The organism is Flavobacterium solisilvae (assembly GCF_012911605.1).
In the GTDB taxonomy this organism is placed as follows: domain Bacteria; phylum Bacteroidota; class Bacteroidia; order Flavobacteriales; family Flavobacteriaceae; genus Flavobacterium; species Flavobacterium solisilvae.
Genome location: NZ_JAAMPT010000203.1, coordinates 1 through 57,671, shown reverse-complemented (window position 1 = coordinate 57,671; position 57,671 = coordinate 1). Strand labels below are relative to the sequence as shown.

The 57,671-nt window shown below is 34.6% G+C and carries 37 protein-coding genes and 1 tRNA gene (1 of these 38 running past the window's edge); 15 read left to right on the top strand and 23 right to left on the bottom strand.

The genetic code is table 11. The features are described from left to right. From G6042_RS05645 to uvrC, 6 genes are all read right to left on the bottom strand, one after another. Positions 1-767, bottom strand: partial view of a CHAT domain-containing protein gene (locus G6042_RS05645; RefSeq protein WP_169523330.1) — the 5' portion only. It extends 2,293 nt beyond the left edge of the window; 767 of the gene's 3,060 nt are visible here — the first part of the coding sequence; the start codon lies at positions 765-767; the stop codon falls past the left edge of the window. 427 nt (positions 768-1,194) lie between these two features. After that, a complete protein-coding gene (gene hppD, locus G6042_RS05640) occupies positions 1,195-2,355 on the bottom strand; it encodes a 4-hydroxyphenylpyruvate dioxygenase (RefSeq protein WP_169523329.1) in 1,161 nt (386 codons plus the stop codon). A 150-nt stretch (positions 2,356-2,505) separates the two neighbouring features. After that, a complete protein-coding gene (locus G6042_RS05635; RefSeq protein WP_169523328.1) occupies positions 2,506-3,663 on the bottom strand; it encodes a homogentisate 1,2-dioxygenase in 1,158 nt (385 codons plus the stop codon). A 251-nt stretch (positions 3,664-3,914) separates the two neighbouring features. Further along, positions 3,915-5,351 carry an amino acid permease gene (locus G6042_RS05630; RefSeq protein WP_211161643.1) on the bottom strand — a complete coding sequence of 479 codons (1,437 nt, stop codon included), beginning with the start codon at positions 5,349-5,351 and terminating at the stop codon, positions 3,915-3,917. Positions 5,352-5,435: 84 nt separating this feature from the next. Then, positions 5,436-7,658 carry a patatin-like phospholipase family protein gene (locus G6042_RS05625; RefSeq protein WP_235933208.1) on the bottom strand — a complete coding sequence of 741 codons (2,223 nt, stop codon included), beginning with the start codon at positions 7,656-7,658 and terminating at the stop codon, positions 5,436-5,438. A 79-nt stretch (positions 7,659-7,737) separates the two neighbouring features. Continuing rightward, a complete protein-coding gene (gene uvrC, locus G6042_RS05620) occupies positions 7,738-9,537 on the bottom strand; it encodes an excinuclease ABC subunit UvrC (RefSeq protein WP_169523406.1) in 1,800 nt (599 codons plus the stop codon). A 108-nt stretch (positions 9,538-9,645) separates the two neighbouring features. Here uvrC and G6042_RS05615 point away from each other — a divergent pair, with 108 nt between their 5' ends. After that, positions 9,646-10,209 (top strand): 5-formyltetrahydrofolate cyclo-ligase, encoded by a 564-nt coding sequence (locus tag G6042_RS05615; RefSeq protein ID WP_169523326.1) that lies wholly within the window; start codon positions 9,646-9,648, stop codon positions 10,207-10,209. Here the strand turns inward: G6042_RS05615 and G6042_RS05610 are convergent. The 3 genes from G6042_RS05610 to ileS all read right to left on the bottom strand — a co-directional run bounded on the left by G6042_RS05610 (position 10,196) and on the right by ileS (position 14,688). Then, a complete protein-coding gene (locus G6042_RS05610; RefSeq protein WP_169523325.1) occupies positions 10,196-10,810 on the bottom strand; it encodes a lipoprotein signal peptidase in 615 nt (204 codons plus the stop codon). The two genes, G6042_RS05615 and G6042_RS05610, sit on opposite strands and share 14 nt — an antisense overlap. Positions 10,811-10,898: 88 nt before the next feature. Then, a complete protein-coding gene (locus tag G6042_RS05605; RefSeq protein ID WP_169523324.1) occupies positions 10,899-11,279 on the bottom strand; it encodes a TraR/DksA family transcriptional regulator in 381 nt (126 codons plus the stop codon). A gap of 7 nt (positions 11,280-11,286) precedes the next feature. After that, a complete protein-coding gene (ileS, locus tag G6042_RS05600; RefSeq protein WP_169523323.1) occupies positions 11,287-14,688 on the bottom strand; it encodes an isoleucine--tRNA ligase in 3,402 nt (1,133 codons plus the stop codon). A 249-nt stretch (positions 14,689-14,937) separates the two neighbouring features. On the opposite strand from ileS, the gene G6042_RS05595 reads away from it, so the two are divergent. After that, complete coding sequence (locus tag G6042_RS05595; protein ID WP_169523322.1) at positions 14,938-16,017, top strand: acyltransferase family protein; 1,080 nt, start codon at positions 14,938-14,940, stop codon at positions 16,015-16,017. On the opposite strand, the gene recO is transcribed toward G6042_RS05595, so the two are convergent. The 3 genes from recO to gdhA form a co-directional block, all read right to left on the bottom strand. Beyond that, positions 16,010-16,723: a DNA repair protein RecO gene (recO, locus tag G6042_RS05590; RefSeq protein ID WP_169523321.1), complete on the bottom strand. Its 714-nt coding sequence runs from the start codon at positions 16,721-16,723 to the stop codon at positions 16,010-16,012. The genes G6042_RS05595 and recO overlap by 8 nt on opposite strands. A 63-nt stretch (positions 16,724-16,786) precedes the next feature. Beyond that, positions 16,787-19,078, bottom strand: coding sequence for a type IX secretion system anionic LPS delivery protein PorZ (gene porZ, locus G6042_RS05585; protein ID WP_169523320.1), 2,292 nt, complete (start codon positions 19,076-19,078; stop codon positions 16,787-16,789). Positions 19,079-19,201: 123 nt separating this feature from the next. Beyond that, a complete protein-coding gene (gene gdhA, locus G6042_RS05580) occupies positions 19,202-20,545 on the bottom strand; it encodes an NADP-specific glutamate dehydrogenase (RefSeq protein WP_169523319.1) in 1,344 nt (447 codons plus the stop codon). Between the two features lie 209 nt (positions 20,546-20,754). Here gdhA and G6042_RS05575 point away from each other — a divergent pair, with 209 nt between their 5' ends. Continuing rightward, entirely contained in the window at positions 20,755-21,540 is a 786-nt protein-coding gene (locus tag G6042_RS05575; protein WP_169523318.1) for a THC0290_0291 family protein, read from the top strand. A gap of 3 nt (positions 21,541-21,543) precedes the next feature. Here G6042_RS05575 and hflX read toward each other — a convergent pair whose 3' ends face one another. After that, positions 21,544-22,764, bottom strand: a complete 1,221-nt coding sequence (gene hflX, locus G6042_RS05570) for a GTPase HflX (RefSeq protein ID WP_169523405.1) — start codon at positions 22,762-22,764, stop codon at positions 21,544-21,546. 170 nt (positions 22,765-22,934) lie between these two features. Between hflX and G6042_RS05565 the strand changes: the two genes are divergently transcribed. The 3 genes from G6042_RS05565 to G6042_RS05555 are packed head-to-tail and all read left to right on the top strand — an operon-like array spanning position 22,935 to position 33,286. Continuing rightward, complete coding sequence (locus tag G6042_RS05565; protein WP_169523317.1) at positions 22,935-30,446, top strand: choice-of-anchor J domain-containing protein; 7,512 nt, start codon at positions 22,935-22,937, stop codon at positions 30,444-30,446. A gap of 29 nt (positions 30,447-30,475) precedes the next feature. Further along, positions 30,476-31,399, top strand: coding sequence for a PorP/SprF family type IX secretion system membrane protein (locus G6042_RS05560; protein ID WP_169523316.1), 924 nt, complete (start codon positions 30,476-30,478; stop codon positions 31,397-31,399). 21 nt (positions 31,400-31,420) lie between these two features. Continuing rightward, a complete protein-coding gene (locus G6042_RS05555) occupies positions 31,421-33,286 on the top strand; it encodes an OmpA family protein (protein ID WP_169523315.1) in 1,866 nt (621 codons plus the stop codon). A gap of 136 nt (positions 33,287-33,422) precedes the next feature. On the opposite strand, the gene G6042_RS05550 is transcribed toward G6042_RS05555, so the two are convergent. Next, positions 33,423-33,502, bottom strand: a tRNA-Leu gene (locus tag G6042_RS05550). A 159-nt stretch (positions 33,503-33,661) separates the two neighbouring features. On the opposite strand from G6042_RS05550, the gene G6042_RS05545 reads away from it, so the two are divergent. The 3 genes from G6042_RS05545 (at position 33,662) to pth (ending at position 35,944) form a co-directional block, all read left to right on the top strand. Then, positions 33,662-34,603: a ribose-phosphate pyrophosphokinase gene (locus tag G6042_RS05545; RefSeq protein WP_169523314.1), complete on the top strand. Its 942-nt coding sequence runs from the start codon at positions 33,662-33,664 to the stop codon at positions 34,601-34,603. Between the two features lie 27 nt (positions 34,604-34,630). Beyond that, positions 34,631-35,239, top strand: a complete 609-nt coding sequence (locus G6042_RS05540; RefSeq protein ID WP_169523313.1) for a 50S ribosomal protein L25/general stress protein Ctc — start codon at positions 34,631-34,633, stop codon at positions 35,237-35,239. A 138-nt stretch (positions 35,240-35,377) separates the two neighbouring features. Next, positions 35,378-35,944 (top strand): aminoacyl-tRNA hydrolase, encoded by a 567-nt coding sequence (gene pth / locus G6042_RS05535; protein ID WP_169523312.1) that lies wholly within the window; start codon positions 35,378-35,380, stop codon positions 35,942-35,944. Between the two features lie 45 nt (positions 35,945-35,989). Here the strand turns inward: pth and G6042_RS05530 are convergent, their stop codons facing one another. Beyond that, complete coding sequence (locus G6042_RS05530; protein ID WP_169523311.1) at positions 35,990-37,270, bottom strand: zinc-dependent metalloprotease; 1,281 nt, start codon at positions 37,268-37,270, stop codon at positions 35,990-35,992. Positions 37,271-37,477: 207 nt separating this feature from the next. On the opposite strand from G6042_RS05530, the gene G6042_RS14195 reads away from it, so the two are divergent. From G6042_RS14195 to G6042_RS05505, 5 genes are all read left to right on the top strand, one after another. Then, complete coding sequence (locus G6042_RS14195) at positions 37,478-39,523, top strand: M43 family zinc metalloprotease (protein WP_211161642.1); 2,046 nt, start codon at positions 37,478-37,480, stop codon at positions 39,521-39,523. Between the two features lie 93 nt (positions 39,524-39,616). Further along, the gene (locus G6042_RS14190) at positions 39,617-40,558 is read left to right on the top strand and encodes a bifunctional riboflavin kinase/FAD synthetase (RefSeq protein ID WP_211161641.1); all 942 of its coding nucleotides are present in this window, start codon (positions 39,617-39,619) and stop codon (positions 40,556-40,558) included. Positions 40,559-40,644: 86 nt separating this feature from the next. Continuing rightward, complete coding sequence (locus tag G6042_RS05515) at positions 40,645-41,082, top strand: hypothetical protein (protein ID WP_169523310.1); 438 nt, start codon at positions 40,645-40,647, stop codon at positions 41,080-41,082. Positions 41,083-41,153: 71 nt separating this feature from the next. Then, positions 41,154-42,239: a biotin synthase BioB gene (gene bioB / locus G6042_RS05510; protein WP_169523309.1), complete on the top strand. Its 1,086-nt coding sequence runs from the start codon at positions 41,154-41,156 to the stop codon at positions 42,237-42,239. A 99-nt stretch (positions 42,240-42,338) separates the two neighbouring features. Next, on the top strand, positions 42,339-43,199 hold the full coding sequence (locus G6042_RS05505; RefSeq protein WP_169523308.1) for a cupin-like domain-containing protein: 861 nt from the start codon (positions 42,339-42,341) through the stop codon (positions 43,197-43,199). A gap of 34 nt (positions 43,200-43,233) precedes the next feature. Here the strand turns inward: G6042_RS05505 and G6042_RS05500 are convergent, their stop codons facing one another. After that, on the bottom strand, positions 43,234-49,647 hold the full coding sequence (locus G6042_RS05500) for a YDG domain-containing protein (RefSeq protein ID WP_169523307.1): 6,414 nt from the start codon (positions 49,645-49,647) through the stop codon (positions 43,234-43,236). Between the two features lie 325 nt (positions 49,648-49,972). Between G6042_RS05500 and G6042_RS05495 the strand changes: the two genes are divergently transcribed. Beyond that, a complete protein-coding gene (locus G6042_RS05495; protein ID WP_169523306.1) occupies positions 49,973-50,440 on the top strand; it encodes a regulatory protein RecX in 468 nt (155 codons plus the stop codon). A gap of 601 nt (positions 50,441-51,041) precedes the next feature. On the opposite strand, the gene G6042_RS05490 is transcribed toward G6042_RS05495, so the two are convergent. The 7 genes from G6042_RS05490 to odhB form a co-directional block, all read right to left on the bottom strand. Continuing rightward, positions 51,042-52,202 carry a beta-ketoacyl synthase N-terminal-like domain-containing protein gene (locus G6042_RS05490; RefSeq protein ID WP_169523305.1) on the bottom strand — a complete coding sequence of 387 codons (1,161 nt, stop codon included), beginning with the start codon at positions 52,200-52,202 and terminating at the stop codon, positions 51,042-51,044. Positions 52,203-52,303: 101 nt separating this feature from the next. Then, positions 52,304-53,575 carry an adenosylmethionine--8-amino-7-oxononanoate transaminase gene (bioA, locus tag G6042_RS05485; protein ID WP_169523304.1) on the bottom strand — a complete coding sequence of 424 codons (1,272 nt, stop codon included), beginning with the start codon at positions 53,573-53,575 and terminating at the stop codon, positions 52,304-52,306. 120 nt (positions 53,576-53,695) lie between these two features. Continuing rightward, positions 53,696-54,148, bottom strand: coding sequence for a GNAT family N-acetyltransferase (locus G6042_RS05480; protein ID WP_169523303.1), 453 nt, complete (start codon positions 54,146-54,148; stop codon positions 53,696-53,698). Positions 54,149-54,152: 4 nt separating this feature from the next. Then, positions 54,153-54,770, bottom strand: a complete 618-nt coding sequence (bioD, locus tag G6042_RS05475; RefSeq protein ID WP_169523302.1) for a dethiobiotin synthase — start codon at positions 54,768-54,770, stop codon at positions 54,153-54,155. Between the two features lie 37 nt (positions 54,771-54,807). After that, the gene (locus tag G6042_RS05470; RefSeq protein WP_169523301.1) at positions 54,808-55,209 is read right to left on the bottom strand and encodes a GxxExxY protein; all 402 of its coding nucleotides are present in this window, start codon (positions 55,207-55,209) and stop codon (positions 54,808-54,810) included. Between the two features lie 41 nt (positions 55,210-55,250). Next, positions 55,251-56,411 (bottom strand): aminotransferase class I/II-fold pyridoxal phosphate-dependent enzyme, encoded by a 1,161-nt coding sequence (locus G6042_RS05465; protein WP_169523300.1) that lies wholly within the window; start codon positions 56,409-56,411, stop codon positions 55,251-55,253. A 98-nt stretch (positions 56,412-56,509) separates the two neighbouring features. Continuing rightward, the coding region (odhB, locus tag G6042_RS05460) for a 2-oxoglutarate dehydrogenase complex dihydrolipoyllysine-residue succinyltransferase (protein WP_169523299.1) at positions 56,510-57,671 on the bottom strand (1,162 nt) is incomplete at its 5' end.

Below are 57,671 nucleotides of genomic sequence, written 5' to 3'. Positions count from 1 at the left end.
TTTAAAACTTCTCTTGCTTTTTTTTCATCACCATAATCAAGATTTTCCCAAATTACATTGTTCATTGAATTAACAACATATGCTTTATCTGCTGTGTTTGATTTTATATGATTTTCTAATCCTTTAGAATAATGATAAAGTGACTGATTGTGAATGTGTAAATCGGAATAAGATATTCCCAATAGATTATGTGTGTATCCTAAATTTTCGTAGTCATTAGGTGTTAAGCTGTTAATTTTTTTTAATGCTTTTTCTAATGAAATAATTGATTGCTCATAATTTCTTATTCTTCTATAAATGTCACCTTGATCGACAAGAAAGGAAATTATATTTGTGTCTTTAGGAAGATTTTTAGCGGTGTACTCGAGTCCTTTTTTATTTATTTTTAACGCTTCATCCCAGTCATAATAACAATAACTTAATTCTAGATAGGTAGTACTTATCCATTTTTTTATAGTTTTTGTTGGTTCACTTTCTGAAAAAAAAGACAGGGCTTGTTTAAATTCTTGACTCGCAACTTCATAGTTTCCATTATCAGCTTCAATATTTCCTTTCGCGAAAAAATATCTACCCGAGTAAAATTTATTTTTTTTGTCATTTGATAATTTTGTTAACGATTTCCAAAGAATAACGGATTTATCAAAGTCTTTATTGCTTTCTAGTAAATCAGCTTCTTTTTCAATTGTTTCAACCCTTTTACTCTGAGAATGGCACAGTCCATTTTTTAATAATAACAGCGAAAGGAGAATAAAAATAAAGTTCTTCATAAACTTATTTGCTTTTATATTATTAATGTAAAAAAATCAAAAAAGTAAACATGATGCGAATAGTTTTTAAACAAAACGATGTTGAGGTTTAAGATAGTTTTGCATCAAACCAAAGTAACTAAATTTTAACGAGAAATAAAAAAATGAATAAATAATAGATTGTATTTTAAGAGTATAAGCCATAAAACAAAAAAACCCAGCCGAGAAACGACTGAGTTTTTATGCTATTAACCAACCAAAAAACTATAAATTATGAAAAATTTATCCAAAAAGTTTGAAGGAAACCACTCCTTCGATTTTTGATGGTACAAAGATATGTATGTTTTTTGAATTATGTTTAATAAAAAGTCAATTTTAACATATTTTTATCAAAAACAAGGTTACTACAACGTTGTATTTTGATGATATGTTAATAAAAACGTAATTTTTACAAAGTTCCTCTTAGTTCTTGCTCTCTTTCGATAGATTCAAATAATGCTTTGAAATTACCAGCACCAAAACCTCTTGCACCCATTCTTTGAATGATTTCATAGAACAAAGTTGGTCTGTCTTCCACTGGTTTAGTGAAAATTTGGAGCAAATAACCTTCTTCATCGGCATCAATCATGATTCCTAATTTTTGAAGTTCATTGATGTCTTCTTTAAATTTATGCATGTGATCTTTCAATCGTTCTGGAATGGCATCATAATAGGCTTGTGGTGGTGTTGATAAAAATTCAACTCCACGAGATTTCAAATCGGTTACAGTTTTAATAATATCATCTGTAGCGATGGCAATGTGTTGAACGCCTGGGCCATCATAAAAATCCAAATATTCTTCAATTTGCGATTTTTTCTTTCCTTCGGCTGGTTCGTTGATTGGGAATTTAATTCTTCCGTTTCCGTTACTCATTACTTTACTCATCAAAGCTGAATATTCGGTTGTGATTTGTTTATCATCAAACGAAAGGAAATTTACAAATCCCATTACATCTTCGTAGAATTTTACCCAAGTATTCATTTCATTCCAACCTACGTTTCCTACCATATGGTCAACATATTTTAATCCGGTTGGAGCAGGATTATAGTCAGATTTCCATTCTTGATAACCTGGTAAAAATGCTCCGTTGTAGTTTTTTCTTTCTACAAACATGTGAACCGTTTCGCCATAAGTGTAAATTCCGGCGCGAACTACTTCTCCGTGTTCATCGGTTTCTACAGTTGGTTCCATGTAAACCTTTGCGCCACGTTTTGTAGTTTCTTCAAATGCTGAACGCGCGTCTTCTACCCAAAGTGCTACAATTTTAACACCATCGCCATGTCTTTTTACGTGTTCGCCAATTGGAGAATCGCCTTTTAAAGCTGTTGTTAAAACTAAACGGATTTTGTCTTGTTTTAAAACATAAGAAGCTCGGTCTTTCATTCCGGTTTCTAATCCTGCGTAGGCATAGGATTGGAAACCGAATGCGGTTTTGTAATAATGTGCTGCTTGCTTGGCATTACCTACGTAAAATTCTACGTAATCGGTTCCTAAAAGTGGAAGGAAATCTTGTGCGCCTTCAAATATTTTTTCTAAGCCGTATTCGACTGATTTTATTTCTTTACTCATTGTGTTTATTTGTTTGTTTGGTTAATCTAGTTTGTGTGTTATTAACCAAAAGTTTGTTGTTTACTGAATTTTTAGCCCCGATAGCAGTGGAAATCCTCGCCATTTTTCTTGGCGAGATTGCAACGAATAGCGGGATTAGCTCCTAAAAAATTATTCTAACCAAGATTGATAGTACTTGTCATCGGCTATTTTCATAGCTTCTTCGGTTACCATCAAGGGTTTGAAAGTATCAACCATAACGGCTAATTCTTGCGTATCTTTTTTACCAATGCTTCTTTCTACTGCGCCAGGATGTGGACCGTGAGGAATTCCTGCTGGATGAAGCGAAATGTGTCCGGCCTCGATGTCGTTTCTGCTCATGAAATCGCCATCAACATAGTATAAAACTTCATCAGAATCAATGTTACTGTGGTTGTATGGTGCCGGAATTGCATCAGGATGATAGTCATATAAACGTGGTACGAAGGAACAAACGACAAACGCATCGGTTTCAAAAGTTTGGTGAACTGGTGGCGGTTGATGTATTCTTCCTGTTATGGGTTCAAAGTCATGAATGGAAAAAGCATACGGATAATTGTAGCCGTCATAACCAATTACGTCAAATGGATGCGTGGCATAAACCATTTCGAAGATTTCATCTTTCTTTTTTACTTTGATGACAAATTCGCCTTTTTCGTTGTAGGTTTCCAATTCATTTGGACGTCGGATGTCTCTTTCGCAAAACGGTGAATGTTCTAATAATTGACCAAACCAGTTTCGGTAGCGTTTTGGTGTGTAAATTGGTCGGTGTGATTCAACGATAAACAAACGATTGTCCTCGGTATCGAAATCGATTTTATAAATAATTCCTCTTGGAACAATCAAGTAATCACCATATTTGAAATCGATGTTTCCAAGCATAGTTCTTAGTTTTCCTGAACCTTTGTGGATGAAAATCATTTCATCGGAATCGGTATTTTTATAAAAATAATCGGTTGTTGATTTTTTTGGTGCGGCAAGAACAATATGACAATCGGAGTTGGTCAAAACTATTTTTCGACTTTCTAGAAAATCATTTTCTGGATTTACTTGAAATCCTCTTAGTCGATAGGATTGAATATTGTTTGCCTTTGAAATTTTTGGTGCAATGTTGTATTGCTTGCGAATTTCTTTAACCTGTGTTGGTCTTTGTTCGTGATAGGAATTGGTTGACATACCGTCAAAGCCTATGGTTCCAAAAAGTTGTTCATAATACAAATCGCCATTTGGTTTTTTGAAAATGGTGTGTCTTTTTGGTGGAATTTTTCCTAATGTATGATATAATGGCATAAGATTGCTGATTTAAGATTTCTGAGTTTTAATTTAAGATTTCTATAAAACAATATTAGCGTCATTCCGGATTTCTCTTGATGAGGAATTTTAAATGGGATAATAAATTTTTCCAAGGTGAATTCATACCATACAAATATCGGAAAAATATAATTTTGTGAAATGATAATTATCAAATTTTTATCAAAAGCAAAAAAGGATTAACAATTTTATAAATCATTAATCCTTTTTTATTTGTTAAGTAGCTAAATTTAATCGTTTAGTTTACTGTTTTTCTTTCCATAAATGAAGTACAAAGAAACTCCAATTGCCATCCAAACTAAAAGACGTAACCAGCTTTCGGCAGGCAATGCATACATTAAGTAAAAACAAACTGCAATTCCGGCAATTGGTACAAATGGTACTAATGGAACACGGAATGAACGCTCAGCATTTGGCATTTTTTTGCGCATGATTAAAATTCCAAGACAAACTAATGAAAACGCAAATAAAGTTCCGATGCTTACCATGTGACCTAAATCTTTGATAGGAACAAATCCTGCAAAAATGCTCACGAAAACCATAAAGAAAATATTGGTTTTCCAAGGTGTTCTAAATTTTTTGTGAATATCGCCAAAGAATGTTGGTAAAAGTCCGTCTTTACTCATAGAGTAGAACACACGGCTTTGTCCCATCAACATTACTAAAATTACTGAAGTATATCCTGCAAGAATGGCTACGATAAGTCCTGTTTGTAAAAAGTTGTAACCTGTTACAGCAAATGCTGTTGCAGCTGGTGAAGCATCGCCTTTAAATACAGTATAAGGAACTAAACCTGTCATTACATATGAAAACAAAACATAAAGAATGGTACAAATTGCTAATGAACCTAAAATTCCGATTGGCATTCCTTTTTGTGGATTTTTTGCTTCTTGTGCAGCGGTTGATACAGCATCAAAACCAATGAATGCAAAGAATACTAAACCTGCTCCAGCAGCAATACCAGACATTCCTCCAAATTCGCCAACTTTTTCACCAGTTTCAGTTACGTGAGCTGGAACATATTCAGGAATGTAAGGAACATGATAATCTGGGTTGATGTATTGCCATCCTAAAATGATAAAGATGATGACTACAGTTAATTTCATTACCACTAAAATGTTGTTTACAAATGCAGATTCTTTTGTTCCTCTAATCAATAATAGAGACAAAAGACACACAATAAAAATTGCGGGTAAGTTAATAATTCCGCCTTCTGCTGGTGCGCTTGAAAACTCTGGTGGAATAGACATGCCAAATTGGGCTAATAATTTATTTAAGTATGAACCCCAACTTACACCAACGGTTGCTGCTCCAAGTGCATATTCTAAAACTAAATCCCAACCGATAATCCAAGCTACAAATTCGCCCATCGTGGCATAAGAATAAGTATAAGCACTTCCTGCTACTGGAATCATGGAAGCAAATTCAGCGTAACATAAACCAGCAAAGGCACAACCAACTGCTGCTAAAACGAATGAAAGCGTAACAGCTGGACCAGCATGATCTGCAGCGGCAATTCCTGTTAATGAAAATAATCCTGCGCCAATAATAGCTCCAATTCCTAAAGCAACTAAAGCTCTTGAAGATAATGTTCTTTTTAAACCTTTTTCAGATTCGTCGGCTTCACTCAATAGAATATCGAGTGATTTTCTTTTCCAAATAGACATATTTTTGGTATTTTAGTTAATGTTTAGGTTTCAAATATAGTTTTTTATGTTCAATTTTATAAAAAAATGCTTTTTAAATAGAAATTAAAACCAAAAACCAACATTAATCATCGTGAAACCTTTTGGTAATTCTGGTGACCAAGTATATTTTATTTCGATTGGACCAACAACTGATTCGTAGCCATATCCAATGGCATAACCGCTAAATTTAGGTTTAGAAAACCAATTACCTGTTTCAAAAAGATTGTTTTCTATATTAGCATAATTAGCAGAAAAATTAAAATGATTTCGTTTGTAAATTTCATAATCAATGGTGAAGCAAGATTTTATAAAACTATCAGCAGATATGCTTAAAAAATCATAACCTAAAAAATGTTTGAAACTATTGATGGTATGATTTCCATAACCACCAAGAACAAAGTCGAAGAAATTAACACTATCGTCACCAATTTTAAAGCCAGCTTCCGATTGAATTTTTAAAGTCCATTTTTTTGCAAAGTTTTTTGCAAAGCCAATTTCTCCTTTGGCAATTGAAAATCGTTCAAATTCTTTTGTATAATCAGACGAATAAAGAAAAGATTGAATATCGCCAGAAAAAAGCCAACCATTTTTAGGAAAATAACGATTGTCAAAAGAATCGTATTTTAAGTATCCAAACGCACTTATGTAGGTGCTGTTTTCAAAAACTCGACTGTTTTCTTCTAAATTTTCTGTTTCAATTCTAAGATATTTGTGTTCTAAACCTGCGCCAATCAAGTATTTTTGGATAAAAACGGTTTGAACATATATTTGATTGGTCAAATCAGTAAAATCCATGTTTAGCGAATTTAGTCCTGTTTGTTCAAATAAAGTTCCGTCATTAAAATCGGTTTTTACGTTTCGATTGAATTCGTTAAATCGTGATTTTATTCCAAAACTCCAATAAAAACCATTGTCTATGTAGTAATCAAGATTGTAACGAATATTGTCGCCAAGTGCTAAATCCATTGATAAAACATCGTTTTTAAACATTGATTTTTTATGTGTAACGTTAACTAAAATGGCGCTTTTGTATAATCCGTCATAATGCAATCCAAATTTTAGGAAGGTTTTATTTTCGTTTTCGGATAAATTGATTTTTAGTTCGTCGCCATTGTCTTTTGGTTCCAATGAATAACTAATTCGGCTAAAGTTTTGAGTAGCGTTCAAGTTGTTTATGCCGGTTTTTAATTCGTTGTAATCAATTTCTTTTGGAGCTTTAAATCGAAGTTTTCCTAAAACATAAGCTCTAGTGTAATTATCCATTTTTGAAATTGTTATTCCTTGAATGTCAAGGCATTCGTCAACTTTTTCTAAATGTTGAACTTCGTTTTCTGTGCCCAATTTTTTTATTTGGTCATAAACTGCAAGTGCAGCTTCTTCACCTTTTTTAATGATTTCTTTTCCTTGGTCAAATGAAATTACGCCATAGTTAGAAATATCGGGTTTGATGTAGATATCGGTGATTTTGGTTTTTTCTTTCATTTTGTTAATCATCTCCAAATTGGTGATTTGAACCAAAATTCGAGTAGCATCTTTTAGCGATTCTCTGTCTTTTAAATCGTCTTGAACATCAACGCCAATGATGATTTCTGCACCCATTCTGCGAAGTTCTTCGGCTGGATAATTATTAGTAACGCCACCATCAATAAGTATTTTTCCATCAATTTCAACGGGTGAAAATAACGATGGAAATGCGGAACTTGCCATCATTGCTTGTGCAAGATAACCTTCGCGAAGCAATACTTCTTCGCCAGTTTCTATATCGGTAGCAATGCAAACAAATGGAATAGGTAATTGGTTGAAGTTTCTAATATGTCTAACATTATGGGTTAGTTTTGCTAGCATATTGTAGTTGTACATTCCTTTTGAAAGTGCAACTGGAATTCCTATTTTGAATTTGTTGAATGGTAAAGAAACTGCGTATTTTTCGTCGTTTTGTTTTTCATAAAAACTTTTGGACGAACGCGGAATGTAGTCTTGAAGTAGTTCATCAAAATTGGTGTCATAGAAAATAGAATCTATTTGAGCTGCGCTGTAACCCGAAGCATATAATCCGCCAACAACTGCGCCCATACTGGTTCCGCCAATGTAATCTATTTTTACGCCAGCTTCTTCTAGTACTTTTAAAACGCCAATATGTGCAAATCCTTTTGCTCCGCCGCCAGATAGTACTAATCCGATTTTTTTTCTAGGGATTGTGTCTTGTGAATATGAGATAATAGATGATAGACAAAAAGATAATAGACAGAGAAGACGAATGCTGATTAGCCCTGATTGAAACGGCATCCTTTTTTTGAAAAAAAAAGATAGAGTGGAAAGCAGGAAAATGGCTAATAGATAGAATTGAAACATTCGCTCAAAAAATTTATGGTTTTATCTCTTTGTAAAATTCGGAAATTTTTTTGGCTTTTGATGCACCAATGACTTCAGAAATTTCTTTTTCGGTGGCTAATTTTAATCTTTTAACACTTTTGAAATGTTTTATTAATGTGAGCATGGTTTTTTCGCCAATGCCTGGAATGGTTTCGATGGACGAATTTAGTGCCGATTTGCTGCGTTTGTCACGGTGAAATGTGATGCCAAATCGATGTGCTTCGTTTCGAAGATGTTGGATGACTTTTAAGGTTTCTGATTTTTTGTCGAGGTATAACGGAACGGAATCGCCGGGATAAAAAAGTTCTTCGAGGCGTTTTGCAATGCCAATGATGGCAATTTTTCCGCGTAAACCTAAGTCGTCTATACTTTTTAAGGCAGAAGAAAGTTGTCCTTTTCCGCCGTCGATGATGATGAGTTGTGGCAAAGGTTGATTTTCGTCGAGCAATCGCTTGTATCTTCTGTAAACGACTTCTTCCATGGAGGCAAAATCGTTTGGACCTTCGACGGTTTTTATATTGAAATGGCGATAGTCTTTTTTGGATGGTTTTCCGTCTTTAAAAACCACGCAAGCCGAAACAGGATTCGTTCCTTGAATGTTAGAATTGTCAAAACATTCAATGTGTCGCGGTTCAACGGAAAGGCGTAAATCTTTTTGCATTTGCGCCATAATTCGGTTGGTATGACGTTCTGGATCGACGATTTGAATTTGTTTTAATTGTTCTAGTCGATAGTATTTTGCGTTTCGTTCTGACAATTCTAAAATTTGTTTTTTGTCGCCCAATTGTGGAACAGTAACTTTTATTTTATCGCCAAAATCGAGTGGAAACGGCAGAATAATTTCTTTGGATGTTAGATGAAAACGCTCGCGAAGTTCGACAACTGCCAGTTCTAAAAGTTCTTCGTTGGTTTCGTCTAATTTCTTTTTTAGTTCTAATGTGTGTGAACGAATAATCGCGCCATGAGCAATTTGTAAAAAGTTGACATACGCCATGGTTTCATCGGAAATGATTGAAAACACATCGATGTTGGATATTTTTGGGTTTAAAATCGTGGAACGCGACTGATAGTTTTCGAGAATTTCGATTTTTTCTTTGATTTTTTGTGCTTCTTCAAATTGCATGTTGGTTGCAAATTCGAGCATTTTGGATTTGAAATCTTTCAAGCTTTCTTTAAAATTTCCTTTTAAAATTTCTCGGATTTTATCAACATGATTTTGATAGTTTTCTAGCGTTTCATAACCTTCGCATCCGCCTTTGCAATTGCCAATGTGAAATTCTAAACAGACTTTGTATTTTCCTTTTTCGATATTATTTTCGGTTAAATCATAATTGCATGTTCGCAAAGGATACAATTCTTTTATTAAATCTAAAATGGTGTTTACGGTTTTAAAATTGGTGTAAGGTCCAAAATATTCTGAACCGTCTTTTATCATTCTTCGGGTTGGAAATATTCTTGAAAAAGGTTCTTTTTTGATGCAAATCCACGGATAGCTTTTATCGTCTTTAAGGTTGATGTTATAACGTGGTTGAAGCTTTTTAATCAGATTGTTTTCTAATAATAGCGCATCGGCTTCTGTAGCAACAACAATGTGTTTTATGTCAACAATTTTTCGGACTAAGACGTTGGTTTTTGCGTTGTCGTGATTTTTATTAAAGTAGGATGAAACGCGTTTTTTTAAATTTTTGGCTTTGCCTACATATAGAATTTTTCCGTCTTTGTCGTAATACTGATATACTCCAGGATTGTTTGGAAGTGTTTGCAGTTGAAGTTCTAAAGATGGATTGGTCATTTTTAAGAAAATAGAATAAAGAGTATAGAAAATAGATGTAACTACTTTCTTCAAACAAATTTAACTTTAATTCTTTCATAAAGCAAATGCGTTTTTTACTTTTACTACATGAATAAAAAAGATTTACGAAGTAAATATAAAGCACTCAGGCAACAACTTTCGGCAGAAGCAATTGAAGATAAAAGTTTAGCAATTGCTAATCGGATGCTTTCATTGGATATTTGGGAGAAAACTTATTTTCATTTGTTTTTAACGATTGAAGAACAAAAAGAAGTTGATACTGAATTTATTCTTCAAATTTTAGCAGGAAAAGACAAAGAAATTGTAGTTTCTAAAAGTGATTTTGAAACTCGTGAAATGACGCATTATCTTTTGACTGACAATACAAAATTCAGGAAAAACGAATACAATATTTTTGAACCTGTGGACGGATTGGAAGTTCCTGTTTCTAAAATCGATGTGGTTTTTGTGCCGCTTTTAGCATTTGATAAAAACGGAAATCGGGTAGGTTATGGCAAAGGTTTCTATGATAATTTTTTAGCCAAATGCCGTGAAGACGTGATAAAAATAGGATTATCTTTCTTTGAACCCGAAGAATCTATTGATGATATTTTTGAAACCGATATTCGATTGGATTACTGTGTAACGCCTTTTGGAATTAGTAACTTTTGATTGATTCAGGTTTTGCGAAAGCTCTTTTATTGAAAACAATTAAAATTCCAATTCCAGTTGAAATAGCAACATCGGCAACATTAAAAATAGCGTTGAAAAATTTAAAAGGTTCGCCACCCCAAATTGGTAACCATTCTGGGAAAGTGCCTTCAAAAATTGGGAAATATAACATGTCAACTACTTCGCCGTGAAACCACTTTTGATAAGGTTTGTCGGTAAACATTTCAGCTAGTTGATAATGACTATCACTAAAAAGTTGTCCATAAAACACCGAATCAATAATGTTTCCAACAGCACCAGCAAAAATGAGTGAAATAGCAACCATCAAAAAGTTGGAACAATGTTTTTTGCTTGAATCATATAACCAATAAGCAATTCCAAAAACGACAACAATTCTGAAAACAGTTAGGATTAATTTTCCATATTGTCCAGGAATTTTTGTTCCCCAAGCCATTCCTTCGTTTTCAATAAACAAAATTTTAAACCAATCAAAAACTTTTACTTCTTCGCCAAGAATAAAATTAGTTTTGATATATATTTTTGAAAATTGGTCTATTACCAGAATTAAGGCAATTAAAAAGACGGAATTTCGTAATGACATTGTTTAATTTTTAGTGGCGCAAAAATAGTATTTTTTTCTAAAAAAAACGCTCCTAAAAAGGAGCGTTAAATATTTTATTTTTAACGTGTTATCGTTGTAGGTTTTTAGCCTCGATACTCATAGTAGCATGAGGAACGATTTTTAATCTTTCCTTAGAAATTAGCTTTCCAGTTACTTTGCAAACACCATAGGTTTTGTTCTCCACACGGAAAAGTGCATTTTTCAAATCGCGGATGAATTTTTCCTGACGAATTGCCAATTGCGAATTTGCTTCTTTAGACATCGTTTCGCTTCCTTCTTCAAATGCTTTAAACGTTGGCGATGTATCATCGGTTCCGTTGTTTAAGTCATTCATATAAGCGCTTTTGATTAATTCTAAATCAGATTGTGCTTTTTCAATTTTTTTCAAGATAATGTCTTTGAACTCTGCTAAATCAGCATCTGAGTATCTCATTTTTTCTTCTACCATCGTTTTTCTATTTTGAGATTAATATCCTTGTTTTTATATCGTCAAATTCAATTTCTATGCCATTTTCTATTTTTTCCTCAAAAATCAATTCCTGAGTTAATGTTTCAGACATGATATAGTTTTCATTATTCTTAACTGCAAGTTCTAATTCTTCGTTGCGAAGCAGTTGAACTTTAATTTTATCGGTAACTTCAAATCCTGAATCTTTTCTGATGTTTTGAATTCTGTTTACCAATTCTCTTGCAATTCCTTCTTGTTTTAATTCTTCGGTGATGGTTATGTCTAAAGCTACCGTTATACCATTAGCATTGGCAACTAACCAACCCGGAATATCTTGGGATGTTATTTCAACGTCTTCGGTTGTTAAAATTATGCTTTTTCCTGAAATAACAAGCGATAGTAAACCTTTGGCTTCTAATTCGGCAATTTGTTCTGCTGAAAAATTTTGTATTTCTTTGGAAATCAATCCCATATCCTTTCCAAAACGTGGTCCAAGAGTCTTGAAATTTGGTTTAATTTGCTTCACTAAAACACCTGATGCATCGTCTAAAAGTTGTACTTCTTTCACGTTTACTTCGGCTTTTATTAGGTCGGAAACTGCCTCAATTTCTGTACGCTGATTTTCGTCAAGTATAGGAATCATAACCTTTTGCAGAGGTTGACGTACTTTTATCATTTCCTTTTTACGAAGCGATAAAACGAGTGATGAAACCGTTTGGGCTTTCATCATTTTGCTCTCAAGTGATTTATCAACAAAGTTTTCAACTATTTCTGGAAATTTTGCCAAATGTACACTTTCAAATTCCTCTGAATGTGTTGCTTGGGTTAAATCTCTGTAAAGTTTGTCCATGAAGAATGGTGCAATTGGTGCAGACAATTTTGCAACAGTCAACAAACAAGTATAAAGTGTTTGATATGCCGCAATTTTATCGGTTCCATATTCGCCTTTCCAAAATCTTCTTCTGCACAAACGAACGTACCAGTTACTTAAATTCTCCTGAACGAAATCGGAAATTGCTCTGGCAGCTTTTGTTGGTTCATAATCAGCATAAGCTTCATCAACTGTTTTTATCAAAGTATGTAGTTCTGATAAAATCCAACGGTCAATTTCTGGTCGTTCGTTTAACGGAATTTCTGCTTCTGAATAGTTGAAATTATCAATATTGGCGTATAAACTAAAGAACGAATAGGTATTGTATAACGTTCCGAAGAATTTTCTGCGAACTTCTGCAACGCCTTCAATATCAAACTTTAAATTATCCCACGGATTGGCATTCGAGATCATGTACCAACGTGTTGCGTCTGGTCCATATTCTTCAATAGTTTTAAATGGATCGGTTGCATTTCCTAGACGTTTTGACATTTTTTGTCCGTTTTTGTCTAAAACTAAACCGTTTGAAACTACATTTTTATAAGCAACTTTGTCAAAAACCAATGTTCCGATGGCGTGTAAAGTGTAAAACCAACCACGAGTTTGGTCAACACCTTCGGCAATAAAATCGGCTGGAAAATCTTTGTTTTCGTCAATTTTTTCTTTATTTTCAAATGGATAATGCCATTGTGCATAAGGCATTGCACCCGAATCGAACCAAACATCAATCAAATCACTTTCGCGCTTCATTGGTTTTCCAGAAGCAGAAACTAACGTGATAGCATCGACTACATTTTTATGTAAATCAACCAAATCATAGTTGGTTTCACTCATATTTCCAACCTCAAAACCTTTGAACGGATTTTCATTTTGGAAACCAGCTGCGATAGCTTTTTCAATTTCTGAATATAATTCTTCAACCGAACCAATGCATATTTCTTCGGTTTTGTCTTCGGTTCTCCAAATTGGCAATGGAATTCCCCAATATCTTGAACGGGATAAGTTCCAATCATTGGCATTTTTTAACCAATTTCCAAAACGACCTTCACCCGTTGCTTTTGGTTTCCAGTTGATGGTTTCGTTAAGGTCAAACATTCTATCCTTGATTTCGGTTACTTTGATGAACCAAGAATCTAACGGATAATATAAAAGTGGTTCATCGGTTCTCCAACTGTGCGGATAACTGTGAACGTATTTTTCTACTTTAAAAGCTTTATTTTCTACTTTTAATTGGATGGCAATTTCTACATCGGCAGAACGTTCTGGCGCAGTTCCAGCATCGTAATATTCGTTTTTAACATACTTGCCTGACAAATCGCCCAAACCTTGAATAAATTTACCTTGCAAATCTACCAACGGAACAGGATTTCCATTTTCGTCAAGAACCAACATTGGTGGAACTTCTGGCGTTGCTTCTTTCGCAACTTTAGCATCATCGGCACCAAAAGTTGGCGCTGTGTGAACAATTCCAGTTCCATCTTCTGTTGTAACAAAATCACCAGAAATTACTCTAAACGCATTTTCAGGATTTTGATATGGTAAAACCAATGGCATTAGTTGTTCGTAACGAATTCCGACTAAATCTAAACCTTTACATTCAGTCAAAACTTTGAAAGGAATATTTTTATCTCCAGCTTTGAAATTTTCAAAATCGGATGTTTCTTCGCTGGCAAAAAATCCTTTTCCAAATTGTTTTCCGACTAAATTTTTAGCCAAAATCACTTTTACTGGAAGGAAAGTATATTGATTGAAGGTTTCAATTAAAACATAATCGATTTTTGGTCCAACGGTTAAAGCTGTATTTGATGGTAACGTCCAAGGTGTTGTTGTCCAAGCCAAAATATGAATATCGCCAAAACCTTGTAAAAAGCTTGGTAAGGTTTCGTTTTTAGTTTTGAATTGCGCTACAACAGTCGTATCGGTTACATCGCGGTAACTTCCTGGTTGGTTTACTTCGTGAGACGATAATCCGGTTCCAGCTTTTGGCGAATACGGTTGGATTGTATAACCTTTATATAGTAAATCTTTGTTGTAAATTTGTTTTAAAAGCCACCAAACCGATTCCATGTATTTAGATTTGTAGGTTACATATGGATTTTCCATATCAACCCAATAACCCATTTTTTCGGTCAAATCGTTCCAAACGTCAGTATAACGCATAACGGTTTTTTTACACGCTTCGTTGTATTCTTCGATAGAAATAGTTTTCCCGATGTCTTCTTTGGTAATTCCTAATGCAGCTTCAGTTCCCAATTCTACTGGTAAACCGTGTGTATCCCAACCTGCTTTGCGCTTAACTTGGAAACCTTTTTGAGTTTTATAACGACAAAAAATATCTTTAATCGCACGCGCCATTACGTGGTGAATTCCTGGTAAACCGTTTGCAGACGGCGGACCTTCAAAAAACACATAAGGAGTTGCACCTTCACGTGAAGTTACAGATTGTTCAAAGACGTTGTTTTTTTTCCAGAAATCAAGAACTTCCGATGCAACAGTTGGCAGGTCAAGTCCTTTGTATTCAGTAAATTTAGTACTCATTTTTATCGTTTTCTTTAATCAGTTTGCGAAAGTAATCAATTTTGATAAAAGAGAATAGAAAATAGATAAAAGAGAATAGACTTTTGTTTAAAATTAAGAAAGGAAGATGATTTTTTGATTTTTACACAAAAACTTGTTTCAAAATATTTTAATAATTATTAATTTAAGAATGGTAAATCAATTAGGATTTTTAGATTAAAAAATACATTTTTGTGTTAGACTTTTAACTTTAGTTTTGATTTTTTTGAAATGGAGAGAATACCAAATATAACTGGACTTAGATTTTTTTTGGCATTTTTGGTAGTTATTTTTCATGTTTCCGAATTTTGCAGTAAGCATGAAATACCTTTTTATAATTCACTTCCTGTTTTTAATAAAGGATACGAAGCTGTTTGTGTTTTTTTTTCGTTAAGTGGTTTCTTGATTATCAGACAGCTTTATGTTGAAAAAGAATTGCAAAATACCATTTCATTAAAGAATTTTTACACCCGAAGGATTTTGCGAATTTTTCCATTGTACTTTCTTATTCTTTTTTTTGGATTGATTTATTATAAATATATTTTGTCAAATTTTGGTTTTTCAGGTAGTTTTAATGATGATTATAATTTATATGAAGGATTGCTTCTTTCGGTGTTTTTTATGCCAAATGTTTTTGCAAGTCTTTATAGTCCAGGAGGAATTATTGAGGTATTGTGGTCTATTGGTGTAGAAGAACAGTTTTATTTGTTTATTGCTCCTTTTTTATTGTTGTTTCCTTTAAGAAGACATCTTTATTTTTTGCTGTTTTTTACCATTGGATTTTTTGCGTTCTATTACGGTGTAGAAGGTAATTTTTTTGCAAGATTTAATATGTTGTTTTTTTATTTTACAGCAAGCGGAATAGTATCAATATTAGTTCTGAAGTGTAGTTATTTATTTAATAATAAGATTGTTGCTTCAGTTTTGTTTTTGATGTTTGGGGTGTATTTTACAACAAATTTTTTTAATGATTTGTTATCAAATGCAAATTATAATTTTATAAGTATGTTGCTCTTTTCAATGGTAATTGGATTTTTGAGCGTGAAAAAGTATCTTTTTTTGAATAATAGATTAATTACTTATTTGGGTAAAATATCGTATGGAATTTATGTGTATCATTCAATAGTAATTCAGTTTTTAGGGTTAGTTTATATAAAGATTTTTGCTGGCTTTAGAATTGACTATTTTATAATAGTTGGTTTTTATAATGTTTTTGTAATTGTACTGACTATCATTATTTCGCATTTTTCTTATCAATATTTTGAAAAGTTTTTTATGAATTTATATCGTAAAAAACTCATTTCTAGCTAAAAACTTCTTTCAAAACATCTAAAGATTTCGGTTTTTTGAACCCGTCGAGGTGAGAAGAATAATAATCCAGCAGGATTTTGAGTAATAATTGACGTTCGTTAGCATTGAAAACTTTCTGGTTTCCGTCAAATTTTAATCCGATGAGTTTTTTGAACAAAAAAGTTTCGTGCTCTGTTAGGCAATTAATACCAAGAAAAGGAGTGAAGCAACCTTCTTTTGTATCAAAGAATTGGTGTTCAATATCTGAAACATCAGGATAAAAGCCGAGGAATTTGGTAATTTCGATTAGTAAAATCAAATGAAAATTAGCGGTTTCTTCATGAGTATCTAGCCAAAGCAAAGCCGTTTCTAGAAAAATAAAAAGGTCTTCATTTTTTTCTTCTTCGTGTATGCTGTGATGCAAGATTTCGGAAGTAAAAATGGCAATAGTACTTTTTATAACATCGGTATTGATGGAGTGATAGGCTGAGGCGAGTTTTATTTCTTTGATATGTTCTAGCGTTCCTTTATTCTTGTGATTGGCTTCGATTTCAAGGATAGTCAACGGCTGAAAATAGGCGATTTTTTGTGAAGATTTTTTGGAAGAAAAAGCACTTTGAACGAAATAACTTTTCAAGCCGTCGCTTTGTGTAAAACATTTTACTATCAAGCTTTTTTCTTGATAACGAAGCGATGAAATGACGATGGCTTTGGTTTTGACTAACATATTTGAATTACGAATTTTGAATTACGAATTACGAGTTGGAATTCGTAATTAATAATTCGTAATTTACCTGATTATCATTACTTTTTTAACTGTAGTTTCTGAACCGTCTTCGGCTGAAATAAAAATCATATAAACGCCCGAAGCGACTTTGTATTTTCCAAAAGCAGTTGTATCCCATTCGATTGTTCCGCCTTCGGAAGTGGTTTCGTAAACTAGATTTCCTTCGATATCAGTGATTTTTATATTGGCTTTTGATAGTAATCCAGCAATTTTTACAGTTCCAATAAATCCTGGACGAACTGGATTTGGATATACATATACATTTCTTAAATCATCGGCTGGTCTTGTTGCTGTTCCTTGAAACGAAACCATTCCTTTATCTGTTGCAAAAAAGATTTCGCCTGTGGTTTCATTAATTTCTACATCACCAACCATGTTGCTTGGCAGCGGTGAATTGTCTTTGGTGAAATGATAAATGGTTTCTTGACCATTGGCAGAAAATAGAAAAACACCAGAATCTACTGTTGAAATCCATTTTCTGTTGGAACCATCAACAACAATATCGGTAATTACTTGTTCATAAAGTAGTTCTTGTGCTAAATCTTCTTCCAAGATAATTATAGCATTGGCTTTCATTTGGTTTTCAGAATTGTAAGCACTTGTACTAGAAAGTACTCTAAGACCTTTTGTTGTTCCTATCCAAACTTGGTTTCGGTTGTCGATTGCTAAGGCTTTTACTTCAGTTGAAGGAAGATTTCCAGTGTCAACACCTTCGGTTATTTTCTTGAAAACGTTGGTGTTTTCGTTGAATGCAATAACACCATTTTTGTTGGTTGCCATCCATTTTGTCCCATTTCTATCTACTTTTATTTCAGAGATGTCATTATTACCTATTGCTGTTAGAATAGAACTCATATTGTATTGTTGCCATTGACCATTGTTTTTTAAGACATGTAGACCATTTGGAACACGACTGTTGAGTACCCAAAGATTTCTGCTTCTATCAAAATCAGAATCGCCAATACGAAGGTTGACTCCAGAATTTGGAACTATTGCATTTAAAGTACTGTTAGTTTCGTTGTAAATTGTTGTTGGAACATCATTTTCAATTTTGAGTAAACCATCATAATAGGAATGAAAATAGACTATATTTTCATCGTTTGGATCAATAGTTATTTTGGTCATTGATTTTGCATTTAGTAAATCGGCAAATGGGATGTGTTTCCATTCGGTAGAAGTCATTTTGCTAATATCAAATCGTGTTGGGCTAAATTGAAAAAAAGTATTGGGATTGTATTCAACATCATAACCACCATAAGAAATCCAAAGATTGGTTGGACTACTTTTTAGGGCAAAAATGTAATTTCGCTTTGGACCTTTTGGCATTATCACTTCCATATCGCTGGTTGATGATGCATTTATGCTAATAATTCCAGTGTTGTTTGTTCCAATGTATATGTAGTTATTGATAAAAGTTGCACAGGTAAACGATAAGTTTTCTATGTTTATTTGGTTACTTTGAATATGTGTTTCTTGAATAAAATTTGTATTGAATACATAAACATGGTTTTGAGAAGTTACAATTATTTTGTCGTTAAAAACCCTTAAATCTATTCCAGCTTGCGGAAGAATTATAATTTGTTGAAAATTTGTTCCATTATGTCTGTACAAACCGTTATTTAGGTTTTGACAAATAAGTTGGTTATTTATTGTTACGATACCATTCCATGATCCTGAGTCAAAGGTTTGCCATTGCGCAAAATCGATCAAATTAGGATTGCTTAGAGACGCTTTTTTAATTCCAAAGAATTGAGAAACAGCATAAATTTCGTTGTTTAGAACGGTGGTTTGATATATTCTTATTTCTTGACCATTTGGACCAATAAAATAAGTGTCGCCAAATTCTAAAGTGTTGATATTGTATTGTACAATTCCGAAATCGCAAGAAATATAAATGATTCCTTGATGTTCCATGAAGTGATTTATTCGTTTAATATTATTTGGAATTGATTTATTGACAATATCTACTACATTGGTAACACTTCCATCGATGTCGTTTACTACAATCATTAATCCGCTTTCATAACCAATGATAGTTTTTTTTGCATCTTGGCTAAAATAGATAGCGGTAATGGTTTCGCCCGATAAACCGTCAACAGTATTGGTGGTTTTGATAGTATTTGTGGCTAAGTTTTTTGAAAACAAAGCATTTTCTCCTGCAGCGGTTATTTTTGAAGGAGATTCTGAAATGTCTTTAATCTCGTTATAGGAGAAATAACCTTTCCACTGAAGGTTGGCTTGAGAAAACCCAATGGATGATAGCAGAAAAACGAATATGTATATAATTTTTTTCATCAAGCAATTTTAGTTACAAATATAGTATAAACGTAAAAAATAGGTTTTTAATATTTTTGAAAGTAAAAAAAATGCCTCCAAATAACTTGAAGGCATTTTAATAGTTTTGGTTGGTATGTTTTTTTAAACTATTCCTTGTGCAAGCATTGCATCGGCAACTTTAACGAAACCAGCAATATTTGCTCCTTTTACATAGTCAATATATCCTGTAGAATCTTTACCATATTTTACACAAGCCGCGTGAATATTTGCCATAATTCCTTTTAGTCTTTCGTCAACTTCTTCAGAAGTCCAGCTTAGACGTAGAGAGTTTTGAGACATTTCAAGACCTGAAGTTGCAACACCACCAGCATTTGAAGCTTTTCCTGGAGCGAAAAGAATTTTAGCATTTTGGAAAACGTGCATTGCTTCTGGAGTTGAAGGCATGTTTGCACCTTCAGCTACACAAATACATCCGTTTGCTACTAAAGTTTTTGCTTCTTCTTCGTTTAATTCGTTTTGAGTTGCACATGGTAATGCTACGTCACATTTTACTTCCCATGGACGTTTTCCTGCTACGAAAGTTGCATTTGGATATTTTGTTATATAATCAGAAATTCTTCCGTAGTTTACGTTTTTGATTTCCATTATATAGGCTAATTTTTCAGCATCAATTCCGTCAGCATCATAAATATATCCTGATGAATCTGACATTGTTACTACTTTTCCACCTAATTGAGTAGCTTTTTGTGTTGCATATTGAGCTACGTTTCCTGAACCCGAAACTACTACTGTTTTTCCTGTAAAGCTATCGCCTTTAGTAGCTAACATACTTTGTGCAAAATACACATCGCCATATCCTGTAGCTTCTGGACGAATTAATGAACCTCCAAAAGTGATTCCTTTTCCAGTTAAAACACCTGTAAATTCGTTTCTTAATCTTTTGTATTGACCAAACATGTAGCCAACTTCGCGTCCACCAACACCAATATCTCCAGCAGGAACATCAGTATCTGCACCAATATGTTTAGAAAGTTCTGTCATGAATGATTGGCAGAATTTCATAATTTCGTTGTCTGATTTTCCTTTTGGATCAAAATCTGCTCCACCTTTTCCTCCGCCCATTGGCAAAGTAGTTAAGCTGTTTTTGAATGTTTGCTCAAAAGCCAAAAATTTCAAAATACTTAAATTAACCGATGGATGAAAACGAATTCCACCTTTGTATGGTCCAATTGCAGAGTTCATTTGAATTCTGTAACCTCTGTTTACTTGAGTTTTACCAGCATCATCAATCCAAGTAACACGGAACATGATAACTCTTTCTGGTTCAACCATTCTTTCCAAAAGCATTTTGTTTTGGTATTTTTTATTTTCTTCAATAAAAGGAATTACAGTTTCTGCAACTTCTTTAACTGCCTGCATAAATTCAGGTTCATTTGCGTTTCTTTTAGCTACTGATTCTAAAAAAGTGTTAACACTATTTGACATAAATTTTTGATTTAAAATTTTTTATGAAAACGTTTTCGTAAAACATGCGCAAATATACATTTTATTAAAATATGGGATTGTTTTTTTAAAATATATTTTATGGAGTTGACTAATAGTGCAGTTAAACGTAATTTAACACAACTTATCGCTGATTTTTTTTTCAACTGAATGATGTTTTTATATATTTGTCAGGAATTGAAATAAAAGTTATGCAAAAGCTCAGATATTTTACAGGACTAATTTGCTTGTTAGTTTTGCCTAGTAACATGATAGCACAATTTGGTTTTTCTCATGAAGTTGGAGTGATTGCTGGACCAGTTGCTTTCCAATCGGACTATGGTGTTCGAGGTGATTTTAAAACAAATTCAGGGAATACCGGATATGGAATTGGATTAATTCACTATTTGAATTTTTCATATAAAGCAGAATGTAATTGTTACACGCCAGAAACTTATTTTAACGATCACTTTAAATTGAGAAGTGAGCTTTCGTACAATAAAACCGAGTTACAACATTTTGGTAAATGGGTTGATAAGAGTAAAACATCTTTGATTGCAAATCAACTTAGAGGAATGCGAGGAAGTACTGCGGTTACTAATATAGGTATGCAGTTGGAGTATTTTCCTTTGAGTATTAGAGATTTTACGGCAACTATTGGTTCTTGGGCACCATTTATTAGTCTTGGAGGACAATTTAGTTTTTATGATCCAGAGGCTTATTCTACACTTGGACCATTAGATTCTCCAATTTCTACTCCCATAAAATACTATAATGCCACTACAAATCAAGGTGGAACCGTTTGGTCTATTGTTTCAAGTATTGGTACTAGATACAAACTTACTGAACTATCTGATTTGATGGTTGATTTGCGTGTGCAATACTATTTTTCAAACTGGGTTGATGGTTTAAATCCTGATCCAAAAGTATATTTAGAAAACCGTGCAAACGACTGGAATGTTTGGTTTAACTTTGGATATATCTATTATTTACAATAGGAATTAATCTTCAATTACATCATTATAATCTGGGTATAAAAACTTGTTGTAAGGAAATCTCGTTATGTGAATTTCTCGAACAGCATTGTATACTTTTTCTCTAAACTCTTCGAAGTTTTCTTTGTTTACTGCCGAAATAAATAGTGCATTGTCTTTTCCAACATTGTTCATCCAAGTGGCTTTCCAATCTTCAAGTGTATAATGTTTAGTTGTTTTTTCGGTCATTAAATCATCTTCTTCGATAACTAGATGCTTATAAGCGTCAATTTTATTGAAAACCATAATGGTTGGTTTGTCATTACTCTTAATATCTTGTAAAATTTGATTTACCGAATCGATATGATCTTCAAAATCGGGATGCGAAATATCTACCACATGTAATAGTAAATCAGCTTCGCGAACTTCATCTAAAGTGCTTTTGAACGATTCGATAAGTTGTGTTGGCAGTTTTCTAATGAATCCAACTGTGTCAGATAATAAAAATGGTAGATTTTTGATAACCACTTTTCTAACCGTTGTGTCTAATGTAGCAAATAATTTATTTTCAACAAAAACTTCACTTTTGCTGATGGAATTCATCATGGTAGATTTTCCAACGTTAGTATAACCAACCAAAGCTACTCGAACCATTGCGCCACGATTACTTCGTTGAATGGCCATTTGCTTATCAATAGTTCTGATTTTTTCTTTCAACAAAGCAATTCGGTCGCGAACAATCCTTCTGTCGGTTTCGATTTCGGTTTCTCCTGGACCACGAAGACCAATTCCTCCTTTTTGTCTTTCGAGGTGAGTCCACATTCCCGATAATCTTGGTAAAAGATATTGGCATTGTGCTAATTCCACTTGAGTTCTTGCATAAGATGTTTCGGCTCTTTGTGCGAAAATATCTAAGATAAGATTAGTTCTGTCTAACACTTTGCAATCTAAAATTTTAGAAATGTTTTTTTGTTGTGATGGTGAAAGTTCATCGTCAAAAATAATAGTCGAAACCGAATTACTTTTGATAAAGGCTTGAATCTCTTCCATTTTCCCGGTTCCAAGAAATGTCTTTGGATTTGGACGATCTAATTTTTGAAAAAACCTTTTAACAACTTGACCTCCAGCGGTATAAGTTAAAAACTCTAATTCATCTAAGTATTCAATCAATTTTTCTTCCGATTGGTTTTGAGTTACAATACCCACAAGGACAGTTTTTTCAAAAACGATAACTTCTTTTTCTAACATTGCTATAAAATATCCCACAAAGGTAAATATAATTGGGTTTATTGCCTTTTTTACTGAATGATTTTGTAGAAAAATTAAATTTTTCTTATTTTTTTCATAAAATTTTCTAAATTTGAGCCTCTTTAAAAACCCAAAAAAGAAATATTAATCAAACAACTAAACTTTCATTTATGAAAAAAATTACCTTTCTCTTGTTGGCGATATTTTTTTCTACTGTAGGCTATTCTCAGTTTACACCCATAGTAGAAGGATTTGAGTCAACATCTGGACCTGATGATGCTCCGTCAACGAACTGGACGTTGGACACAGGAAACTGGTTGGTTTTTGACAATGGAGTTGGAACCGCACTTCGCTGGGGAATTTCCACTTCAACAGCGCCACCAACCCAAGTTTATCAAGGAACAAACTCGGCGTATATGAATCGTCAAACTTCGTTTCCAGAAAATCAAACCGTTGAAGACTATTTGGTTTCACCAGAAGTTTATATTCCTCAAAATGGTCAGTTAAAATTTTGGACACGTGGTTTTCTTGCTGGAAATCAAGGAACAGTTTATCAAATAAAAATTGCTCCAGCTGACGTTCCTGATCCAACCAATCCTATTTATTATACATTAGTTCAACAATGGACTGATGCTGATTTGGTTACAACTATCAGTCAATTTCAAGAAAAGACAGTCGATTTGTCAGATTATCAGACTTTTAATGTTCGTATTGCTTTTGTAATGCAACAAGCACCTATTGCTTCTCCTTATGGAGATAGATGGTTTATAGATAATGTATCAGTTGTAGAAAGATGTTTTGATCCAACGTTACAACCAGTAACCAACATTACATCTTCTTCTGCACAATTAAATTGGACTTCTCCTGCTGGTTCAACAGCTTGGGAAATAGAAGTTATTCCAGCTACAGCAACACCAACTGGTGTTGGAGTACCTTATACTGGAGGTTCGCCTTATACTATTACGACGACATTACCAGGAAATGCACCGCTTTTACCTTCCACAGAATATAAATATTATATTAGAGTGGTTTGTGCCAATAGCTCAAGTGCTTGGATGGAAGGAACTTTTACTACTTTACGTAAAGGTTTAACCTGTGCTGATCCAATTCCTATTACAAGTTTGACTTATCTTACTACAGATAATACGGCCAACTATGCAGATAATTATGATATTGCGCAACCGTTAGCATGTGCTGGAACTGCAACTAACTATATGGTTGGTAATGATGTGTTCTATTCTTATACTGCTACGGTAACAGGTAATATTAATATTAAATTAACACCGACAGCAACTGGCTCAAGTATTTTTGTTTATAATAATACTTGTCCTGGCGCAGGCGTTCCTTGTGCTGGTGGTGCGGCTAATACAAATTCAAATGTTAGAAATATAAACGTATCAGTTGTTGCCGGAAATACATATACGATTGTAGTTTCATCAAGTGCACTTAATCAAACAGTTGGTTATACTTTATTAATACAACAATCTTTTTGTACAATACCAGCAGCACCAACAGTTGGTGGAATTACACAAACTTCTGCTAATTTCTCTTGGGCAGCTGGAACAGCATCTTCATGGGAGGTTTTAGTGCAAACAGCTGGGCAACCTTTCCCAAACAATATTTCGGGAACGTTGACTTCTGTTAATACAAACTCACCTTCACCAACAGTTTTAACACCAAATACAGCTTACGAAGTTTATGTAAGAACAGATTGTGGTGATGGAACGTTTAGTGGATGGATTGGACCAGTTCCTTTTAGAACATTGTGTAGCCCTTATACGCCTAATTTCCAAGAAGGATTTAATACGACATCAACTACCGAGCCATGTTGGACAGTTATAAATGGAAATAATGATGCTAATGCATGGGATATGAATTATGCAACAACTCCATTCGAAGGAAATCAGTCAGCTTCAATTGCAACTGCTACTGGATCTAATAATAACGATTGGTTGATTTCTCCACAATTTGTTCTTAATGGAAATCAGAGATTGAAATTTAGATATAGAGTAGGTTCAGCTACACAACAAGGTTCTTTCAGAGTGATGTTAGCTCCTACTCCAGGTGGAATTGCTCCAGCTGATTTTACAGAAACATTGGTTGCAACTACAGCTTATACTAATGAAAATTACTTAGAAAGAGTTGTAAACCTTTCGGGTTATACGGGTACTGTTAATATCGCTTGGCATGTACCACAAGGTTCGCCAGGAGGAAATAGAATATTTATTGATAATGTAATTGTTGAAGATATTCCAACTTGTCCAGATCCAAGTGCTATTACATTCAATACAGTTACTCATAACACGGTTAATCTTGAATGGACTAATGGTGGAACAGAAACGCAGTGGCATGTAATTGCTTTGCCATGTAATGCTCCTGCTCCAACAGCAAGTTCAACAGGTTGGCAACTAGTAGATAATAATCCATTTACTTTAGGAAATGGTTCTATAGTACTAAACCCATTAACTTGTTATAATGTATATGTTAGAGCTGTGTGTGATTCTGGTGTAAGTCCTTGGTCATCTGATCCAACAGTATTTACAACATTAGTTGCTCCGCCAGTTTGTGGTGGAACTTATGTAGATTTTGGTGGGCCAACAGGAAATTATCTTGCAAATACTGATGAAACATTTACAGTTTGTGCTCCAGCGGGAGAATTAGTAACAATTGCATTTACTTCATTTAATGTTGAACCATTGAATGATGCTTTATATATTTTTGATGGTAGTTCAACTTCGGCACCACAATTTGCAAGTACAAATGGAGCAGGAAACGTTCCTGGTGGATTAGCAGGAGGTTTCTGGGGAACAACTCTTCCTGGACCTTTTACTTCTTCAGCTCCTGGTGGATGTTTAACGTTTAAATTTGTAAGTAATGCAACGGTGCAAAATGCAGGTTGGACTGCTAATGTTCTTTGTGCTACAGCACCAACATGTACAAAACCTAGTACGCTTTTAAGTTCTAATTTAACTGCAAGTTCTGTTCAAATCGAATGGACTCAGCATCCAAATCCTGATAACTCAGTAGCAACAGTTTGGCAAGTATTAAAATTACCTTGTGGTTCTCCAACACCAACAGCAGCGGCTACAGGATGGGAAGAAACGACAAACAATCCTTATACATTTGATAATTTAGATCCAAACACATGTTATGATTTCTATGTTAGAGCAGTTTGTTCTTCTACAGACTCAAGTGTTTGGGCTGGAATTAAAAATATTACAACGTTTTGTGTTGCTATTCCAATTCCTTTCCAAGAAGGATTTAATACTGACTCTTTAACAGAAGCTTGTTGGACTGTTTTAAATGTTAATGCAGATGAAGATGCATGGGATATGAACTATGCTACAAATCCGTACGAAGGAAATCAAGTAGCCTCAATCCTTACTCAAGGAAATGGTACAGGTGTAAATGCTAATAACGATTGGTTAATTTCTCCTCAATTATCAGGATTGAATGGTAACCAAAGACTAAGATATCGTTATAGAGTACAATCATCAGGTGAGCCAAATGCTTTTAGAGTAATGTTGTCACCAACTGCTAGTACAACTCCAGCTGATTTTACAACAACATTAGTTCCATTAGCTACTTATAATAATGCAACTTATGTTGAGGCTATCGTTCCGCTTACAGATATAACAGGAACGGTTAACATTGCTTTCCATGTACAAGGTGGTGCACCAGCAGGTAACCGATTGTATATAGATAAGTTTATTGTAGAGAATATTCCAACTTGTTTTGAGCCAACGGCGTTACAAGTGTTAAGTACTACATCAAGTTCTGCTTATTTAAGTTGGACAGATACCAACACACCACCAGCAACACAATGGGAAGTTATTGTAGTGGAACAAGGTTCAAGTGAGCCACTAATAACATTGCCTGTAAATCCATTAAATTTAGTTAGTGTAAATACAATACAATTTACAGGATTGCAATCTAGTACATTCTATACCTATTATGTTAGAGCAATTTGTTCAGAAACCGATAGAAGTGTATGGTCTGTAGGAGCTAATTTTGTTACAAAACCTGGAAATGATGAATGTATTAATGCAGAATTTGTGCCTGTAAATTCAGCTCAAGATTGTCTTGATACTGTTTCGGGTATAGTAACAGGAGCAACAGCTTCGGGTTTACCCAATCTAACGGCGCCATGTGTGGGAACGCCGGATGATGATGTGTGGTATGAGTTTGTTGCTACTAATTCATATTTGACAGTATCGTTGTTAGATATCGTTGGACCAACGATGAATTTTGCAGTATATTCAGGTTCTTGTGGTACACTTACCCAGGTTGGATGTAGTGGTACAAGTGCAAATAATACACTTTCGTACACTGTGAATGATATGGTGGTTGGAAATATTTACTATATTAGAGTTTATTCAAATTCCGCTCAACCTCAAACGGGAAGTTTTAAAGTTTGTATTACAACACCTTCTACTTGTGAAAATGCTCGTACAGTTTGTGATTATACATATAAAAATACTACTGGTGTAGCTAGTTTAGGACAAATAGGGTGTTTGATTACATCACCAAACCCTAAATTCTTTATTATTCAGGTTACACAAACAGGTCCATTGAGTTATTTAATAAATCAATCAACGCAAGAATCTACATTTGATCCAGTTACTGGAAATATTATACCTGGACCTGCAAATCTAGATGTTGATTATGCCGCTTGGGGACCATTTACTTCACAAGCTGCAGCGTGTAGTACAATAAGTCCTACACCTGGCACATTTATACCTCCAGGAATTGGTGTTCCAGTTACTCAAACGACAGGTTGTAGTTATAGTATTTTTCCAACTGAAACCTTGAATATTGTAAATGCTCAAGCAGGTCAGTATTATGTTTTAATGATTACTAATTTTATTAATCAGTCAGGATATATATCTTTAATTCAAACAAATGCTATAGAAGATAATCCTGCATATAATCCTAATCATGGATCGACTGAGTGTTGTCCAGATGCTTATTTTACTTATAACAATAATAATACTTTTTGTAAAGTAGCAGGTGAACCAAATCCAGTAGCTACAGCACTTGAAGGTTCTGTTTTAGGATCTTTCACAGCACAGCCTGATGGTTTGGTTTTCATTGATGCTGCAACAGGTGTAATTGATCTTATGGCAAGTGCACCAGGTTATTATCAAGTTACCAATACAACAATTCCAGATGATATCTGTGATGCAGCAAGAACAGCTTTCACTTTTATTAGAATTACGGAAATTCAAAATGCTACATTACAGTATGTTACTAATACCGCATGTAGCAATGATACCACTATTTTACCAGCTACAACATCAGGAGCAATTAATGGTACATTTTCTGTACAACCTCAAGGAGGTTTATACATTAATCCAGATAATGGAGATATTACACCAAATTTAAGTTCTCCAGGAACTTATACGGTTAGTTATAATCCGCCTGATACAGGTTCTTGTCCTCCAGGAGCATCAGCTACGGCAACAGTCGTGATTAAAGCAGTACCAAGTGCAGTAACTCCAGGCGATATCGTGGCTTGTGATGGATATGATTTACCTACACTATCAGTTGGAAATTATTATACTGGACCAGATGCAACAGGAGATTTGATAACGTTACCTTACACGGTTGAAACGAGTCAAACGGTTTATGTATATTCTACTGCAAATGGCTGTATAAATCAAGATAATTTTGATGTTACGATCAACACAGTTCCAGATCCAACTGTTGCTGTTACAGATGCCGCATCATGTAATGATACGGGAACGATTGTAGTAACTTCGCCAACAGGAACAGGAACGCCTTTGCTGTCGGATTTATTTATTTCTGAAGTTACCGATCATAATACAGGTGCGTTAACTTATGTAGAATTATATAACGGAACTGGAGCAACTGTAAATTTAGCAAATTATAAATTGAAGGTATTTACTTTTGGTACTAACCCTTCAACAGGTGTCAATCTGTGTGAGTTTCCACTAACTGGAACACTCGCTAATAATTCGGTTATTGTTATTAAAATTGGTGGTACAAGTGCCAATCAAGGAGGAGTAGTTCCTAACATAGTTTCCACTTGTGGAGGTGTAACCAACAATGACCATATTAAATTAACTTCTAATACAGATATTGATATTGATTTATGGGGAAGAACCGATGGAGCTGTATATACGCCAGCTGCAGCGGGTTATGTATATAGAAGACTTAATACGGCTACTCCATTGCCTAGTTTGATATGGAATCCAGCTGATTGGACTGCTTCAGCTCCAGTGGATTATACTAATGTTGGTAGTTACCAAGGTTTACCACCTTCAGGATATGAATATAGTTTAGATAATGGTACACAACAATCGAGTACAACTTTTACAGGTGTAGCTCCAGGTAATCATACTATTGTAGTTCATGATTTAGCAACTGGATGTTCTTCTGCGCCATTTGATGTAGTTGTTGGTGCGGGTTCGTTGGCACCTTCTGATACTCAGTTTAGCTATGTAACTCCGGTATGTAAAAATGCTACAACTAATCCAATGCCAAGTCCAGTTAATGTTACTACTTTCAGAGCAAATGGAACTTATTCTGAGGATTTAACATTCTCAACAGGTTTGGATATAAATCCAACAACAGGGGAAATTAATTTAGCAACATCTACTACAGGTGTACACAGAGTGGTTTACACAGTTTCGCAAGATTTTGCAAGCTGTCAAGATGCCGGAAGTTCAACTTTCGATATTACGATTAATCCAATTGTAACACCAGTGGTTGGGTTTAATTATAGCCCATTAACTGTTTGTGAATCTACATCAGGTACTTTAGATCCAATTTATGATTCTGGATTTAATACTCTAGGTCAATTTACAGTAACACCATCTACAGGTTTAGTTATTTCTTCAACAGGAGTTATTTCTCTTGGTGGTGCGTCTGATCCAGGAACTTACAGTATTGTTTATTCTGTTAATGCAGATGCTAATGCGTGTCAAGTTTCTAATACATCAGCAACTGTTAATGTGGTTATCAATGCTGCAATCACCCCAACATTTGATCCAATAGACATAGTTATTTGTTTTGGGGAAGAGCTTGCTCCATTGCAAACACCTTCGATAGAAGGCGTTACAGGAGTATGGTCACCAGCGTTGAACAATACGGCAACGACCGAGTACTCATTTGCACCAGATGCAGGACAATGTGCTGTTATACCTCCAACAGTAACGATCAATGTAATACCATTACCAGAGTTTACTATTACTCAGGGTTGTATAGATAACAATTATACATTAGCAGCTGTTGAGAGCAATTCGGTAAACCCGAGTTATGCATGGTTTGATGCTTCAAACAACCAAATAGGCACGAGTCAATCGGTAGTAGTTACGGCATCAGGAACGTATAAATTGGTAATTACACAAAACGATTGTAGTACAGAAGAGCTAGTAGAAGTAGAGAGTGCATTATGTTCATTTGATATCCAAAAAGGAATTTCAGCCAATGGCGATGGTTATAATGACAACTTTGAATTAACAGGATTTGATGTTAAGAAACTCCAAATCTTCAACCGTTATGGCATGAAAGTTTATTCAAAAAACAATTATAGTAACGAATGGTATGGACAATCAGACAAAGGTGATGAACTACCAGACGGAACCTATTACTATGTAATCGACCGCAATAATGCCAAAACGGTTACAGGTTGGATTTATATCAATAGAGCACAATAACCTGGATATTAAAGTAAAACAAAACAAAAATGAAGAAACTATATTTCATAGCATTTTTAACACTAGGTTTCCTTTGGGAAGTTAGTGCACAACAAGATCCACATTATACGCAATACATGTATAACATGAGCGTAATGAATCCGGCGTATGCAGGATCAAAAGAGAGTATTTCGGGTGGATTGTTATACAGAAAACAATGGATAGAGATAGAAGATGCGCCAACAACAGGAACATTTTTCATCCATAGTCCAGTAGGAAGAAACGTTGGATTAGGACTATCAGCCATCAATGATAAAATTGGACCAGTAGAAGAAACCAATTTATATGCAGACTTCTCTTACACTTTAGGATTAGGCGGAGAACACAAACTAGCTTTCGGATTGAAAGCTGGTTTGACGATGCATAAAATAGATTTCAACCGTATCTATCAAACCTTACCAGATATGGTTCCACAAGATCCATTTAGTGCAGGAAACCCAAACAACTCGTTTTTAAACATCGGTTCAGGAGTTTTTTATTACACTAATAAATACTACGTAGCCTTTTCAGTTCCCAATATGTTAAAATCAAAATACCTAGATTTTGACGGAAGACAATATGGAACCGAAACCCTACATTATTTTTTAACAGGAGGATATGTGTTTGATTTAAATCCGAATTTAAAATTCAAGCCACATACGATGATTAAATCATCGGTAGATTCTCCAACATCAGTAGATTTATCAGCCAACTTTTTATTTAATGACAAGTTAGAACTTGGCGGAACCTACCGATTACAAGATTCCTTTGGTGCAATGGTCAACTTTGCCATTACACCAAGTTTGCGAATAGGCTATGCATACGATCATATTGTATCCGATTTGAATGTAGTAACACCATCATCACATGAGTTTATGTTACTATTTGATATCAGTCCATCGAAAAAAGTATCGCAATCACCACGTTTCTTCTAACCCATAAATTACTAAATAAAGATGAAAAATTTATATATAGCATTAAGTTTTGCGGTTGGAACACTAACGGTAACAGCCCAAAACAAAGAAACCAAAGTAGCCGACAAACTATTTGGCAGATACGAATATGTAGATGCGGCAAAAGAATATCTAAAATTGGTAGAAAAAGGAAAATCAGATGGCTATGTTTATAAACAGTTAGCCGATTCTTATTTCAATGTTTTCAATACAGCCGAAGCCGCTAAATGGTATGCCAAAGCCGTAGAAACCAACCAAGATTCAGAAACCTACTATCGTTATGCCCAAATGCTAAAAGCCAATGGGAAATACGAAGAATCCAACAAGCAAATGCAAAAATTTGCAAGCTTAGTGCCAAACGATTCCAGAGCCAAAGCCTTTAAGGAAAATCCAAACTATGTTCCAAGATTATTAGACAAAGCAAAGCAATACAATGTAAATACTACAGAAGTAAGCAGCGACAAGTCGGATTTTGGACCTGTTTTGTATGATAACACGCTTTATTTTACCAGCGCAAGAAATGGAGCCAGAAAGACCTATGGTTGGACAGAAGAACCATTTTTAGATATCTATAAAGCCGATTATAATGAAGATGGAACCATCAGCAATGCAACGCCAGTAAGCGGATTAAATTCAAAATGGCATGATGGACCAGTAACCATCAGTGCCGATGGCAATACAGCTTATTTTTCAAGTGATAGTTTTAGAGAAAGCACTTTTCAAAAAGACAAAGAAAACAATCTAAAACTAGGAAGAAACAGCATTTATAGAGCAACTAAAACAGGCGATACTTGGGGAAATATCACACTATTACCATTTAATTCAAAAGAATATTCATGTGCCAACCCAAGTTTAAGCAGAGATGGAAAGACCTTGTATTTTTCGTCTAATATGCCAAACAGCATTGGAGGTGTTGATATTTGGAAAGTAGCGGTAAACCAAGACGGAAGCTTTGGAACACCAGAAAACTTAGGAAGAAAAGTAAACACCGAAGGCAATGAAAGTTTTCCATTTATAGCCGATGACAACAAAACCCTATACTTTTCATCCAATGGAAGACAAGGATTAGGCGGATTAGATGTTTTTGAAATCGACTTAAACGCAGGCGAAGCAACTAATATGGGTAAACCAATCAACTCAGAGAAAGACGATTTTTCATTTTCATTCAACAGCAAAAAGAACGTAGGATTCTTAGCTAGTAATAGAAATGGAAACGACGACATCTTTGGAGCAATACCAGTATGTGGTGTTGACATTGTTACAGTAGTAACCAATGCTAAAACAGGCGCAATACTAAGCGGCGCAAGAGTATCGATTTTAGACGACAAGAGAAACGTAATCGCTACTGAAACGTCCAATGCGAATGGAGAAGTAAAATACAGAGTAGAATGTGACAAGCCGTATGTAGTTCAAGCAGCCAAAGACGGATTTGAGAGCAACACTTTTGCAGTAGCCAAAGGCAAAGGACCAACTACCAAAGTGGAAGCCGCATTACAACCAATCGATGTAATTGTAACCCCAACCGAGATAGTGTTGAAACCAATCTACTTCGAGTACGATAAGAGTAACATTACCCAAGAAGGTGCATTTGAGTTAGACAAACTAGTTCAAGTGATGAAAAACAATGATAAGTTAGTTATCTTGGCAAAATCACATACCGATAACAGAGGAAGTGACAAATATAACTTAAGCCTATCTGATAGAAGAGCAAAATCTACGGTACAGTATATTATTTCAAAAGGAATAGATGCTAGTAGAATCTCAGGCAAAGGAATGGGAGAATTAGAGCTAAAAGTAGACTGTGGAGACAACTGCACAGAAGAACAACACGCTCAAAACAGAAGAAGTGAATTCTTGATTGTGAAGTAAGTTACATTTTATTTACAAAAAAAGGAGAGCAATTTGCTCTCCTTTTTTTGTAAACATCTAATGGATTAAAAAACAATAAAAAAACAATAAAAAAAACCTAAAACATTGTTTTTTAATGTTTTAGGTTTTTTTAAAGTACCCGGAGTGGGAATCGAACCCACACTCCTAAGAACACGAGTTTGAGTCGTGCGCGTCTACCAATTCCGCCATCCGGGCAATACGGTATTTGTGTTTTGTGGGTGCAAATGTAAATAAAATTTCTTCATAGAATCAAAAAAATACTTAAAAATATGCTTTCAGAGTTGAATTTAATTCCTAAATTTGCACCGCGTTAAAGCAATACACAACTAACTAACTACAAAACAACAAATTATAATGTCGCATTTAGAACCCGAAGCAAAAATATTTGCATGTTCACAAAGCGTCCATCTAGCAGAACAAATAGCTAAACACTATGGAATTCCGTTGGGTAAAGTTACGTTCTCAAAATTTAGTGATGGTGAAATTCAGCCTTCTTTTGAAGAGTCAATAAGAGGAATTCGAGTTTTTATTGTTTGTTCCACTTTCCCAAGTGCAGACAATTTAATGGAATTATTGTTGATGATAGATGCTGCAAAAAGAGCGTCAGCTAGACATATAACTCCAGTTATTCCTTATTTTGGCTATGCAAGACAAGATAGAAAAGACAAACCAAGAGTTCCAATAGGAGCAAAGCTGGTGGCTAAATTATTAGAAACAGCTGGAGCAACTCGAATTATGACGATGGATTTACATGCTGATCAAATTCAGGGATTTTTTGAAAAACCAGTTGATCACTTGTTTGCTTCTACTATCTTTTTGCCTTATGTAAAAAGTTTGCAGTTGGATAATTTGACGATTGCATCTCCAGATATGGGTGGATCAAAAAGAGCTTATGCTTATTCTAAGTTTTTAGAATCAGATGTTGTAATTTGTTACAAACAACGAAAAGCAGCCAATATCATCGACACCATGGAATTGATTGGTGAAGTAAAAGGAAGAAATGTTATTTTGGTTGACGATATGGTTGATACTGGAGGAACTTTGGCAAAAGCAGCCGATTTAATGATCGAAAAAGGTGCAATTAGCGTTAGAGCGATTTGTACTCACGCAATTCTTTCGGGCGATGCTTATGAAAAAATAGAAAATTCAAAGTTGACCGAATTAATTGTTACCGATTCTATTCCGTTGAAGAAAGAATCAAATAAAATAAGAGTGGTAAGTTGTGCGCCGCTTTTTGCAGAAGTAATGAACATGGTTCAGCACAACAATTCCATTAGTGGAAAATTTTTAATGTAATTTATTATTAACTATAAATATTTTTAAATGAAATCGATTACGATTAAAGGACAAGAAAGAGAAAGCGTAGGCAAAAAAGCTACTAAAGCCTTACGTGATGCTGGAATGGTTCCGTGTGTTATTTACGGAGGAAAACAACCAGTACATTTTGCAGCAGAAGAAAAAGCATTCAAAAGCTTGGTTTACACTCCAAATGCACACACTGTTGTAGTGGATTTGAATGGGAAAACAACTGATGCTATTTTACAAGACATTCAGTTTGATCCAATTTCGGACAAAATTCTTCATATTGATTTCTTCCAATTGGATGAGAAAAAAGAAATCATTATGGAAGTTCCAGTTAAAATCACGGGTACATCTCCAGGTGTATTATTAGGTGGTGATTTACGTTTAAACCAACGTAGATTAAAAGTAAAAGCTTTACCTAAAAACCTTCCTGATTTTGTTGAAGCAAACATTTCAGAATTACAAATGGGTAATAAATTGTATGTTACTAAATTAGAAGTAAACAATTTTAAATTAATGCACCCAGATAATACTGTAGTTTGTCAAGTGAAGATTTCACGTGCGGCGATGAAAGCAGCTCAAGAAGCAGCAAAAGCAGCAAAAGCTCCAGCAAAAGGAAAGAAAAAATAATTTTCAAAACCTTATACAAAAGAAAGCATCAGTTTATAACTGGTGCTTTTTTTATTTTACAATTATTTTGGATTATTTTTGCCAAATGAATTTTTGGAATACATTTTTCGGAAAAAAAATAGTCAAGAAACGAACACAATGAAGAAGTTTTTAATTGTTGGATTAGGCAACATTGGGCAAGAATATGAGAATACAAGACACAATATTGGTTTTAAAGTATTGGATTATTTAGCCAAAGATGAAAGTATAACTTTTCAAACACAAAAGTTAGGCGATGTAGCCGAATACAACATCAAAGGAAGAAAATTGTTTTTGCTAAAACCAAGTACCTATATGAACTTGAGCGGAAAAGCAGTAAAATATTGGATGGAAAAGGAGAATATTGAAAAAGAAAATATTTTAGTAATAACAGATGATTTGAATTTGTCTTTTGGAACCATTCGAATTAAGGCAAAAGGAAGCGATGGAGGTCATAATGGTTTAAAAAGTATTCAGGCTGTTTTAAACACAGTTGAATATCCACGATTTCGTTTTGGGATTAGTGATCAATTCAAAAAAGGACAACAAGTAGATTATGTTCTTGGCGAATGGACATCAGAGGAAAATTCTATGCTAATAGAACGATTAGAAGTAGCGTCAAAGGTAATTCGGTCATTTGCCTTAGCGGGATTAAGTAACACTATGAATGAATATAATGGGAAATAAAAAAGCTCCGAAATTTTCGGAGCTTTTGTTTTTAAAAGAAGAAAATTATTTAATGATAATTTTTTCAGTTGTAATGATACTTCCGCTTTTCACGTTTACAAAATAAACTCCTGAACTTGGTTTGTCAATTGAAATTGTTTGCTCTAGGTTCGAAGATTGAGTGTAATAATCTTCAAAAACAATTCTTCCCGAAATATCAAAAACTTCAACAGAATAATCATTTGATAAATCTTTGAACTTAATAATAAAAGTTCCGTTGCTAGGATTTGGATAAATATTGAAGTTATTTTTAATAAAAGTATTGTTTGAAAGAACATTTGTTTTTAATAAATCTGAGATAGCATTATATTGTGCTGTCATCCTTTGTATTTGTCCTGGTGTAAACATGTACATACAAGCATCGTTTACATAATCCATATAATTCATAGTTAGTGCTTTTTGCCCTGAAACACATCCGTTTTTACTTCCGGCAGTAGGGCAACTATATGCTGGAGTGCTTACAGCTGGAGTGTCACAAATACCATCGCCATTTGGATTGAAGGCGTTATATTGTGCGCAATTTGTTTCTCCACATCCTGCAAAAGTATGGTCAAGATTAAAAAAGTGACCTAATTCATGTGTTAATGTTCTTCCTAAATTATATGGTGCGCCAGGAACATAACCTGTACAACCTGCTCCTGAGCCAAAAGCTTCGCTATCAATAATTACTGCATCACCCCAACTAGGATCACCTGGCATATAAGAGTATCCTAAACTACCATCAGCATATCTTACAGCAATATTTATATATCCAGCCCAAGTTGTGTCATAATCTGCGCCACTTAAATAATCTGTTCCAAAGGTTACAGCAACTGTTCCATTGGCTAATCCAGTTCCTGTAGGGTGATTTTCTGTAGCAAGAATAAATTCCACATTCATTGAACCTACGCTAGAAACCATTGGGTAAAAAGCAGATGCTGTTGCCCAGTTTGAAATATCGGTATTCGTTGCATTATAGTCAGCATTCAATCTGTTTATTTGCGACTGAGCTAAGTTTCTTAAACAGTTTTTTAGCGTTGCGTTTGCCCCAGTAGAAACGCTAGGAAAATGTACTGCTACAGGAATTCTAATAGTTGTGTTTGTGCTTGATAATTCTCCTGTATTTCTGTGCTGTACATTTTGTAACTTGTATAGTTCTTGTTCGAATTTTTGCTGACGATCAAGAAATTTTTGTCTCTTTACTGGATCGGACATAATTTGTTGCATTTTTTCAACCATTCCGCATGTTCTTTGCGCATTAGCAATAAATCCAGCAAGAAAAATAAATAATAAAGTAATTTTTCTCATTTTTTAATTTTTTTAAAGTCTTCAAAAATAGTGTTTTTTGTATAAAATAATAGTTAAAAGAAAGCCTGTTTTTTTTACACAGGAAATAGTCCTTGTAGTGATATAAAATAAAGTTTATACTAAGTTTAATTTTTCTTTTATATAACACTTTTTTTTATACTTTTACAAGCTAAAGTTAACCATACTATACCTTTACAATTAAAAAAAATGAAAAAAACTACTTTATTAAGTTTAATCGCTTTGTCTTTTCTTTCTGTTGGATATACTCAGGAAGTAAAGCAAAAAACTAAACGTTTAGAAGGGATTAAGCCAGAAAACTTTACTCCATCTGGAATGATTAGATGTGCTACAGATGAGTATGAAGAATTATTATATTCTAAAGATCCAAAAAGAATGTCAAAAGAGCAATTTGAGGCATACATTGCTCCTTATGTTGAACAATACAAAAACACGCCGGCAAATGCCTCGCAAAGTGGTGGGATAATTTATATTCCAGTTGTGGTTCATGTTATTCACAATGGTGATGCTTATGGAACCAATGAAAATATTACTGATGAGCAAGTTCAATCTCAAATAACTGTAATGACTCAAGATTACAGAAGAATGGCAGGAACTCCAGGATTTAATACAAATGCTGTTGGAGCCGATGTTCAAATTGAGTTTGTTTTGGCAAAAGTTGATCCAAATGGAAACCCTACAAACGGTATTAATAGAGTGAATCTTTGTAGAGATAATTATAATGCAGGATCATTTGCAGAAATTCAGGATTTAATAGATGCTGAAGTTAAACCTCAGACAATATGGAATCCAACTCTATATATGAATATGTGGAGTGTGAATTGGGATGGTTCTGATTTATTGGGTTATGCACAATTTCCAAGTAATAATACTTCTTTAGCAAATACAGATGGAGTTGTAGCGGGATATGGTTTTTTTGGTAGTTCTAGTTTAGCTACTGGTAACTTTTCACCTCCATTCGATAAAGGAAGAACCATGACTCACGAAGTGGGACACTTTTTAGGATTATATCATACTTTTCAAGGTGGATGTGCAGGTGAAAATAATACTTCGGGTGATTTTTGCGCCGATACTCCAGCAGTTGCTAGTCCTAACGGAGGTTGTTCTCCAATTAATTCATGCCCAACAGGAGGGAATGATATGATTCAAAATTACATGGATTATACAGATGATGCTTGTATGAACATATTTACTATAGAACAAAAAGCTAGAATAACATCCGTTATGAATTCTATGCAAAGAAGAGCTAGTTTAAAAACATCAACTAAAGATCAACCAATTCCATTATTTGTTAACGATGCTGAATTGAAGTTGGAAAGAGTTTGTACTACTGCTGGAGAAACAAGCTGTCCTACGGGTTCAGGGCCAACAGTAAAAGTTACTATTTATAATAGAGGAACTTCAGCATTGACATCTGCAGTAATAGCTTATAACATCAATGGAGGAACTAGTTATAATTACAATTGGTCAGGAAATTTAGCTCAAGATAAATTTGCTACTTTTGATATGCCAATTACTAATGCTACAAGTGGAACTTTAAATGCTGCAATCACTACCGCTAATGGAGTAACAGATCAAAGAGCTACAAACAATAGTGTTTCCACAACTTATACAATTCCTACATTGCCTACTAATTATTCATTTAATAATTATGTGTTTAGATTACAAAGAGATTTTTATGGCGCGGAAACTACTTGGACATTAAAAAATCAAGCAGGAACAACTTTATATTCTAGTATACCATATTCTAATTCTACTTCTGCTGTGTTACCAACTTTAATTACGCAAAACTGGACATTACCAAGTAATGATTGTTACACATTTACAATAAACGATACAGCAGGTGACGGTATTTGCTGTGGTTATGGACAAGGTTATTATGATATAAAATCTACAGATGGTGTAACAATAGTAGCTTCTGGTGCTTCTTTTGGTAGTTCAGAAAGTAAAGCGTTTTCAGTTAACTTTTTAAGTAATGAAACGTTTGAAACATTAAACGATGTTTATGTTTTCCCTAATCCAACAAAAAGCATTCTAAATATTGCCGTTCCATCAGGGGTTGAAATGATTAAAAATGTTGCGGTTTACAATTATCTAGGACAAGTTGTGGCGCAAAAAAATATTACAAATCAAGATGATTTATCAATTGATACAACTAATTTTAGCAATGGTGTTTATTTAATCACAGTTTCTAATGGTGCTCAAAGTAAAACATTACGTTTTATTAAAGAATAATCACTTATCATAATTTAAAAAGAGGATTGAATTTATTTTCAATCCTTTTTTTTTAAAATAAAATTTACTTTTGTAAAAAATAAAAAACAACTATTGAAAACCTATTCCTCTATACATTCTTTTACTGCCAAGAAAAAAACCATAGTAACCATCGGTACATTTGACGGAGTACATGTTGGACACAAAAAAATCTTGGAAAAGATAATTCAAAACACAAACAATAGTGATTATGAATCATTAGTGCTTACTTTTTTTCCTCATCCGAGGACGGTTTTACAAACAGCAACCGAAATGAAGCAGCTAAATACGATTGATGAAAAAAGTAATTTGATTGAAAAAGCAGGTATTGATAATTTAGTTATTCATCCATTCGACAAAGAATTTGCATCACTTTCGGCAGAAGAATTTGTAAAAAAAGTATTAGTCGATATTTTCAATATTCAAAAAATTGTAATTGGATATGATCATCGTTTTGGAAAAAATAGAACCGCCGATATTAATGATTTAATTGCGTTTGGAAACCAATATAACTTTGAAGTAGAACAAATTTCGGCAGAAGAATTAAATGAAGTTGCTGTTAGTTCTACCAAAATTAGAAATGCTTTAACCGATGGTAATATTGAGTTAGCCAATTCATTTTTGGGATATAATTATGCTATAACTGGAATGGTTGTTCAAGGAAAGCAACTCGGAAGAACGATTGGTTTTCCAACAGCAAACATCAGTATTAACGAAGACTATAAACTTATTCCTAATAGCGGTGTTTATGTAGTGGAATGTAAAATTGATAATCAATCCTATTTTGGAATGATGAACATTGGCACAAATCCAACGGTAGAAAATACCAATCAAAAACAAAAGTTGGAAGTGAATATCTTTGATTTTGATCAAGATGTTTATGGAAAGTCTATAAATATTTCATTTTTAAAGAGAATTCGCTCCGAGCAAAAGTTTGACTCTTTAGACGCGCTTAAAGCCCAAATTGCAAATGATAAAGTAACTTCACTTCTTTTTATAGAAAGTTTTAGGAACTAAAAAAATGTTAAAATATTGATTTTCAGTATATTTTGTTCTAACTTTGATAGGAATTTAACCGAGTTTTAACTCTAAAATTTACTATTATGAAACTTCCAAGAGAACTTATCAATGGGTTTCTAATGTCGGTTAGTATTGCTTTATTTTTTCTTTTGATGGAACTTTTAAATCTTTCTGACAATTATTACCTGCGAATTTTAAACCTACTTTTTGTCTTTTATTGGGTTAACCGAACGATAAAACAAAACCTGATGGAAGGACAAAATGGATATCTTTCAAACTTATTGTCGGCTGGTTTTACAGCTATATTTGGTGTTGTTATCAGTATTGCTGGATTGTTGTTTTACATCTATAATAAAGGAGGAACACAGTATATCAATCGATTATCGGAGCAATTCATTTTTGGTGGCGCAAGCGTCAACGAGTATTGTTTTGGACTTCTTTTTGAAGGATTAGCTTCATCAATGATTGTTGTTTTTATAAGTATGCAGTTTTGGAGAAACAAAACGCTATTAAATGATTAACTGTTAAATAAGCGACTTACTTTGATACTTTAGAACAATTCCCTATTTTTGATGCCTTATACAAAGCAAATATGAGCATCACTAAACATAATTGGACAAAAGAAGAAATTATTGCCATTTATAATAAGCCATTAATGGATTTATTATACGAAGCAGCAACAATTCACAGGCAGCATCATGACCCAAATGTGGTTCAGGTTTCAACACTTTTATCGATAAAAACTGGTGGTTGTCCCGAAGATTGTGGCTACTGTCCGCAAGCAGCAAGATATCATACTGATATTGAAGGAAATGATTTAATGTCAGTTCAACAAGTAAAAGCACAAGCGTTGCGAGCAAAATCATCAGGTTCATCACGTGTTTGCATGGGCGCAGCGTGGCGAAATGTAAAAGACGGCGAAGAATTTGACCAAGTTCTAGAAATGGTTCGTACGATTAACAAACTCGATATGGAAGTTTGTTGCACGCTAGGAATGTTAACCGAAAATCAAGCGCAACGATTAGCTGAAGCCGGATTATATGCTTATAATCACAATCTTGACACTTCAGAAGATTATTATAAAGAAGTAATTTCAACTCGTGCTTTTGACGATAGATTGCAAACCATAGAAAACGTTAGAAAAACTAACGTGACCGTGTGTAGCGGTGGAATTATTGGAATGGGAGAAAGTATCGAAGACAGAGCAGGAATGCTTGTTGCTTTGGCTACTTTAAATCCGCAACCTGAATCGGTGCCGATTAATGCTTTAGTTGCTGTTGAAGGAACACCAATGGAAAACGAAAAACCAGTTGAAATTTGGGAAATGATTCGTATGGTAGCAACTACCCGAATTGTTATGCCAGAAACCCAAGTTCGTCTTTCGGCAGGAAGAACCGAAATGTCGCGCGAAGGTCAAGCGATGTGTTTCTTTGCAGGAGCAAATTCGATTTTTGCAGGAGATAAATTGTTGACTACACCAAATCCTGATGTAAACGAAGACATGAAAATGTTTGAACTTCTTGGATTAATTCCACAAAAACCGTTCATCAAAGTAATGCAACCTAAAACTGTGGAAGCCGAAGACTCTCAATTTCAATCGTTGGGTGAAAAACCAAAATGGACACGACCAGAACACAAAATCGAAAGAAATTTAGAAGCTTCAAATAAAGGAAAATAAGTTAACATTTCCTTAAACTTTTACAATTTATAAACCTTTTTATAACTTTGCTCTTAGCATTTTTTGCTAAGAGCTTTTTTTATTATATAAACTCAGTCTATGTCATTAGCACTCACAGAAATTGAACGTGTAAAAACCATCTCAAAAGATGAATTTTATACTAATTATGTAAAAAAACAAAAACCAGTTGTTGTAGAACAATTAACTCAAGATTGGCCCGCTTTTGAAAAATGGAATTTGGAATATATTAAACAAGTAGCTGGAGATAAAATCGTTCCGCTATATGATGATAGACCAGTTTCTCATAAAGATGGTTTTAATGAAGCTCACGCCAAAATGAAAATGAGCGATTATGTAGATTTGCTTCAGTCGAAACCGACTAATTATCGTATTTTTTTGTATAATTTAATGAGTGAAGTTCCCGTTTTGAAAGATGATTTCAAATGGCCAAATATTGGATTACGATTAGTCAAACAATTGCCAATGTTATTTTTTGGTGGCGAAAATTCCAAGGTTTTCATGCATTATGATATTGATTATTCCAATATTTTACACTTCCATTTTCATGGAAAAAAGCGATGTGTTTTATTTGCGCCAACTGAAACACCTTATTTATACAAAGTTCCGCATGCTTTAATATCCAGAGAAGATATCGATTTTGATAATCCCGATTTTCAAAAATGGCCAGCATTACAAAAAGCAAAAGGACTAGTAACCGAACTAAATCATGGTGAAATGCTTTACATGCCCGAAGGTTATTGGCATTATATGAAATATGTTACACCTGGATTTTCGATGAGTTTGCGCGCTTTTCCTAGACAAATTGGTAATCTTTCCAAAGCAGCTTACAACGTTTTTATCATGCGTAATTTTGATAACCTAATGCGAAAATGGAAAGGGCAAAAATGGATTGATTATAAAAACGAGAAAGCAATATCTAACACAAATAAATACTTATAAAAAAAGGTCTTGAAAATTTTCAAGACCTTTTTGATTATTTAACCAAAACCTTTTTGGTAACCCAAATTCCGTTTTGGAGTTTTACTTTTACAATAACGGTTTGTTGAGCAATATCTTTTGCAAACGAATGTTCTTGATTTTCAACCGATGCTTTTTGATACAATTGTCTTCCTAAAACGTCATACACTTGAACTTCGTCAATATTTTGAATACTAGAATTAATCGTTACCGTATTGTTTTTAGAAAAAACAATTACTTGATTATCATAATCAAAATCAGCATTGCCAAGTGCGTTTGTAGTATATCGTAATACAAAACGAGTATTGTTGATACCAACTGGTGCAGTAAAATGATACGGACTTTGTTTTAAATCGTGAATGATATTCAATAATTTATCTTCCAAATAGATGTTTTGATTTCCTTCAAAAATTCCATCTACTTGTCGAATAGCAATCGTATGATTTCCTGCCGAAATAATTTTCATTCCCAGCGGAACTAAATCAGTAGTATCAAACGGTAGCGAACGACCTTGAATGATATAGGATTTTGTATTGATTAACGAATACAAACTTACTTCATTTCTTGGCATAAAGAACGTGTCATATAAATTGTCTTCACCCATAGTTGCATTACTAACATAACCAATCAAAGCAGTATCAGTTTGACCATTTGAAGTTTTGATAATGTCTAACCAAATGCGGTGTTTTTCATCACTAGCAGCAACACTATTCTCTGTATTTGCTGTTCTAAAGAATTGAGTGTTATCATAAGCGCTTTCGTTGTCTTTAACTCTCATGCTGTTAGTAAAACGAATGGTGTTTTTATGAGCTAAGTGAATTGTATCGGTTGGCGTTGGTGTAATGTCATATGGAGTTTCTCCAAAGGCATTATCTTTCATACTAATCATAAATCCTTGTCCAGCTCCAATAAAACCATCAAAATCGGGATCGGTTGATCCTGTTCCGTTAAATTTTATATAATCGGTTGAACTATAGTTGTTAGCGAAGTTGTAATAATAAGGATCTTGATTTCCACTTGATAAATTTATACCGTGTTTCCAAATCCAAACGGAACCAACAATAGTTGTAGCAGGAATTGTAGGCGTAGGAGTTGATGGATCAGTATCAACAAGATTAGCACCATTAGTCTGTAAAAACTCTAAAGCACTAATAGCCGAAGGATATGGATTTCCAACTAAATTCCAATTGTCGTCAAATTTAGTTACATTAGTTCCATCTGTAGTTCTACTTCCTCTAAAAATATCAACATCCACAGTTCCATTACGAGGTGTTCCTTTGAAATTAGTTGCAATAGTATCCATTGAAGTAGGAACTCTAACAATATAACCTTTTCCTTTTGACATTAAAGGTTGTCCTGATGGAGCTACTGAAGGTGGAACAATCCAATTACCTTGTGTTCCGTTACTATTTAATTTAATTGGATTCCATTCATAGCGTAAACCGCTATTTGGAATTAGATTTACATTAAAATTATCTGTTGGCGATGACCAATATACATAATCGTTTGTAGTAACAGTTGCTTTTCGTTCCATGAAAAAGTTTTCTCCAGAATTGAGATTGGCAGGATCGGTATCCTCAATTTGAATTAATTGACCGTTGTTTTCAATTACCATTTTTGCAGTGGCTGTAGTTGGAACTTTTACTGCTTTTTGTACTGTGATAACTTCTCCTACTCCTATTTTTAGTATTGCGCTATTACCAGCTAGATCTAAAACCTCTAAATTTTCATTTACACGCGTAGCAGTACTGTCCTGAAGTGTTTTATTTCCACTTCCAGAAATGTGTAGGTTTTGATAACTGTATGGGTTTAAAGTAGTGCCAAAGTTAGTATGAGTAATGGTTTGGTCACCCAAAGAAGCACCAAATGGAATTTCTCCTTGCTTTCTAGCATATTCAACAATACTTCCTGGTTCTAATACAATATTTTCTATTGAGTTTTGAACACTTTGATAAGGTTGTGCAGAAGCACTTCCATAAAATCCTGGAACTACAGCGGTAACAAAACGACCTCCTGTTTCTACAGTAAGTTTCGTGTTGTTCGTACTTCCAATAACTGGGACATAGCCATTAGAACTTGTAAATTTTCCTGTTCCAGTAATAGTAAATGTTCCGTTATTATTTAAAACGATTGGGTTATATGTAGTATCGCCATTAGAATTATTAACATAAGTTCCTGTAACCTCAATATTTTGATAGGATTTAGACCGTATCGATTGACCAGCAGTAAATATTGTATTTGCAAATTCTACAACACCTCCTGTTAAGTTATATGTTCCTGAAAAAGGAGGTTGTACACTCGCACTGCCTTTTGATATTCTATAACGACCGCCACTCATAGTAAGATTACCATATTGACTTGCGTTGGTATTGAAACTATAAGTGCTGTTATCTATAACAATTCCTTTTCTAATTTCTAAAGTTCCAGTCGCGTCAAAACTTCTATTATTACTTGATGCGTGAAAGGTTAATTCATCAGTGTCTAATTCTACGATTACTTTTCCAGTAATACCGCTGTCTGGAAGTCCGTTTCCTGTAATTTGATCGGCTTCTTCTGCGGTAACTTGTGTAGCATTGGCTTTACCAATATAGTGGTAGGTCGCACCTGGATTATAAGTTCTTCCTGCAATAGGTGTTTGTACATTTCCTAAACTTGCAGTGGTTGTAATACCATCTGGGGAAGTGATTTTTAAGGTTGAGCCAGATTGTGAGGTAAATGTTGTACTACTTCCGTTATTGGTAATATTCAATGATGTATTTCCGGAACCATTGGTTCCGTTAAACCCAAAATCAAATGTTCCACCAGTTTTAACAGTAAAAGTTGAATTTGTGCCTAATGCAAAATCTTGATTAATTAGTTTTGTATATGATCCTGAATTTACATTAAACGCAATATTAGAAGCAGTAGCTGCATTGGCAACATCAATTGTTTGGGTAGTTGCATCTGTTAAACCATCGCCTGTTCCTGTAAAATTAAATATACCTCCTGAGAGACTTCCAATTAATTGTCCTGAGACACTTAAATCACCTTTAAGATTGACTGTAGGAATTAGAACTCCACTATTTTGTTTCATATTGAAAGTTCCTCCTGATATTTCCATGTTCCCTTCAATATTCAATTGAGCCGAATTAGAATAAGTATAACCTGTTGGTAATGTTAAAATAAATGAACCTGCCGTTTGTTTAAAGTCACCTAAAACATTGATGGTTTTTGTTCCTGTAAAAGTACTCCAACCACCACCAAGGGAAAAACTTCCTACGCCACTAAAAGTAAGGTTGTTGTATGTAAAAGGAGACATTGCCCATCCAGTATCTGGCGAAATATATTCCACAGTACTATTAGTGACTGTATAAATACTTGTACTTGGATCTGGTACAACATTAAAGCCGCCACAAATTTTTATAACTCCTGTAGGAGAGAAAACCCTATTACCTCCTAAAACATCTAAATTACCATAGGTTAAAGGTGGAATTAATTGCGATGCAGCGCTTTTTATAAATACTTGACTATCGCAATCTAAGGTAGATGATACTGAACTACTATAACTAACATTGCCATTAATTGTAAATACACCTGTTGCACTTGCAGTAAAAGCACCAGTTCCACTAAGCGTAAAATCTTTTACGGTGCGACAATCAGTAATGTTTAACATGTTTGTTCCTGTAGAACTAATTACGATATTGTCTACGCTAGATGGAACACCACTTGGTGACCAGTTTCCAGCATTTGCCCATGATGAAGAATTCGCTCCAGTCCAAGTATATGTAGTTGCTGTTGGAGTAGTACCACAAAATAGACTTTCCCATGAAGTAGCTACACGGATGCCGTCAACAAATCCAACTTCTTTTCCTGTTTCACGAATAGCAAAATACCGTATTGAAGTATTTGGATCTGTATCTGTCGTAACTGCTGTTATTGTTGGCGCTCCAGCTAATGCTTCACTTGCTGGTACTCCGCTTGGAATTATCCACATTTTAAAAACATCATTTGTACTTCCTGAAACAAACTCGTTTTTAATGACGATTAAATAAGTAGTATTAAAAGATAAAACCGGTGTGTTCCATGTTATTGTTCCAGTTGGAGATTTTCTAATACCAAGTTGATATCCAACTCCGGAAGATCGCATTTGAACTAAACCATAGTATGCTGGAATAGTATTATTGTCCATGAATGACAAAAAGTAGTCAGCTGTTCCAGCTCCAGTAATATTCAACATAAAAGAAGCATATAGATTTCCTGAAGAAATACCGCTAACTCCAGAAACTTCTCTTCTAAAATCATCATCTGCACCTCCTTGAAATTGCCCACTTCCACCACTTCCAGAACTTGCATAACCTGAATACGAAAGACCAACTGTATTGTATTTAAAAGGATCAGCTCCATTACTTTGAAATGCCCAATTAGTCATGAATGCTGTGCTTGTTGAAATGTCTTCAATATCGCAACCTCCATAATCAAAATTCTCTTCCCATAGTGGTGGACTACAAGTTGTTATATTCACTGTAACTGTTGTGCTTCCTGCGGTATAATTTCCGTTAGCAGCTTGATTGACTGTTAGTGTTTCTGTGCCATTTGAAACAGCTGTTATCGTAGAACCGGCTAAAGTGGCAAATCCACCACCAGAAATGCTGTAACTCATTGCTCCGGCAGAAGTTGAAGTAATGTTTGCTCCAGGCAAAGTATACGTTCCGCCAACAGTTAAATTAATTGTTGATGTAGTAAAAACAGGTGAAGCAGGAGTGATATTAGCCGTCAATCCTGTTGGTTGTGTTACGGTATAATTCCCGCTATCAGCTCCAGCTATGGTTAAGTTAGCGGTGACACTAATTCCTGTACCAACGTTAGGAGAAGCAAATGTTCCTCCACCCGAAACAGTAACCGCATCTGGAGAAATTACTCCAACCAAAGTTGCTCCAGTAATAGTTGCCGTTGTAGTACCATCATAAGGTTTATTTTGTGCTGTTGCGCCAGAAACGGTTAATGCTTTTGGAGTAATGTTTGCTGTTAAAGTTGGTTGTGTTACCGTATAATTTGTTGAAGGTGCATTATAGTTGCCAGTTCTTACTACCGTAGCGCCAACATTTTTTGAACTGAAAGCCCAAGTTACCGAACCAGTCACGGCAAAAGTTTCTCCTAATACCAAACCGCTGTAAGCTGCTGTTCCAGTTATTACTACTGAGGTATTGCCATCATATTCTTTGGTGGTTGCTGATAAACCTGTTATGGTCAACGCTTTTGGACTAACGGTGCTGTTAGGTATTGTTTTTGTTGCAGAGGTTGTGCCATCACTAAAGGTAATATTTCCATTATGGGTTCCAGCAGCAGTATTGTTAGCTAATCGAACGCAAACTGTTCCGCTTGCACTTCCATCACTTGCTACTGTATAAGTTTGTGATGCGGCATACGTTCCGCCAGAACTTGTAGCTACTTCAAAACCTGAAGGCGCAGTTACAGTTACTAAACTGCCCGTAAGATTACCTGCGGTAAACGTAATACATTGGTTAGCCGAAGCTGTTCCATAAGTGGTAGTCATGGCAATTATAGCAGTCGATGCCGGAGTAATAAATGGTGAAGTATTGTTAACCGTTAACGTATAAGTTGCTGTATCAGTACAATACGTACTATTGGCAACTTGAGAAGCTGTAATAGTTGCTGTTCCTGGGCCAACAATAGTTACTTGACCTGTAGTTGAATTTACGGTAGCTACGCCAGTATCACTACTGCTGTAAGTTATTGCGCCAGCACTACTAGATGTTGCCGTTTCTGTAAAATTAGCGTCCGTATCATTTTTAGTAATTGAGCTTACGCTAAATGCTAATCCTGGATCGGTGCAAGTTGGTGTACAAGTTTCAGTATGACCTGCATTTGCTGAACCCGTTGAATAAGCAGCACTTACTATCCATTCTGAATTAGTTGCGTTTGTTCCAGCAGAAGACGCCCAATTTGTGTTAGGTGAACAAACAGTTGGTTTCCTTGTAAGTCTTCTGTCGACAGTCGCATTTGCTGTACCTGCAACAGCCCAGCCTGTTCCAGGATCACTACCTATAGTTCCAATTACATCGATTAATGTCCATGTTCCAGAAATATTTTTTTCTAGTGCAATAGCATCATCTCCATTCCAAGTAGCGCTTGCCCATGTTATATTTGCACCTGGCACATCAGTTGTATTGTTAGCTATTACATAAGTATTTCCAGTTATGATATTTGTTGAAGAAAATGTAAGTGAAGCTGTCAATGCAGCACCATTAACTCCTGTTCTTATCCTGTAGTTTGCTAAATCAATAGTGCTTCCAGTTCCGTTGTATAACTCAATATATTTAGAATTACCCGATGAACCTTCACCATACTCTGAAATAATCAATTCGGTTGTTTGTCCCCATGAAAAAGCACTAACCAAAAGTGTTAGTAAAAGTAGTAGTTTTGATTTCATAATTAAATGAATATAATTTTTTATAAATACGTCGTTTTTGGCCATAAAAAATAGCACGCGTAAATCATCGGTAGAAAAGGGGACAACAAAAATAAGTGTAAATTGTTAATCTACAATCATTTTATGTTAAGAAATAATGAACAAAAAGCAAATAATTGTTCAAAACCATCTTCTAATTACGATTAATGTAGATTTTGTACGACAGTTCGGTAGAATTTTTTGCAAATTTTTGAAAAACAATTACTTAAACAGTTGTTAAAACAGCATAAAAATTAAGTGAGATTTATTCTTTACCTTTGTTTTTTAGCTAATTTTTTTCCAATAAATGTCTCAAAAACTATCCTTTTCTGAAGCCCAAAAAAAGCTCGAATATTTTTGTGCGTATCAAGAGCGTTGCCATCAAGAAGTGGTGCAAAAATGTTATGAATTAGGCTTACTTTCCATCGAAATAGATGAGGTAATGGTGCATTTAATTCAAAATAATTATCTCAACGAAGAACGTTTTGCTAGAAGTTTTGCAAGAGGAAAATTTAGAATTAAGTTTTGGGGAAAAACCAGGATTGTTAATGAATTGCAAGCTCGAAAAATTGCTTCGCCTAACATCAAATTAGCCTTAACCGAAATTGATGAAGATGAATACGAACAAGCGTTCAATACTTTATCCGAACGCCATTGGAACAGTATTTTGGAAAAAAACACCTTAAAAAAGCGTAAAAAATTCTGTGATTATTTACTTCGTAAAGGCTGGGAAAGCGAAATGATTTACAGTAAAGTGAAAGAACTGGAGAAGTAGTTTCGAGTTTAAAGTTGGGAGTTTCGGGTTTCGGGTTTCAGGTTTCTTCACACAGTTTGTCATGCTGTAAGCATCTTAAAATAGTTTGGAGTTTGAAGTTTGGAGTTTGAAGTTTGAAGTTGATTTTTGAAGTTTCGAGTATCAAGTTTCAAGTTTCAGGTTTCTCCACACAGTTTGTCATTCCGTAGGAATCTTAAAATAGTTGGGAGTTTGAAGTTTGGAGTTTGGAGTTTGAAGTTTGAAGTTGATTTTTGAAGTTTCAAGTTTCAAGTTTGATTTTTGAAGTTGAAGTTGATTTTTGAAGTTTCGAGTTTCAGGTTTTTCCACACAGTTTGTCATTCCGTAGGAATCTTAAAATAGTTGGGAGTTTGGAGTTGGATTTGTCATTTCGACGAAGGAGAAATCACATAAACTGACTAATAAACTTATCTCATAGGTTAAAATATGATGCAGTTTTCAGTTGTGTTTAAAATAGCTCACGGATGAAACGGATTTTACGGATTAGCACTTATTAAATCCGTATAATCGGTGAAATCAGTGGCAAAAAGATTTGTGTTATGAGATTTCTCCTTCGTCGAAATGACAAAAGCCATAGTCAATTTTAATTCTTACTCAACAAAACACTAACGGCATTTCCGCCAAAACCAACCGCGTTTATCAATACTTTTTTGATTTCTTTTCTTGGTTTTTGTGCTTCCGCAAATGGAACGCCAATAAATTGATTGTGTTGCATCATCAGGATAGCCAATTCCATATTCAACATTCCCGATGCGCCAAAAGTGTGACCTACTTTCCATTTATTGGTGGTTAGCATCGGAGGATTTTCTATAAAGACTTTTTGAATGGCTTTGTATTCAGAAGTATCGCCTTTTAATGTTCCAGGCATGTGCATCACAATGGCGTCAACTTCTTCTAAATTGGTGTTTTGCAACGCCATTTTCATCGATTTTTGAAAGCAATTCGCTTCGTCAGAAATCGAAATATTGTGTTCAATATCGTCCGTTGCATAACCAATTCCTTCGATGTAAGCCAATGCCTTTGGGTTTTCGCCAAGTTCTAAACAAGCCACACTTGCTGCTTCGCCCAAAACCATAGTGTTTTTGGTTTTTGTAAAATCGAAAGAGCGACATGGAAATGCTGTGTTTTCTTCTTTAGAATAAATCTTCAACGCATGCATTTGTGCAATAGTAAAAGCGGTTAACGGTGCTTCACTTCCGCCGACTAAAAACTTAGTTGCCATTCCTGATTGTAACCATGCAACCGCATTTAAAACGGAATGCAAAGCGGTGGAACAGGTTATGGAATGTGAAATTTCGGGTCCGTTGTTTTTTAAATCGTGAGCAACCCAAGACGAAATATTTCCAAGTGTTGTTGTTGGCGATGCTAAGGTTGAAGTTTTTCCGGTTTCTAGAAATTCTTGGTGGTGTTTTTCAAATAATTGTGTCGCACCACGAGACGAACCCATGTTAATGCCAAAGTTGTCACTAGTTTTCCAACCCGCATTTTTAATGGCTTGACGCGATACTAAAATGGAAAGTAAAACGGTTTCGTCTAAGGCTTTGTATTTGATTTCGCTTTTGCGTAAATCTTCTATTTCTTGTCTAATTTCCGCCGGAATTGTGGCAACAAATTGTGTTTTTCCATTGAATTCTTGGGTTGAAATTAGTGTTTTGTTTGATAAATAATTGCGCCAAATTTCTTCAGGATTTTTTCCTAAAGGCGAAATGGATGCTAATGCAGTTATGGCGATTTTGGTTTTCAATACTAAAAGTTTAACCACTAAGTACACTAAGCCATCACGAAGAACACAAAACTTAGCGCACTTAGTGCATTCTTTGTGACCTTTGTGGTTAAGTCGCAAAATTACACTATTTCTAGAGCATTTTCAATGGTTTGATAGACTTTTTGCAGTTGATTTTCAGTGATGATGTATGGCGGCAAAATGTAAACGATGTTGCCAATTGGTCGCATGATGATGCCGTTTTCCATGAAAAAATTAAAGAGTTTTGTGCGCATCGTTCCATAGTAACTTTCGGCGGTTTTAGTCTTGATTTCAAGGGCAAAAATGGTTCCGAGTACGCGAGTTGTAGCTACTTTTGGATGGTTTTTTATTTTTTCTTCGAATGCCAAATGCGATGCGTTAACCCGTTGGATATTGTGCTGCATTTCATCGGTTTGTAGCAACGAAATACTTGCCAATGCTGCGGCACAACCTGTTGGGTTTGCGGTAAAAGTATGTCCGTGAAACAAGGCTTTGTTAACATCATCGTCATAAAATCCGTCGTAAATCTCTTGGCAAAAAGTGGTGATTGCCATTGGGATTGTTCCGCCAGTTAAGGCTTTTGACAAACACATTACGTCTGGTTTTACTTGTAAATAATCGGTTGCGAAGGTTTTTCCGGTTTTTCCGAAACCTGTCATAACTTCGTCGGCAATGGTAAAAACGTTGTTTTGGTTGCAAATGGTAATCATTTTTTCCAGAATTTCTGGTTTGTACATGACCATTCCTGCTGCACCAAGAACTAACGGTTCAAAAATAAAGGCGGCATAATCGTCTGTTTTTACTAGGTTTTCTAGAATTTCTATTGCTTTTTGTTCGTTTCCTTGGGTTGGAATTGGAACGCGAACCACTTCTAACAATGAACTTTTGAACGCTTCGGTATAAAATGAAATGCCGCTTGCCGCCATTGCTCCAAAGGTGTCACCGTGAAAAGCATCTTCAAAAGCAATGATTTTGGTTCGCTTTTCGCCTTTGTTGTAAAAATATTGCAAACATCCTTTTATGGCAACTTCTACTGCGGTCGAACCGTTGTCGGAATAGAAAATTTTCTTTTGGTTTGACGGTAAAATTTCCATCAATTTTTCAGACAATAAGACGGCTTTATCGTGAGTAAAACCGCCAAAAAGAACGTGTTCTAACGTGGTTAATTGCTTGTAAATGGCATCGGCTATGATTTGGTTAGAATGTCCAAACGGATTCACCCACCAAGATGCAATGGCGTCAATGTATTCGTTATTGTTTTCGTCCCAAAGCAAGGCATCTTTTCCTTTGACAATTGCCGGATGAAATTGCGCCGTTTTGTGTTGTGTGTATGGATGCCAGTTGTATAGTAAATCTCTTTCGGAAAGGTTCATTTTATTAGACTATTGAAAATAGAGAATAGAAAAAAGACTATTCGCTACATGTTTTTGCAAAGATAACTAAGTCTATTTTTTTATTCTATTTTCTGTTCCGATATGTTGTAAAAAGATGTGTTAAAGGTTGCGCTCCATAATGGGTAAAAACCTATTTTTTGTGGCTGTTTCTAGTTGTCCAATGGTTGTAAATCCGAATTTTTGATAGAATTTTTCAGCATTTGGATCGGCATCGAGCAGTACTTTTTCAATAGTTGGAATTTCTTTTATTCGATGTGAAAAATCAGTCATAAGTTGGTTTCCAATTCCTTTTCCAATGAATTCAGGAAGTAAAAAAAGATTGTCTAATTTGATGGTTTTTTCGTTTTCGAAATAATACGAATAGTAACCAATAACCTGATTTTCTTGTATTAGTTTATACACAAAATGAGTTTCGATATATTCTTCTGAAATGGTAAGCGTATCACTCCATATCGTCATTTGCTCGGCAGAATATCCCCAAAATGCTTTTGATTTTTTGGTGATTTCGGTTAAAACTTGATGATCTTCTTGAGTTGCTTTTTCGATTTTCATTTAATTATAATGCTAAAAGTGAGTCACGAAATTTATCAGCATAATACTGAATGACATTTTGGTCAAAATAAGGTTCGTTTTCAATTCGTCCAATAAATTTAGCTTTGGTTTTTGACAAAATTATTTCTTCGGCTGCTTTGTTTTCATCGCCAGAAAATACAATTCCGGCAACTGCTATATTTCTATTTTTTAAAGCTTCAAATGTCAATAACGTATGATTGATGCTACCAAGATAATGGCGAGAAACTAGAATTACTTTGTAATCGGGTTGTATTAAATCGATGATGCAGTCGTTGTCATTTAACGGAACGAGAATTCCACCTGCGCCTTCAATAACTAAATGATTATCGGTTGAAGGTTCGATTATCTTTTTTAAATCGATGGTAATTCCGTCAATTTTTGCTGCAAAATGTGGACTTGCTGGTGTGTTTAACTTATAGCTATTTTCGTGGATAACGGTTTTATTATTAGAAATATAGCGTTGAATTTTATGACTATCAGAATTGTCTAAATCGCCAGCTTGAACAGGTTTCCAATAATCGGCTTCGAGTGATTGTGTAATTATAGCAGAAGCGATGGTTTTGCCTACATCGGTTCCAATGCCTGTGATGAATAGTTTCATAGTATTTTGCCACGGATAAAACGGATTGAACGGATTATCACTGATTTTTTATATTTATTTTTCTATCGTTTGTGTAAATTATTCTTTTAAATTCTGGCTCTTCTCCAAAATTCAATAACATTCCAACTTCAATTGGAGTTGCTTTTAAATAGTTCATTATTTGCGCAACATGAACATTCATTATCAATTCTGTTGCTTTTAATTCTACGATTACTTTGTCTTCAACAAGCAAATCAGAATAGTATTCGCCAACTAGTTGTTTCTTGAAATATACTTTAATTTGTTTTTGAGCTTCTACTTTATATCCTAAAGATTTTAATTCAAAATACATTGCATTTTGATATACTTTTTCTAAAAAACCATAGCCAAGTTCATTATAAACCTCATAATAAACTTTTAGAATTGCATCGGTAATTGATTTATGTAATAAACTTGTCATATCTAATCTAGGTAAATCAGTAAAATCCGTTTCATCAGTGGCTAAAATACAAAGCTACTTAATAACTTCAATACTTCTGAAATTTGGCTGGAGGAATTGTAGGAATGCAAACAAAAACGCAATCGTTCTTGACCTTCGGGAACGGTTGGCGATAGAATTGGTTTTACATCAAATCCGTTGTTTTGAAGTTGATTTGCGATGGATTTCACCTTTTCATTTCCTGGAATAATGGCACATTGAATAGCAGATTTGCTGTATACAAAAAGCGGTTTCAAACCCATTTGCATTTTTTCTTGATTGAAAAATTGAATGTTGTTTCTCAGATTTTCAATGGCTTCTTTTTCGGTTTTCAACTTTTGATAAGCCATTAAAATGGTTGCAACGGAATGAGGCGAAAGTCCTGTGGTGTAAATAAAACTTCGGGCAAAATTGATGAGATAACTTTTTAATGCTGAACTTCCTAAAATCGCAGCGCCATGACAACCTAATCCTTTTCCGAAGGTCATAATTCGGGCAAAAACTTTGTCTTGCAAACCTTGACTTTGAAGTAAACCTTCGCCATGATTACCAAAAACACCTAACGCATGCGCTTCGTCAATCACCAAAAAGCAATTGTATTTTTCACAAAGAGTTACTAATTCTTCCAAATTTGGCGAATCGCCATCCATGGAGAAAACGGATTCTGTAACAACGTATATTTCAAAAAAAGCACCTCGACTGCGCTCGGTGTGACAAACGGTTAGTCGCTTTTCTAAATCTTCAAAATCATTGTGTTGGAATTTATATGATTTGGCGTTGCTCATTAAAATTCCGTCGCGGATGGAAGCGTGACAAAGTTCATCGTATAGAATAACATCATTTCTTTGCGGAACGGAACTGAAAAAACCCACATTGGCATCGTAACCCGAATTAAAAATCAACGCGGTTTCCGATTGATGAAAATTAGCTATAAAATCTTCTGTGATTTGATATAAATTGTGATTTCCAGAAATTAATCGTGAACCTGTTGCGCCGTTTATTTTGATATTATTTTCTAAAAGATACTGATGCGTTTTATTGAAAATTTCCTCCGAATTGGCGAAACCTAAATAATCATTGGAAGCAAAATCGATTAAAGCATTAGAAACAGGTAACTTTCGCAAGGCATTATTTTGCTCACGTTGTTGCAGTTTTTGCTGTAATGATTTTGGAAAATGTTTCATGGTTTACAAATGTAACAAATCATCGGATAAAAAAAATCCCAAACTCTTTTGGAATTTGGGATTTAGATTCTTCCTTCGTCAGAATGACAAAGTTGGTATTATAATTCTAATGCTTTTTTAGCATTTCCATTCATTAAATGTTCTACTGGATTTTCTAATGCTTCTTTTACAGCAACCAAGAAACCAACAGACTCACGTCCGTCAATAATTCTGTGATCATAAGAAAGTGCAACATACATAACTGGTGCGATAACGATTTGACCGTTTTTCACGATTGCTCTATCAACCACGTTGTGCATTCCTAAAATTCCAGATTGTGGCGGATTGATAATTGGTGTTGATAACATACTTCCAAAAACACCACCATTTGAAATAGTAAATGTTCCGCCAGTCATTTCGTCAACTGTAATTTGTCCATCGCGCGCGCGCAAAGCCAAACGTTTGATTTCAGCTTCAACACCACGGAAGGATAATGTTTCTGCATTTCGCATTACTGGAACCATCAAACCTTTTGGTCCAGAAACCGCAACTGAAATATCACAGAAATCATAAGAGATTTTCTCTTGACCGTCAATCATTGAGTTCACATCAGGATATAATTGTAACGCACGAGTTACGGCTTTAGTAAAGAATGACATAAATCCTAAACCTAATCCGTGTTTGTCTTTGAAAGCATCTTTGTATTCAGCTCTTAAAGCATAAATTGCCGACATATCAACTTCGTTAAACGTAGTTAACATGGCGGTTTCGTTTTTAGCAGAAACTAATCTCTCAGCTACTTTACGACGCAACATTGATAATTTTGTTCTTTCAGAACCACGATTTCCGCCAGTTGGTGTTCCCATTGATGGAACAGCATTTACTGCATCATCTTTAGTAATTCTTCCACCTTTTCCAGTGCCAACAATATCAGTTGGTTGGATGTTTTTCTCGTCTAATATTTTTCTAGCTGCTGGTGATGGTGCTTGAGTGGCATATGTTGCAGCTGGTTGTGCTACAGGTTTTGGAGCTTCCACTTTTTTCTCTTCCGCTTTTGGTGCTTCTGCAACTGGAGCTGCTTTTGGAGCATCACCACTTGGTTTTGCTGCAGCGGTGTCGATTAAACAAACTACTGCGCCAACGGCAACTGCATCGCCTTCTTCTGCTTTTAGCGTGATAATTCCGCTTGCTTCTGCGGGTAATTCTAATGTTGCTTTATCAGAATCAACTTCGGCAATGGCTTGATCTTTTTCTACATAATCGCCATCTTTTACTAACCAT

Excerpts from the sequence above, each read along its gene's own strand:
- G6042_RS05515 (WP_169523310.1), top strand. The coding sequence starts at position 40,645 with ATGAAACTTCCAAGAGAACTTATCAATGGGTTTCTAATGTCGGTTAGT.
- G6042_RS05575 (WP_169523318.1), top strand. The coding sequence starts at position 20,755 with ATGCAAAAGCTCAGATATTTTACAGGACTAATTTGCTTGTTAGTTTTG.
- G6042_RS05625 (WP_235933208.1), bottom strand. The coding sequence starts at position 7,658 with ATGCCGTTTCAATCAGGGCTAATCAGCATTCGTCTTCTCTGTCTATTA.
- G6042_RS05615 (WP_169523326.1), top strand. The coding sequence starts at position 9,646 with ATGAATAAAAAAGATTTACGAAGTAAATATAAAGCACTCAGGCAACAA.
- uvrC (WP_169523406.1), bottom strand. The coding sequence starts at position 9,537 with ATGACCAATCCATCTTTAGAACTTCAACTGCAAACACTTCCAAACAAT.
- recO (WP_169523321.1), bottom strand. The coding sequence starts at position 16,723 with ATGTTAGTCAAAACCAAAGCCATCGTCATTTCATCGCTTCGTTATCAA.
- G6042_RS05470 (WP_169523301.1), bottom strand. The coding sequence starts at position 55,209 with ATGACAAGTTTATTACATAAATCAATTACCGATGCAATTCTAAAAGTT.
- G6042_RS05595 (WP_169523322.1), top strand. The coding sequence starts at position 14,938 with ATGGAGAGAATACCAAATATAACTGGACTTAGATTTTTTTTGGCATTT.
- G6042_RS05560 (WP_169523316.1), top strand. The coding sequence starts at position 30,476 with ATGAAGAAACTATATTTCATAGCATTTTTAACACTAGGTTTCCTTTGG.
- porZ (WP_169523320.1), bottom strand. The coding sequence starts at position 19,078 with ATGAAAAAAATTATATACATATTCGTTTTTCTGCTATCATCCATTGGG.
- G6042_RS05630 (WP_211161643.1), bottom strand. The coding sequence starts at position 5,351 with ATGTCTATTTGGAAAAGAAAATCACTCGATATTCTATTGAGTGAAGCC.
- G6042_RS05530 (WP_169523311.1), bottom strand. The coding sequence starts at position 37,270 with ATGAGAAAAATTACTTTATTATTTATTTTTCTTGCTGGATTTATTGCT.
- G6042_RS05605 (WP_169523324.1), bottom strand. The coding sequence starts at position 11,279 with ATGGTAGAAGAAAAAATGAGATACTCAGATGCTGATTTAGCAGAGTTC.
- bioB (WP_169523309.1), top strand. The coding sequence starts at position 41,154 with ATGAGCATCACTAAACATAATTGGACAAAAGAAGAAATTATTGCCATT.
- G6042_RS05565 (WP_169523317.1), top strand. The coding sequence starts at position 22,935 with ATGAAAAAAATTACCTTTCTCTTGTTGGCGATATTTTTTTCTACTGTA.
- G6042_RS05465 (WP_169523300.1), bottom strand. The coding sequence starts at position 56,411 with ATGAAACATTTTCCAAAATCATTACAGCAAAAACTGCAACAACGTGAG.
- G6042_RS05500 (WP_169523307.1), bottom strand. The coding sequence starts at position 49,647 with ATGAAATCAAAACTACTACTTTTACTAACACTTTTGGTTAGTGCTTTT.
- ileS (WP_169523323.1), bottom strand. The coding sequence starts at position 14,688 with ATGAGTACTAAATTTACTGAATACAAAGGACTTGACCTGCCAACTGTT.
- G6042_RS05505 (WP_169523308.1), top strand. The coding sequence starts at position 42,339 with ATGTCATTAGCACTCACAGAAATTGAACGTGTAAAAACCATCTCAAAA.
- G6042_RS05610 (WP_169523325.1), bottom strand. The coding sequence starts at position 10,810 with ATGTCATTACGAAATTCCGTCTTTTTAATTGCCTTAATTCTGGTAATA.
- G6042_RS05555 (WP_169523315.1), top strand. The coding sequence starts at position 31,421 with ATGAAAAATTTATATATAGCATTAAGTTTTGCGGTTGGAACACTAACG.
- G6042_RS05495 (WP_169523306.1), top strand. The coding sequence starts at position 49,973 with ATGTCTCAAAAACTATCCTTTTCTGAAGCCCAAAAAAAGCTCGAATAT.
- G6042_RS05540 (WP_169523313.1), top strand. The coding sequence starts at position 34,631 with ATGAAATCGATTACGATTAAAGGACAAGAAAGAGAAAGCGTAGGCAAA.
- bioD (WP_169523302.1), bottom strand. The coding sequence starts at position 54,770 with ATGAAACTATTCATCACAGGCATTGGAACCGATGTAGGCAAAACCATC.
- G6042_RS05480 (WP_169523303.1), bottom strand. The coding sequence starts at position 54,148 with ATGAAAATCGAAAAAGCAACTCAAGAAGATCATCAAGTTTTAACCGAA.
- G6042_RS14195 (WP_211161642.1), top strand. The coding sequence starts at position 37,478 with ATGAAAAAAACTACTTTATTAAGTTTAATCGCTTTGTCTTTTCTTTCT.
- pth (WP_169523312.1), top strand. The coding sequence starts at position 35,378 with ATGAAGAAGTTTTTAATTGTTGGATTAGGCAACATTGGGCAAGAATAT.
- gdhA (WP_169523319.1), bottom strand. The coding sequence starts at position 20,545 with ATGTCAAATAGTGTTAACACTTTTTTAGAATCAGTAGCTAAAAGAAAC.
- hppD (WP_169523329.1), bottom strand. The coding sequence starts at position 2,355 with ATGAGTAAAGAAATAAAATCAGTCGAATACGGCTTAGAAAAAATATTT.
- G6042_RS05635 (WP_169523328.1), bottom strand. The coding sequence starts at position 3,663 with ATGCCATTATATCATACATTAGGAAAAATTCCACCAAAAAGACACACC.
- bioA (WP_169523304.1), bottom strand. The coding sequence starts at position 53,575 with ATGAACCTTTCCGAAAGAGATTTACTATACAACTGGCATCCATACACA.
- G6042_RS05545 (WP_169523314.1), top strand. The coding sequence starts at position 33,662 with ATGTCGCATTTAGAACCCGAAGCAAAAATATTTGCATGTTCACAAAGC.
- hflX (WP_169523405.1), bottom strand. The coding sequence starts at position 22,764 with ATGTTAGAAAAAGAAGTTATCGTTTTTGAAAAAACTGTCCTTGTGGGT.